Genomic DNA, 56,055 nt, shown 5'->3' on the forward strand with positions numbered 1-56,055 from the left:
GGCTGCGCTTCATGCTCTGGTCCTCGTTGGGGCCAGAACGAACTTCAAACTGGATTAAGCCCCAGGGGCAAGGTCAACATAAGTTAAATGTCTGTTTCCGCCCCTGGGCACCACGCTTCGCCCGTTGGGCTACGCGTGGCGCCGCCGCGCTATAGCCCGAAGGGTGAAGCGTGCCCGGCGAAGCCCCTTGGCGAAGCCGGGCGTTTGAGCCCTGTTTGCCCGCTCTCTGATCCCAATCAACCTGTCAAACAGCCCTGGCGCTCGCCGCAGCCTTGCTCGCGGCCATGCCGCCGCGATCCCGCGGCCGTGTCGGCCCGAGCTCTGCTGCAGTTGGCGTCCTCGTCAGACGAGAGGGCGCGGGGAAGGCCGGGTGCTGGTCGCACCCGCGGTCCGCGTGCAGCAAGAAAGCACGCGGCAGAACCACAGGTACGGCCGAACATCCGACCTTCCCCGCGCGATGGCTTTACGGCTTATACGCGATCTCCCCGGGGACCGGCTGTCTTGCCCCCGTCGCCCGCAGCGCTCGTCATGAACGCCGCGACCTTGGCGCCAGCATCGGGGCGCCAGGACCACGCGACTTCGCCGTCCGCAACTCATCAGTCGTCGCGCAAAAGCGCCTGACGAAGCCGCGGCCACCGCATCCCCGCCTCACGTGCCGTGACGATCGCGATACGCCCCTCTCGGCGAAGCAGGATGGCGGGAATAAAATCACTGATTTGGGGGTGGTGTCAATAAAAATTCTGGTATTCAGAATTTGTGGCCTGCGCCGCTGTCGTGCCGCATCGGTTGATCACATGAGTTGGCCGCCATCAAACTCACCATTGATGACGACCTGCTTCCCGAGCACGACGAAACATCGCCGCTTGGCGCTCGCAAGAAACGCGCGGAAAAAAGTGCAGCGTCAACGTAGTCCCAATCTAAACTCTGACTGAGAGCCCGCTCCGATGGCACAGCCGGTCTATCACCAGCTCGGGAAATCCTAGAGCGTTCGGGCAATCGCTTCGTGCCAATTGCAGCTGAATGCAAGAAGGCGATATGCACTTCCGCTCGTCCGCTATCGGACTTTCAATAACACTGCCAGTCGAATGCCCATTTCCGTGGGTCGCGTTGGCTGCGGGCGAAATACGCAGTGCCGCTGTCTCCCCACATCCAGCCAACCTCGCTTTCGCTATCGATTTGGATGGCAAACGAGAAGTCGTCATCGCTGTCCTGATGGTACCACCACGGCTCCGACTGAACGCAGCTGGGCCAACCTCCCAATTTGGTCGCATGTATGCGTGGGAAATTCATTTCATAATAAGTGTCGCGGAGATTGTCTGGAAGGTCGAGCGGCAGGAGATCGTGCGTCGGCGAGTCGGGTGTGACATTGCTCCAGAGAACTTGGGTGTCACGGATCGTGGAGCCGTGTGACGGCGCAACGAGCGGGACAAGCGCGTCAACAGAAGGATACGTCCTTAAGCACCAACTCGCTCCCTTTCCTTCACCCGGATCTCGCAGCCACGGAAGCTCGGCCTCCATGAAGTGGAACGAAATGAACAAGGCAATGAGTTCAATATCGGCGAGGCTGTTCGGACGCCAGGGAGCCTCCGTCAGGTTCAGTTGGCACAGGGGTCAGAGCGGCTTTTCGCGCCACGTCGGCCAATGCTCCCCGGGTAAGCAAACATCGACCCGGCCAAAGACCGAGGCGAGCTGGTTCCTATCTGGTGAAAGGGAGCCACCAACCTTGATCGGCACACACGGTCGTTCAAGCTGCCGCTGCCATTCGATCCACTCTGAGGCACTCGATGTTGGCATTGAACCGGTCCTTCGCTATGGCGGTCCCGGATATGTGACACAGCTCCTTGGCCCAGTCATGGTCGTTTGGTCATCCATGGGCATGTCCGGCATGGGGTAAGGGCGGCAGGAGCCCGTCGGAGAAAAAATGCAGCGTCACCGTAACCCACCGAACGGCTTTAGCCGTCAAGCAGCTCTAAAACCATCGGTAAGCTGCAACGAGAAATATGACCAGGAAGCAGGCGGCTGAAATGCCGAGCGCCCCTTCGGCGCTGACATCAATCTTCCAGAACCTGATTTGGAATTTGGGTGGCTGACTCACGGCATAGCTCTCCATTGAAACTCTTGGAGAGCCGGGGAGTCAGTTTTAAGGAAGCAAGAGTGATAGGACTGATTTGTTGATTCGTGGCAAGGGGAAAAATTTTCTAACCCTGACCTATCCGCATATCTTACGGGAAAGTGGATAACTCGCCGCCCAAAGCACTAAGGCATATCGCCGCCGCGACTTCCGCGAATCGAATGGGGCTTGTTCAGAAAGTAATCCCGGGGTTACGGTGACGCTGCACTAAACTTTGCCAGCGACGCCGAGGCATCCGACACGCCGAGGCCCACCCCCGCAAACAAGCCGGCCGATCAGGAGCCGACATGCCGGCTTGATGTCGATGTGACCTTTCTCACAGCCCGCTGCTCGATAGCGCGTCAATGTATCCCCATGTGTTCCTGGCACGCCGAACGAGGGAGGTGATGACATGCGCTGGAGTGACTCAGCCAAGGGATTTGTGGTCGTCCTGGTGGTGACCGTCGCGGGGTACCTGTCCACGACCTATGTCGACCACCGGTTTGCCGCGCTTGACGCATCCTCGGATGCGACAACGAGCCCGCCCCCGACAGCCTCCGCTTGCGTCGGCGAAGATGGGCGCTGGCACAATTGGCCGTGGGCGAACGTGCCGATGCTCTCGCCGGCGTGTCGGCAAAATCGATAGCACGTAGGGCGGATTAGCGGAGCGTAACCCGCCATGCGGGATCATCGATGTCGGCTTGGATCGTCGGCCGCAAGCTCGATGAGCAACCCCTCGCCGATCAAGCTGGTTCACGGAAGGAACGAGCTTCCTCCAGGAATGAGCGCCGACGGCTGTTGGCAAGCAGCGTAAGCTGGCGGATTACGCTTCGCTAATCCGCCCTACGAACTACGAACGGTCGGACTCTTTCTGACTCAAAGTCACAGGCATCCCACGCGCGACCACAAATCGGACTTTGACTCCAGGTTGCCGAAGTGATCATCTTCTCCATTGACGGGAGAGACGGGCTCCAGCCAATCACACGCACCCAGGGAGGCGATGATGAACGGCAACAACAACAAGCTCGTGGCGGAGGCGATCGGGACGTTCTGGCTCACGTTCGGCGGTTGCGGCAGTGCGGTGATCGCGGCCGGCGTGCCGGATGTCGGGATCGGCATGCTCGGCGTGTCGCTCGCGTTCGGGCTCACCGTGGTGACCATGGCCTATGCCATCGGGCACATCTCGGGCTGTCATCTCAATCCGGCTGTCACCGTGGGGCTGGCCTGCGGCGGGCGGTTCCCGACCGGGCTGATCGTGCCCTACATCATCGCGCAGGTGGTCGGCGCCATCGTTGCTGCTGCCGTGCTGTATGCGATCGCCAGCGGCGCGCCGGACTTCAGCACGGCGAGCGGCTTTGCCGCCAATGGCTATGCGGAGCATTCGCCCGGCAAATATGGGCTCGGGGCCTGCCTGCTCAGCGAGGTCGTGCTGACGATGATGTTCCTGTTCGTCATCATGGGCGCGACCCATGGCAAGGCGCCGGCCGGGTTTGCGCCGCTGGCGATCGGGCTTGCGCTGACGCTCATTCACCTCATCAGCATCCACGTCACCAACACCTCGGTGAACCCGGCGCGCAGCACCGGGCCGGCGCTGTTCGTCGGCGGCTGGGCGCTGGCGCAGCTCTGGCTGTTCTGGGTGGCGCCGCTGCTCGGCGGCGCGGCCGGCGGCTTCATCTATCGCTGGCTGAGCCCGGAGCCGGCCGGCGAGGTGACCGGCGAGCGGACGGGGCAGGGCGCGGTCGCGAAAAGCGCCTAGGAAGATCTCCTCACGCGGTTGGATCGGGTCGCGTCACGGCGTGGCCGATGCCGCGGTCGCGCCGCTCTTGATCGCGGCCGGCTCTGTTGGATAATGCGCGCCTTGTCAGCGTGCACGATCTTGCAGGTGTCGTGATGAGCCGGAGGAACAACGAGCCGCTGTCCGATCGGGTCGCCAGGGCGGCCGAGGCGCTGCTGGCCGAGGAGCATCATGTCAGCGTCGTCGACCTGTTCTGCGACCTCGGCTGGCTCGATGCGTCGCTGCTGGAGCAGTGGCGGCGTGGGCAGGTCGGCTCGCTGGAGGAGGTCACACGCTCCGGTCTCCCGCGCATCAGGGAGGCGATGACGCATGTTCGCCTGGGCGCTCGCCTGCTGGCCGAACTCGGTGAAGCCATCGCCTGAGCGGTCCTGTCCGGAGACGGGTCGCGCTCACACCTTCATGTCGATCACGGTGCGGCTCATCTCGTCGCTCGCCTTCAGCACTTTCGCGTTCGCGGCAAAGCTGTATTTGGCGACGAGCTGGCTGATCATCTCCTGCGCGAGATCGACATTGGGCGCGGCGACGAGGCCATCCTTGTTGGCGAACGGCGCGGTGGGATCGTAGCTCGCGGACGTACCCGAGCTCGAACGTGTGATGGTCGTCTGCGTGCCGCCGCCGGCGACGTCGCTCTGCACCAGCTCGAGCGGGTCGTAGGCCTTCGGCGCGCCGGCCGGCAGCGTGCCGTCGGCATTGGGCAGCGCGCCTGTGCTCCTGGCGTTGGCGACGTTCGAGGCGGACACCTCGAGCCGGCGCGAGGCGGCTTGCATGCCGGAGACTGCGATGGTGGCGGTGGGACTCATGGCGGCGCTTGCTGATGACGTGATGCGCCAGCTAAGCCCGCGGCGCACCAAGCAAGTGTCAAGACCGCCGATGAGACTCGAGCGTCCGGCTCAAGGTTTTGTTCACCATCACGAACTCAACGCGGCCGGTCTGGATCGTCGCGCAGCAGCGCCAAGGCGCTGGGCACATCCCCGGCTGCGGAGACGAGCACATATTCGCCGCGTGCCGCGTGGACGCCGCCGGTGACCACGACCGCCCGCTTTGGACAGAGGCCGAAGCAGCTCGTCGCGATGACGCGGGCGGGCTTCTCGCCTGCGCGGTTGCCGAGGCTGTCGTGGGATTCCAGCGCGTGCTTGATGGCCTTCTTCAAGGCCTTGCTCAATGCTTTGGGGTCATCGCTGCGCTTCAGGCATTTGCGGCAGACGAACACCGGAGCGGCGCGGTGGGGGCGGACGAGAGAGGGGAGGGCCATGCCTCCGAGCTAAGCGGCCGGCCGAGCCGCCGCATCCCTCACGGATGCGCGGCCGTCGTGCGCCGAGCGAGGTTCCGCGACGCTGGGCGCAACTGCCGAGATTGGGCTATTGCCCACGATTAGAGCATATGATCTGGTCTGGATGACCCTGCCGCGTTCCTCCTGGGGATGGTGGCGCGCCTCGGTTCCCGGCGCCGCGAGCGCCATGGCATAGTGCAGGCCGATCAGCGTCGGGCTGCGCTCGGCCGGGAAGACATGTTCTGAAAGGGAGGCCGGCTCGGCGTCATGGCGGGCGACAGCGAAAAATCACGGCTCGACGACGCCGCCCGCGCCGGCTGGCTGTATTTCATCGCCGGCCATACCCAGGACGAGATCGCGCGGATGCTGCAGGTGTCGCGCGCCTCGGCGCAGCGGCTGGTGTCGCTGTGCCTCGCCGAGCGGCTGATCACCTTCAGGCTCGAGCACCCCATCGCCTCCTGCATGGCGCTCGCCGCCCAGCTCAAGGAGCGGTTTGCGCTGGTGCATTGCGAGGTGGTGCCGACCGACCCGGCTGCGCCCACCGGGTCTGCAGGAATCGCCGAACGCTGCGCCAACCTGCTGGAGACGACGTTGCGGGCCGAGACGCCGGTCATCATCGCACTCGGAACGGGGCGCGCGGTGCGGGCCGCGGTCGAGCGCGTCTCCCCGATCGACCGGCCCGAGCACCAGATCGTCTCGCTGGTCGGCAACATCCTGGCCGACGGCTCTGCGAGCTTCTTCGACACCGTCGGCCGGCTCGCCGACCGCACCGGTGCCCGGCATTATCCGATGCCGCTGCCGTTCCTGATGGGCACCGAGGACGAGCGCGACCGCATGGTCCGGCTCGATGCCATCGCCAAGGTCAAGGCGGTGGCCGACAAGGCCGACCTCAAGCTGGTCGGCATCGGCCAGATGGACCAGAAGGCGCAGATGCATGTCGACGGCTTCGTCACCCGCGACGAGCTCACCGAGATGATGCGGCTAGGGGCCATCGGCGAGATCACCGGCTGGGCCTATGACGCCAAGGGCAAGGTGATCGCCGGCGGCACCAACCGCAGGCTCACCAGCATTCCACCCGAGGTGCCGGCGCGCGCGATGACGATCGCGGCGGCGCTCGGTCCGGCGAAGGTCCCGGCGATCCGCGCTGCGCTCAAGGGGCGGCTGATCAACGGCCTGATCACCGACGAGGCCACGGCGCGCGCCGTCCTGGCGTGACAGCCTAAGGCCTGCGCCGCTGACCTCTGCGGCAACGGCGCGGCTCTTTCAATCCAAGGTCATTTTCTTGCCGCGCCGCACAACCTGTGGGCGCCGACGCATGCTTGACAAAGTCTGACCGGTGTTGTGAACATCAGCTCAGCCCGTGAGCATATGTTCACGCATCGCGGGATTGAGGGAGGACACCGTGAAGACCATCTTCACTCGGACGAGCATGCTTTGCGCGCTGGCAGGCGCTGCGCTCCTGACCGCGCCCGTCATGGCCGAGACCAGCCTGACCATCGCCACCGTCAACAACGGCGACATGATCCGGATGCAGGGCCTGACCAGCGAATTCACCAAGGCCAATCCCGACATCTCCGTGAAATGGGTGACGCTGGAGGAGAACGTGCTGCGCCAGCGCGTCACCACCGACATCGCCACCAAGGGCGGCCAGTTCGACATCCTGACCATCGGCACCTACGAGGTGCCGATCTGGGCCAAGAAGAATTGGCTGGTGCCGCTCGACAAGCTCGGCGCCGACTACGACGCGAACGACATCCTGCCCAAGATCAAGGATGCGGTCTCCGTCGACGGCAAGCTCTATGCGGCGCCGTTCTACGGCGAGAGCTCGATGGTGATGTATCGCACCGACCTGTTCGACAAGGCCGGGCTGAAGATGCCGGAGAGCCCGACCTGGGACTTCGTCATTGATGCCGCCAAGAAGCTCACCGACAAGCAGGGCGGCGTGTTCGGCATCTGCCTGCGCGGCAAGGCCGGCTGGGGCGAGAACATGGCGTTCCTGACCGCGATGTCGAACTCGTTCGGCGCGCGCTGGTTCGACGAGAAATGGCAGCCGCAGTTCAACACGCCGGAATGGAAGAAGACGCTGTCGACCTATGTCGACCTGATGAAGGAGGCCGGCCCTCCCGGCGCCAGCTCGAATGGCTTCAACGAGAACCTGGCGCTGTTCAACTCCGGCAAATGCGCGATGTGGATCGATGCCACCGTGGCGGCCTCGTTCGTGACCAACCCGAAGGAATCCAAGGTCGCCGACAAGGTCGGCTTCGCGCTGGCGCCGAACACCGGCCTCGGCAAGAACGCCAATTGGCTGTGGGCGTGGAGCCTCGCAGTGCCTGCCGGCTCCCAGAAGGTCGAGGCGGCGGAGAAGTTCATCGCCTGGGCGACCAGCAAGGACTATCTCAAGCTCGTCGCCTCCAAGGACGGCTGGGCCAACGTGCCGCCGGGCACGCGCACCTCGCTCTACAAGAATGAGGAGTATCTGAAGGTCGCGCCGTTCGCCAAGCTGACCCTGGCCTCGATCGATGCCGCCGATCCGAACAAGCCGACCGTGAAGCCGGTGCCTTATGTCGGCGTGCAATACGCCGCCATCCCTGAATTCCAGGGCATCGGCACCGCAGTCGGACAGCAGTTCTCGGCTGCGCTGGCCGGCTCGATGACGGTCGACGCGGCGCTCGCGGCGGCGCAATCATCCACCGAACGCGAGATGAAGCGCGCCGGCTACATCAAATAGGCGCGCCACGTCCATCAGCTCGAAGCCAAAACTCCTCCCGAGCTGATCACTGGCGGCCATCCCTCCCCACAGGGATGGCCGCATTTTTTCTCTGCTCGAACGCGACATGCGAGACCCGTAAGGTGGGCAAAGCGAAGCGTGCCCACCGTCGGGCCGCGAACCGCGAAGACGGTGGGCACGGCGCTCCGCGCCTTTGCCCACCCTACGGCTAGCCATTGACCATCATTGCGAGGAGCCGAAGGCGACGAAGCAATTCAGAATCTTCACGCGCAATGATTCTGGACTGCTTCCGCCTTCGCTCTTCGAGCTACGGCGGACACGTCGCTTCTCTCGCAATGCCGCTGCAGCTGACTGTGTGAACGAGGACCATGACCATGGCCACCAGACAGACGCAAATCCTCGCCCGCGCGCTGCTGTCGCCCGCGGTCATCCTGCTGTTCGTGTGGATGATCGTGCCGCTGGCGCTGACGGTCTACTTCTCGACCCTGCATTACAGCCTGCTCGATCCCGGTTCCGAAAGCTTCGTCGGCTTCGAGAATTTCACCTACTTCCTCACCGACCCCGCCTTCCTGGCCTCGCTGCAGAACACGCTGGTGCTGGTCGGCTCGGTGCTGCTGCTGACGATCGGCCTCGGCATTCCCCTGGCGCTGCTGCTCGACCAGCCCGTGATCGGCCGCAACATCATCCGGCTGATGGTGATCGCGCCGTTCTTCGTGATGCCGACCGTCAGCGCGCTGGTGTGGAAGAACCTGCTGATGCACCCGGTGTCCGGCCTGTTCGCCTGGATCGCGACCTCGCTGGGGATGACGCCGATCGACTGGTTCACCGACGCGCCGCTGCTCGCGGTCATCTTCATCGTCGCCTGGCAGTGGCTGCCATTCGCGACCCTGATCCTGCTGACCGCGCTACAGTCGCTCGACGAGGAGCAGAAGGAGGCCGCCGAGATGGACGGCGCCGGCGCGGTGTCGCGCTTCATCTATCTGACCGTGCCGCATCTGGCGCGCCCGATCACGGTGGTGATCCTGATCGAGACCATCTTCCTGCTCACCGTCTTCGCCGAGATCTTCGTCACGACGGGCGGCGGTCCGGGCCTGCAGACCACCAACATCGCCTTCCTGGTCTATTCGCAGGCGCTGATCCAATTCGACGTCGGCACCGCCTCGGCAGGCGGCCTGGTCGCCGTGGTCATCGCCAACATCGTCGCCTTCTTCCTAGTCCGCATCGTCGGCCGCAATCTGGAGGCGTGACAGCATGGCGCGCAAGGTCACCGGACGTCATGTCGCAATCTCCACCGTGGCCGCATGGCTCGCCGGGTTCGTGATCTTCTTCCCCATCCTGTGGATGGTGCTGGCGAGTTTCAAGACCGAACTGGAGGCGTTCGCGACGCCGCCGTCGTTCCTGTTCTTCCACTGGACAACCGAAAACTACGCCACGGTGCAGGAGCGCAGCGACTATCTGCACCACGCGCTGAACTCGCTGATCATCGCCGGCGGCTCGACCTTGATCGCGATGCTGATCGCCATTCCCGCGGCGTGGTCGATGGCGTTTGCGCCGACGAAGCGCACCAAGGACATCCTGCTCTGGATGCTCTCGACCAAGATGATGCCGCCGGTCGGCGTGCTCGTGCCGATCTACCTGATCTACAAAAACATGGGATTGCTCGATACTCGCAGCGGGCTGGTGTTCATCCTGTGTCTCGGCAATCTGCCGATCGTGATCTGGATGCTGTTCACCTACTTCAAGGAGATCCCGAAGGACATCCTCGAGGCGGCGCGGATGGACGGCGCCACGATCGGGCGCGAGCTGATCTACGTGCTGACGCCGATGGCGATCCCCGGCCTCGCCTCGACGCTGCTGCTCAATCTCATCCTGGCCTGGAACGAGGCGTTCTGGACCTTGAACCTGTCGACCCTGAATGCGGCGCCGCTGACGACCTTCATCGCCTCCTATTCGAGCCCGGAAGGCCTGTTCTGGGCGCGGTTGTCGGCGGCGTCCACGCTCGCGATCGCGCCGATCCTGATCATCGGCTGGTTCAGCCAGAAGCAGCTCGTGCGCGGGCTGACCTTCGGCGCAGTGAAGTAACGAAAGGGCTGGATCACATGGGACGGATCACGCTGGAAGGTGTGCAGAAATCGTTCGGGCCGGTCCACATCATCAAGGGCGCCGATCTCGACATTCCCGACGGCGCATTCGTGGTGTTCGTCGGCCCCTCCGGCTGCGGCAAGACCACGCTGCTGCGGCTGATCGCGGGGCTGGAGGACGTCTCGGGCGGCCGCATCCTGATCGACGGCAACAATGTCGTCGACGTGCCGCCGGCCAAGCGCGGGCTGTCGATGGTGTTCCAATCCTATGCGCTGTATCCGCATATGAGCGTGCGCGGCAACATCGCATTCGGCCTCAAGATGGCCGGCCTGCCGAAGGCCGAGATCAACCAGAAGGTCGAGGCGGCCGCCGCGACCTTGAACCTCACGCCCTATCTCGACCGCAAGCCGCGCGAGCTCTCCGGCGGCCAGCGCCAGCGCGTCGCGATCGGCCGCGCCATCGTGCGCGAGCCCAAGGCGTTCTTGTTCGACGAACCGCTGTCCAATCTCGATGCCGCGCTGCGGGTGCAGATGCGGCTCGAGGTGACGCGGCTGCAGAAGCAGCTCGGCACCACGGCGATCTACGTGACGCATGACCAAGTCGAGGCCATGACGATGGCCGACAAGATCGTGGTGCTCAATGCCGGCCGCATCGAGCAATACGGCTCGCCGATCGAGCTGTACCAGCGGCCGGCCAACCTTTTCGTCGCCGGCTTCATCGGCTCGCCGAAGATGAACCTGATCACCGGCGCGGAAGCGGACAAGCACCATGCGACCACGATCGGCGTGCGGCCCGAGCATGTCGCGGTCGTCGACGAGGGCGGCGAAGGCTGGCCCGGCAAGGTCGTGATTGCGGAGCATCTCGGCAGCGACACCTTCCTCTATGTCGATGCGGGCGCGCTCGGCACGCTCACGGTGCGCGTCGTCGGCGAAAAGCGCCTCAGTGCCGGCGACGCCGTGACGCTGCGGCCGGAGCCGAACCGGATCTACCGCTTCGATGCCAATGGCAACTCGATCTTCGCATGAGAGGTGACGTCCCCTCCGGGCGTCAATGACAACAACGGACCACGACGATGTATCTCGAAAAATTCAAACTGAACGGCAAGACCGCTCTGATCACCGGCGGCGGGCAGGGCATCGGCCTGGCCTGCGTCGAGGCGCTGGCGGAGGCGGGCGCGCGGGTGGTGATCGCCGATCGCGACGCCAAGGCGGCAGCGGACGGGCAGGCGGCGATGAAGGCCAAGGGCCTGGACACCGAGACCGCGCTGATGGATGTCACCAATTCGACTCAGGTCACGGAGATCGCAGACGATCTGGCCGCGCGCTACGGCAAGGTCGACATTCTCGTCAACAACGCCGGCATCGCGCGCAGCGAGACGCCGGCCGAGACCGTCACCGACGAGCACTGGCTCAACGTGCTCGACGTCAACCTCAACGGCACCTTCTGGTGCTGCCGCGCCTTCGGCAAGCACATGCTGGCGGCGAAGAGCGGCACCATCGTCAATATCGGCTCGATGTCCGGTTTCATCGTCAACAAGCCGCAGGAGCAGTGCTTCTACAACGCCTCCAAGGCCGCAGTGCATCATCTGACCAAGTCGCTGGCGGCCGAATGGGGCGCGCGCGGCATCCGGGTCAACGCGGTCGCACCGACCTATATCGAGACGCCGCTGAATGCCTTCGTGAAGAGCAATCCGCGCATGTACGACGCCTGGATCGGCGGAACCCCGATGGGCCGCATGGGGCAGGTCGAGGAGATCGCGTCGGTCGTCCTGTTCCTGGCCTCGGAAGCGGCAAGTTTGATGACCGGCAGCGTCGTCGTTGTCGATGGCGGCTACACTTGCTGGTAAGCTCGCGTCAAAATTGACGGGAGCGAAACATGCGGCAGGCTTTTGTCGGTGTCGATGTCGGCACAACCAGCACGCGCGCCGGGATTTTCGACTGTAACGGCCGCCTGCTTGCCGCGGCGCGGCATCCGATCCAGACTTGGCATGAGGCCGGCGACGTCGTCGAGCAGTCGTCCGACGACATCTGGCGTGCCTGCTGCGCCTCGGTCAAAGCCGCGCTGGCGGAAGCGGCTGTCGCGCCGGAGCTGATCAAGGGCATCGGCTTCGACGCTACCTGCTCGCTGGTGGCGCTGGACCCATCGGGTGCTCCCGTCACCGTCAGCAGCTCCGGCGAGTCCGCCCGCAACGTCATCGTCTGGATGGACCACCGCGCGCTGATGGAGGCGCGCGACATCAATGCGACCGCGGACGAGGTGCTGCGCTATGTCGGCGGCTCGATCTCCCCGGAGATGGAGATGCCGAAGCTGCTGTGGCTGAAGCGGCACCTGCGCAAGAGTTTCGATGCGGCCGGCCATTTCTTCGATCTCGCCGACTTCCTGACCTGGCGTGCGTCGGGCTCTTTGGCGCGCTCGATGTGCACCGTCACCTGCAAATGGAATTATCTCGCGCATGAGACGCGCTGGAGCGCGGCCTACTTTCGCCGCATCGGGCTGGAGGATTTCGTCGCAGAAGATTACGCGCGGATCGGCACCGAGATCGTTGCGCCTGGCACGCCGCTCGGCCGTGGGCTGTCGCAGGACGCGGCCGAAGAACTCGGACTGGTTGCAGGCACACCGGTCGGCGCGGCGCTGATCGACGCTCATGCCGGCGGCATCGGCGCCATCGGCGGCCGCGCGGCTGAGCGCGGCGAGGTCGATGTCTGCGATCGCCTCGCCTACATCATGGGGACTTCGGCCTGCATCATGGCGACGACGCGCGCTCCGTCCTTCGTGCCGGGCGTATGGGGACCGTACTATCAGGGCATGGTGCCGGAGTTCTGGCTCAACGAGGGTGGCCAGTCCGCTGCGGGGGCTGCGATCGATCACCTGCTGCGCTCGCACCCGGCGGCTGCCGAGGCCGCGGCCGCCGCGCGTGCCGAAGGGCTCGACGTCATCAGCTTTCTGGAGAAGCGGATCATGGCGCGAGTGCCGAATGCCGGCGCCGCTGCGCTGCTGGCGCGGGATCTCCACATCCTCCCTGAGTTTCTCGGCAACCGTTCGCCCTATGCCGATCCCGACTCGCGCGCCGTCATCGCCGGCCTCGATCTCGCTACCGATATCTCAGCGATGGAGCGGCTGTTCGTCGCAGGATTGTGCGGGCTCGCCTATGGCTTGGCCGACGTGATCGATGCCTTCGCCGCCAACGGCGTCAGCAGCCGAACGCTGGTGATGGCCGGCGGCGCCTCGCGCAGTCCGCTGGTGCGCCAGATCATGGCGGACACGACGGGGTTGACGGTGGCCTTGCCCGGCACCCAGGAGCCCGTGTTGCTCGGCGCGGCCATGCTCGGCGCGGTGGCGAGCGGCGGCTTTCGCTCGATCGGCGAAACGATGGCGTCGATGTCCTCGCTCGGCCGCCTCAGCGATCCGACCGATCCGGACATCGCGGCCTTTCATCGCCGCAAGCGGCGCATCCATGGCATGCTGCGGGCGCTTGATCGCGAGAGCCGTTCCGTGATGCATGGTGCTGATGGGGAGGCACGCTGATGATCCTGAGCTGCGGCGACGCGTTGATCGATTTCGTCCCCGCCCGACTGGCCGACGGACGTGACGCCTTGAGACCGGTGGTCGGCGGCTCGTGCCTGAACGTCGCCGTCGGCGTGGCGCGGCTCGGTGCGCCCACGAGTTTCGTCGGCGGCATCTCGACCGACTTGTTCGGCACCATGATCGCGTCGCACGCGCAAGGCTCGGACGTCGATCTCGGCTACGCCACGCGCAGCTCGGACCAGACCACCTTGGCCTTCGTGCGCCATGTCGGCAGCGAGGCGCAGTATGCCTTCTACGACGCCGAGACCGCCGCGCGGAAATGGACGTTCCGGCCGGGCAGCATCCCTTTTGCCGACATTGATGCCGTCCATGTCGGATCGACCACGCTGATCCACGATCTCGGCGCCGCGCAGACCCGTGCGCTGATCGCCGCCACGCAGGGCGCGGTGACGATCTCCTTCGACCCGAACTGCCGTCCGAATCTGGTGACTGATAAGGCCGGCTATCGCGCTGACATGGATGGGTTTGCCGCAAGCGCCGACCTGATCAAGATGTCGGATGTCGATTTCAACTATCTGCATGGCCACGACGATTACGCTGCGCGGGCCGACGCGCTGCTGGCGCGCGGCACCGGCCTGGTCGTCGTCACGCGGGGTCCCAAGGGGGCGCTCGGCTGGCATGCGCAAGCCGGCGCGGTCGAGGTCGCGGTCCCCCAGGTCGAGGTGGTCGATACGATCGGGGCCGGCGACACATTCCAGGCGGGGCTCTTGTTCGCGCTGCGCAAGCTCGGCCGCATCAGCCGGGAGGCCCTGAGGGGATTGAGCCAGAGCGAATTGCGCAAGGTGCTCGCCTTTGCCGGGGCGTGTGCGGCCGTCACCTGCACCCGCGAGGGCGCCGACCCGCCGCGCTGGGACGACATGGCTGCAACCTGGGATCGCCTGGGCTGAAGCACCCCATTGCACTCGTCATTGGGAACTGGTTGGCTGTTCCCTCGTCATATGTGAGTACCGGAAGACGGAGCGCGATCGCGATACGCCCCTGTCCGGGCCGCGGAAATCTTGACGCGACAACGAGTTGCAGGGAGGAGAACCATGGCACCCGCCGCACGGACCGAGCCGCTGTCTCGTCACGCGCTGGCCTTCGTGTTGGCCGGCGGACGCGGCAGCCGGCTGCTGGAGCTGACCGACCGGCGCGCCAAGCCCGCCGTCTATTTCGGCGGCAAGTCGCGCATCATCGATTTCGCGCTGTCGAACGCCGTGAACTCCGGCATCCGTCGCATCGCGGTGGCGACGCAGTACAAGGCGCACAGCCTCATCCGGCATCTGCAGATGGGCTGGAACTTCTTCCGTCCCGAGCGCAACGAGAGCTTCGACATCCTGCCCGCCAGCCAGCGCGTTTCGGAGACGATGTGGTACGTTGGAACGGCCGACGCCGTGTACCAGAACATCGACATCCTCGAGACCTACAATACCAAATACATCGTCGTGCTGGCTGGCGACCACATCTACAAGATGGACTACGAGCTGATGCTGCAGCAGCATGTCGACCAGCGCGCCGACGTCACCGTCGGCTGCCTGGAGATGCCGCGCGAGGAATCCTCAGGCTTCGGCGTCATGCACATCAATGAGGACGACACGATCCGCGACTTCATCGAGAAGCCGGCCGATCCGCCGCCGATGCCGGGCAAGCCCGACAGGTCGCTCGCGAGCATGGGCATCTACGTGTTCGACGCCAAATTCCTGTTCGAGGAGCTGAAGCGCGACGCAGCGGACCCGAACTCCAACCATGATTTCGGCCGCGACATCATTCCCTACATCGTCAGGAACGGCCGCGCCGTGGCGCACCAGTTCTCGCGCTCCTGTGTCCGCGCCGCCCACGATCAGGGCAGCTACTGGCGCGACGTTGGAACGGTGGACGCCTATTGGGCGGCCAATCTGGATCTGACGGACGTCGTGCCCGAGCTCGATCTCTACGATCGCTCCTGGCCGCTCTGGACCTATTCGGAGATCACGCCGCCGGCCAAGTTCGTCCATGACACGGATGGCCGTCGCGGCGAGGCGACGTGCTCGCTGGTGTCCGGGGGCTGCATCGTCTCCGGTGCCCAGGTGCAGCGCTCGCTGCTGTTCACCGGCGCTCATCTGCATTCCTATGCCAAGCTGCAGAACGCGGTGCTGCTGCCCTACGTCAACGTCGCGCGCCATGCGCGCCTCACCAACGTGGTGGTCGATCGCGGCGTGCAGATTCCGGAGGGGCTCGTGGTCGGCGAGGATCCGGAGTTCGACGCCAAGCGGTTCAGGACAACGGAGAACGGCGTGACCTTGATTACCCAGCCGATGATCGATGGGCTCAATTCATGACGCCACTGCGCGTTCTGTCGGTTGCCTCCGAGGTCTATCCCATCGTCAAGACGGGCGGCCTCGCCGATGTCGTCGGCGCCTTGCCGTGGGCGCTGATGGCGGAGGACGTCGAGGTCCGCACGCTGATCCCGGGCTACCCCGCAGTCATGAAGGCGCTGGAGCAGGCCAGCGAGATCAGCTCGCTGCCGAACTTCTTCGGCGGCAATGCCCGCCTGCTCGGCGGCAGTCATGGCGCGCTCGATCTGTTCGTGCTCGATGCGCCGCATCTCTATGACCGCGAGGGCAACCCGTATCTGGGGCCCGACGGCAAGGACTGGCCGGACAATGCGTTCCGCTTCGCGGCGCTGGCGCGAGCGGCGTCCTATATCGGCCTCGGCGCGGTGCCGGCCTTCGTGCCCGACATCGTCCACGGCCACGACTGGCAGGCCGGGCTCGTGCCGGCCTATCTGCTCTACAGCCACCGGCCGCATCCGGGCACGGTCATGACCGTGCATAATCTCGCCTTCCAGGGCCGCTTTCCGCGCCATTTCCTGCCGCCGCTCGGCCTGCCGCCGGAATCCTTCTCGATCTACGGCCTCGAATATTACGGCGACATCAGCTTCCTCAAGGCGGGACTGCAATTCGCCGACAAGATCACGACGGTGTCGCCGACCTACGCCCGGGAGATCCAGAGTGACGAGCAGGGCATGGGCCTCGGCGGCCTGCTGCGCCAGCGCGCGTCCGACCTCGTCGGCATCCTCAACGGCATCGATACGGCGGTGTGGGATCCCGGCAGCGATTCGGCCATCCCATCGCATTTCGGCATCGAGCGGATCGAGGCGCGGGCACCGAACAAGGCGGCGCTGCAGACCCGCATGGGCCTGCAGGTCGCGCCGGAGACGTTCCTGCTCGGTGTCGTCAGCCGGCTGACGTCGCAGAAGGGATTGGACCTGCTGCTGTCCTGCCTGCCGACCTTGACCGGTAGCGGGATTCAACTGGCCCTGCTTGGCGACGGCGAGGCCGAACTGCGCGACGCATTCCGCGCAGCCGCCGCGCACCATCCAGGACAGATCGGCGTCGTTATCGGCTATGACGAGAGCCTGGCGCATCTCATTCAGGCCGGCTGCGACGCGCTGGTCGTGCCGTCGCGGTTCGAGCCGTGCGGCCTGACGCAGCTCTGCGCCCTGCGCTATGGCGCGCTGCCGATCGTCACCGCCGTGGGCGGCCTCGCCGACACCGTCATCGACGAGACCGAGGCCGGCGTCGCCGCAACGGGGTTCAAGTGCGCCTCCGTGACGGCGGAGGCGCTCGATCAGACCCTGCGCCGCGCCGCTGCGGCCTTCTACGCCTCGCGCAGCAACGCCGCGAACTGGACCCGCATGCAGCTCAATGCGATGCTGACCGACGTGTCGTGGCGGCACCGCGCCGGCCGTTATGCCGAACTCTACCGGCAGATCGTCGCGCAGCGGCGGCCGGCGGGTTGAAGGACTGACGGCGTTACGACCACCGTCATTCCGGGGCAAGGCCGCAGGCCTTGAACCCGGATATCGATGTTGTCTTGCGTCCGTTCCTGAAATCTCGGGATTCCGGTTTCAATCGTCAACGTGTTGCCGCTTCGCGGCCGCGCATTGACGATTGCCCCGGAATGACGATGACATCGCGCTCCTTGTTGACGCAGTGCCAGCGGTCGCGGGGCTTGCAGCCCAGCCCAGCGCGCACCTCATGCCGATCCCGCTGGACGCCCAGAGGCGTGCAGCGGATAGTCCCGCCAGCTCCGATCAATATCCCTGCGCGAGACCTCATGACCGATACCCAGCCTTCCTCCGACTCCTTCGACCTGATCATCCGCGGCGGCACCGTCATCGACGGCACGCGCGCGCCACGTTTCGAGGCCGATATCGGCATCAAGGACGGTCGCATCGTCGCCATCGGCGAGCTGGGTGGCTGCAAGGCTGCACGCGTCATCGACGCCACCGGCCGCATCGTTGCGCCGGGCTTCATCGACTCCCACACCCATGACGACAGCGCCGTGCTGGTCGATCCCGACATGATCTGCAAGGTCTCGCAGGGCGTGACCTCCGTCGTGACCGGCAATTGCGGCGTCAGCATCGCGCCGCTGAAGCCGGGCTCGCCGCGGCCGATGCCGCTCGGGCTGCTGTCGCCTGGCGACGGCCGGGTCGCAGAGTATGCCTCGTTTGCGGACTACGTGGCTGCACTGCGCGCGGCACCGGCCGCCGTCAACGTTGCGCCGATGGTCGGCCACACCGCGCTGCGCGCCTCGGTCGTGAGCGACCTCGGCCGGGCCGCGACGGACGTGGAGATCGCCGAGATGCGCGCGCATGTGCAGGAGGCGCTCGACGCCGGCGCCATCGGCGTCTCGACCGGGACGTTCTATCCGCCGGCGGAGGCGGCGCCGACCGAGGAGATCATCGAGGTCTGCCGTCCGCTCACCGGCAGCGGCGGCGTCTACGCGACGCACATGCGCAACGAGGCGAACGACGTGATCAAGTCGCTGGAGGAGAGCTTTGCCATCGGCAAGACGCTCGACGTCCAGGTGGTGATCTCGCATCACAAGGTGGTGGGCCCCGCCAATTTCGGCCGCACCAAGGAGACGCTGCCGCTGATCACGAAGGCGATGAGTTGCCAATGCGTCGCGCTGGACTGCTACCCCTACAACGCCTCGTCGACCATGCTGCACACCGATCCGGCCAAGCTGCAGGTCAGGGTCGTCGTCGCGGCCTCCGGGCCGCATCCCGAAGTGGCGGGTCGCGATCTCGCCGACATCGCCGCGGGCTGGGGCGTCGACCGGCTCGAAGCGGCAAAGCGGCTGCAGCCGGCGTCGGCGATCTACTTCGCGATGGATGAGGCCGACGTGCAGACCATCCTCGCCTTCGAGCCGACCATGATCGGCTCCGACGGCCTGCCGTTCGGCGAGCGTCCGCATCCGCGGCTCTGGGGCACGTTCCCGCGCGTGCTCGGCTATTACTGCCGCGAGCTGGAGCTGTTCTCGCTGGAAACCGCGGTCTGGAAGATGAGCGGGCTGACCGCGCAGAATTTCGGCATCAAGGGACGCGGCACGATCGCGGTCGGCAACCACGCCGACATCACGATCTTCGATGCGGCCAGCGTGCGTGACAGCGCGACCTATGATGACCCCTGCGTGCCGGCCGCCGGCATCGAGGCCGTCATCGTCAACGGCGCGCTGACCTGGTGGCAGCGGGCGCACCAGAAGGCGCGTGCGGGGCAGGTGATCACGCGCGGATCACTGCAGTGATCTACGCGGCCGGAGCCATTGCGCGCGCGAATTCGGGATAGCATTCGGCGAGCTCGTCGAGGATCCGGCCGCGGATCAGCTCGACCGTCGCTCGGTCCGGCGCGGGCGTCGGCGGCACGATCTCCGGCACCGCATAATCGAATCCGGTACGATCGCGCACGTCCTCTGCCGAGTAGCCGGGATGCACCGAGCGCAGCCGGAAGCCGCCGCGCTCGCGGTCGAAATCGAACAGCGCCAGATTGGTCAGCAGCGCATGCGGGCCGCCGCGCCGCTTCACCTCCGGCGTGGTCGCGGCGGCGCTGACGAAATCCACCTTCTGCACCAGCACGCGCGGCGAATGCTCCTCGCGAAACAGGATCACCCGCGGAATGAGATGGTAGAGATAGGCCGAGCCGAACGAGCCCGGCCAGCGCACGTCCATCCGCGGATAGTCGCCGGTGCCGACCAGGTTGATGTTCCCGGCGCCGTCGATCTGACCGCCGCCGAGAAAGAACGCGTCGACGCGGCCCTGCGCGGCGCAGTCGAACAGCTCGACGCCGCCATTGGTGAAGAAATTGTGCCGGCTCGAGCCGAGGATCGAGATGCGGACAGGCGGCTTGCCCTGTTGCGCGTTGCGTGCGCGCAGCAGCATCGCGCCGGCCGCCGGGATCGGCGACGAGGCGCCGACGGCGACATGGCGGATGCCATCGAGCAGGTCGGCGATGGTGGTGATTAGCAGCTCCTTGCGCGCGCGTTCATCGTGCATGGTCATGCCACCTCCTTGCAGCGGGTCAGGAAGGCGGAGAGATAGGTGCGAAAGCCCTCGTCGGTGCGCGCCATCGCGGCGTAGCGCGCCAGCTCGGCGCCATCGGTCTCGTACTCGTCCCACAGCGGCAGCGGCCAGGCCCCGTTCTCGGCGACTGCGATGGCATCGACATAGAGCGCCGGCAGTACGCCGGCCGCGGAGTCCTCGGTCGCCATCAAATCGCGATCGACGATACGCTCGACGGTGACCAGCGTGCGCTTCGCCGCATAGGCCATCGTCGCCAGCTCACGGTAGCGGCCGATGCGGACATTGCCGAAGCGGTCGGCCTCGGGGGCATGAAACAGCGCCACGTCGGGCGTGATCGCCGGCACCACGACCACCTTGCCAGGCTCGCCGACCGGACTGTCGATCACCTTCCAATCGGGGCGGACCCGCAGCAGATCGCTGCCGATGATGCCGGCGATCGGCATGAACGGCACGCCCTTCTGCCCGGCCAGCAGGCCGGCATGGATCGCAGGGCAGGTGGCATCGCGCAGGCGGATGCTGCCGTCGCGCACGGCCGCGACGAAGCGCGGTGCGCCGCCGGCCTCGCCGAGCGAGACGGCGCTGGTTTCCACCACCGCGGCCACGCCGGCGCCGATCAGCAGATCGGCCTGGAGGCCTGATATCGGCACGCAGACGAGATGCAGCCCGGTGAGGCCGGCCTCGATCATGGCCGCCGTCGCCGCCATCGAGACGCCGGCACGATCGACGGGGATCGCGATCGATTGCCCCGGTGCGATTGATGCGACGAGCGCCTCCAGGCCGACCATCTCCGTCATCGGCGTATCCTCCCGTTGTTGCTTTGCCGCACAGTGTAGCGATGCCCCGCGGACGTGTCAGTGCTCGTATGCGATCGTCGAGCCGCGGATGATGAGCTCCGGCGCCAATACGATGTGGTCGGTCGCTGCCTCGCGCCCGGCAAGGCGGTCGAGCAGCAGCCGCGCCGCGGCTTCCCCCATGTCGCGCTGGGCGATCCGCACCGTGGTCAGCGGCGGCGCGACCATGTCGACGAACGGCATGTCGTTGTGGCCGACCACGGAGACGTCACCGGGGCAGGTCAGGCCGCGCGCGGCGAGCGCGTCATAGACGCCGAGCGCCAGCAGATCATTGGCGGCGACGATTGCGGTTGGGCGCGTCCGCCGCGCGAGCAGGCGCAACGCAGCCTCGCGACCCGCCGCCCGCGTATAGGCTTCGACGGCTTCGACCGGCGTATGGCGGGCCGACAGTCCCGCAGCCCTGATGCTGGCCTCGAAGCCGGCGCGGCGGCGTGCGCCGGTCGAGATGTGCTGCGGGCCCGCGACGTGACCGATGCGCCGGTGGCCGAGCGCGACGAGATGCTGGACGGCGAGACGCATGCCGGCGGCGTCGTCGCTTGCTGCCGAGGGCAGGAGTCCGGCTGCGTCGACGCGATTGACAAGCACCACCGGCAGTGCTGCATCCAGGCAGTGCTTCACGATCTGGTCGTGCAAGGTCACCGTGGCGAGCACCAGACCGTCGACGCCGCGGGCGATCAGACGGTCGACGAGATCCTGCTCCGACCCCTCTGTGCCAGCATCGGCCACGATCGTCGCATAGCCCTGGGCGTTGAGATGATCGGCAATGCCGGACAGCACGGGCGGGAAGCCGGGGTCGGCGATATCGGGCGCGAGCACGCCGATCAGGCCGCTGCGTCCGGTGCGCAGGCCCTTCGCGGCCATGTTCAGCCGATAGCCGAGCGCGTTGGCGGCGGCCTGGATCCGCTCCACGACATCGCCCGCCACCAGATGCTTCATGGCCGGGCTGAGCGCGCGCGACACCGTGGAGGGATGCACGTCGCAGCGCGCGGCGACATCCTTGATCGTCGGGCGTGAGGATGCCGTTGCGCGCGGGCTCCTTGTCGATGGCGACGTCCGCTTCATTTCCGCTCCCTGATGTCGCAGCGCAGCGACGTTTTGATTGCGCGGTACCTTGACACATTTTGCGTGCGTGCAATAAATCCGGCTCTGCAATCGATTGCAATAGCACGATGGGAAACGTCCACATGACAGCCAGCGCGTTGAAGCCGCATCTGGTCAGCCCGGAGCATCTCGATCCGCATTGGCGCTGGGGGCGGGCGATTCCGTCGCATGGCCATGTCTCGGTGGATTTCGAGCGCCGCGTCGATTTCGACAGGTTGCGGCGCTACCGGCTGGCGCGGGCGCGCGCGGCGCTGAAGGCGTCGGGCTATGGTGCGCTGCTGCTGTTCGACGTCAACAACATTCGCTACGTGTCCGGCACCAAGATCGGCGAATGGGAGCGCGACAAGCTGTGCCGTTTCGCGCTGCTGGCCGGCGACGGCGAGCCGATCGTGTGGGATTTCGGCTCGGCGGCCGTCCACCATCGTCTGTTCTGTGACTGGCTGGCGCCGGAGAATTGCCGCGCCGGCATGCTCGGCATGCGCGGCACCGTGCCGCCGGCGGTCGGGCTGATGAAGGCGCATGCCGAGGAGGTGATGAGTCTCCTGCGTGCAGCCGGTGTCGCCGACATGCCTGTCGGCGTCGACCTTGCGGAGACCGCGATGTTCTTCGAGCTGCAGAAGGCCGGCATGAAGGTGGTCGATGGCCAACAGGTCATGCTGGACGCGCGCGAGATCAAGAACATCGACGAGATCATGCTGCTCAACCAGGCCGCGGCCATGGTCGACGGCGTCTACCACTCGATCTACGAGCACCTGAAGCCGGGCGTGCGCGAGAACGACATCGTCGCGCTCGCCAACAAGATGCTCTACGAGATGGGCTCCGACGACGTCGAGGCGATCAATGCCATCTCCGGTGAGCGCTGCAATCCGCATCCGCATAATTTCACCGACCGCATCCTGCGTCCGGGCGACCAGGCGTTCTTCGACATCCTGCAGTCCTATCAGGGCTACCGGACCTGCTACTACCGCACTTTCAACGTCGGCCGCGCCACGCCGGCGCAGCACGACGCCTACAAGCAGTGCCGCGAATGGCTCGACAATGCGATCGCGCTGATCAAGCCGGGCGTCTCGACCGACACCGTGGCCAAGGTCTGGCCTAAGGCCGAGGAGTTCGGCTTTCCCTCGGAGATGGCGGCCTTCGGCTTGCAGTTCGGCCACGGCCTCGGGCTCGCGCTGCATGAGCGCCCGATCATCTCGCGGCTGGTCTCGCTGGACAATCCGATGGAGATCAAGACCGGCATGGTGTTCGCGCTTGAGACCTACTGTCCGGCGACCGACGGCTTCTCGGCTGCGCGTATCGAGGAGGAGGTGGTGGTCACCGACAAGGGCTGTCAGGTGATCACGCTGTTCCCGGCCGAGGAATTGCCGATCGCCAACCGCTACTGAGCGAACGGACGGTGCGACCAGGAGAGTGGTCTTCGTGTTTCGTCATTGCGAGCGAAGCAATCCAGGGCGGCATCCGTGACTCTGGATTGCTTCGTCGCTTCGCTCCTCGCAATGACGGCATCCGTGATAAGTAGGACGAGGAGACGACAATGACCACGACGCATTCGCTCGGCTGGATCGGCATGGGGCGCATGGGCTATCCGATGGCTGAGCGCCTGCTCAAGGCCGGCCACAAGGTGTCGATCTACAATCGCACCCGCGCCAAGGCCGAGCCGCTGGCGGCGAAAGGCGGCGTGATCGTCGATCATCCCCGTGATCTCGCCGCGTGCGACATCGTGTTCACGATGGTGTCGACGGGCAAGGATCTCGAGCAGGTCTATTTCGGCGACAACGGCCTGGTAGCCGCCAGTTCCGGATCGCGTCCCCGGATCCTGGTGGACTGCTCCTCGATCGGCATCGAGCAGTCGGAGGCGATCGCCGCCAGGCTCAATCGACTGGGCTGTGAGTTCGTGCGGGCGCCGGTGTCCGGCAACGGCAAATGCGTCAAGGCCGGCAAGCTGTCGTCGGTCGTCTCCGGCCCCAAGGCCGCATTCGAGGTCATTGCACCCTATCTGGCGAAGATCGCCGTCTCGGGCGTGTCCTATGTCGGCGAGGGCGAGCTCGCGCGCATCTGCAAGATCGCGCACAACGTCTTCCTCGGCGTCGTGATCCAGAACCTCGCCGAGATCACCATCCTGGCGCAGAAGGCCGGCGTGCCGCGGCATGCCTTCCTGAACTTCATGAACGCCAGCGTGATGGGCTCGACCTTCACCAGGTACAAGAGCAACGCGCTGGTCAATCTCGACTGGACCACGACCTTCACGCCGCCGCTGCTGCGCAAGGATCTCGATCTCGGCCTGTCGGCGGCGCGCCAGCTCGACGTCGCGATGCCGGTGACGGCCGCGACGCGCGAGGCATTGCAGGCCCATGTCGGCGCCGCCTCGCTGCAACCAGATCCCGCCGGCTATCTGGAGAAGGACTTTGCGGCGCTGCTGGAGACCGTCGCGCTCGCGGCGGGTCTCAAGCTGCAGCCCGAGAACGTGCCGATGCCGACGGGATTGGAGACGGAGGGATAACGTCCGTCAAACCGTCAGCGCCCGCCAGCGCGTGTCGCGCGCGGAGGGGCGGCGGTGCAGGCGGGCATCGAGCAGGTCTCGCGCCTGGGCCAGCGCGCCGCTGCGGATCAGCGCCAGGATGTAGGTGTCCTCGATCACCTCGCGCTGCGCGTGGCTGCCGCCGACGCGGGCCATCTCCGCTTGCGCCGGCGCGAGTTGCTCGGCGCAGACCCGGTAACTCTCGTTGTGGAAGGCCTGGAACGCCCGATAGAGCCGCGGAAGCAGCGAACTCGCTAGGGAGCCGCCGCCGTCCGTCTGGGCCTTGAACGTGCGAAGCCGTTGGTTCACGGCGACGTCGTCTTCAGTCACCGCTGAGACCATCGCCCGGTGCATCTCGACGAAGGGAAGGCGTGAGGTCGGAAATCCCGTCCTTGCGTAGGTGTCGATCTCCTCCCACAGTTCCCACGCCACAGGATGTTTTTCGAGGCTCAAGCGCCAGAGCAGAGATGCGCAGTCCGAGAGCGTGTTCAGCGGTGGCGCAGCCGAAACGGCTGGGCTCAAGACATTCAGATGAATGGCGATGGCGCGTGCGGCGTCGCCCCGGTCGAGCGCGCCGAGCGCCTGGTGCCAGCAGATATGACCGTGCAGCATCCCGGTGCGGTCATAGTCGCCGATCCACCCCTCGACGAGCGCATCGGCCTCGTCCACCGCGCCGTCCTCGAACATCGCATGCAGCAGCGCATGCACGGCGTAGGCGTTGTGTCGGCGTAGTGCGAAGCTGCGCTCGGTGACGGCGCGGCCCTTCGCCAACTCGCCGGCCTCGGTCAGGGCCCAGCCATGGTTGGACATGAACCACCAGTCCTCGCCATAATCAGCGGCGAAGCCGTCGCAGAGGTCGCGGCGGGCGGCATCGTGATCGGCGCGGCCGGAGAAGGCGAGCAGGCCGAAAGCGCCGAGCGGGAGCGCCATGATCGTGGCGTCCCGCGGCCAGTTCGCCAGATGCGCCAGGGTCGATGTCAGCGCGTCAGTGCCGCGTCCCTCGATGGCGAGCACCAGGGTCGCGACATGGCTCTGCTCGCGCGGGGTGCCGCGCTTGGCAGCGAGGTCGCGGGCGCGTGCGATGGTCTGCAGCGCCGCCTCGCGCTGCATGTAGATCGCGTGGATGCGGGCACGCGCCGCGTGCGCCAGCGCGAACTCCGGATCGAGCATGATCGCCCGCTCGAACGCGTCAGTGGCCCCGGGCCAGAATGCGAGCAGCAGATCCATGCCCTCGCGATAGGCTGCGGCCGCGTCAGCGGAGGCGGTCGACAGTGGCAGGCCGTAGCGATCCTCCTCCATCTCAGCCCACCCGCGGCCTGCGGCCCTCGATCGGATAGGCCGGATCGTTGTAGCCGGGCGTCGAGGCGTGGCCGGTCACGACCAGCCGGTCGATCAGCGCCTCGTCGTCGGCGGCGAAGGGATAGTCGAGCGCGCGGATGTAGTCGTCCCATTGCGCCTCGGTGCGCGGACCCGCGATCACGGAGCTGATGAAGGCGGAGTTGAGCACCCAGGACACGGCGAACTGTCCCGGCGTGAAGCCCTTCGTCTCGGCGTGACGCTTGATCTCCTGCGCCAGCTTCAATGACTCGGGCCGCCACTCGGTCTGCATCATTCGCGTATCGTTGCGGCCGGCGCGGGTGTCCGTGTCCGGCGGCGCATCGGGGCTGTACTTTCCGGTGAGCACGCCGCGCGCCAGCGGGCTGTAGGGCACGACGCCGAGGCCGTAATAGCCGCAGGCCGGCAGGTGCTCGACCTCGGGCATCCGGTTCATCGCATTGTAGTACGGCTGGCTGACGACAGGGCGGTCGATGCCGATGGCGTCGCAGAGATTGCAGATCTCGGCGAGCCGCCAGGCGCGGTAATTGGAGACGCCGAAATAGCGGATCTTGCCGGCACGCATGAGATCGCCGATCGCGCGCACGGTTTCCTCGAGCGGCGTCGCGTGATCTTCTCTGTGCAGGTAGTAGAGGTCGATGTGCCCGGTGCCGAGCCGCCGCAGGCTTTCGTCCGCGGCCTGCAGCACCCAGCGCCGCGACAGGCCGGCGCGGTTGGGATCGTCGCCCATCGGATTGGCGAGCTTGGTGGCGACGATCCAGCGGTCGCGCTCGCGCGCGATGGCGCGGCCGACCACCTCTTCCGAGACGCCCTTGTTGTAGGCATCGGCGGTGTCGATGAAGTTGATGCCGGCGTCGCGCGCCTTGGCGATGATGCGAGCGGATGTTGGCTCGTCGGTGGGATCGCCGAACATCATCGTCCCCAGGCAGATCGGCGACACCTTCAGGCCGGAACGGCCGAGCTGGCGATATTGCATTCTTGCCTCATTTCAAACCGTCACCATCGCGGGCGAAGGGGATACGATAACTCTCTCAGCGCGTCATTGCGAGCGCAGCGACGCAATCCAGGGCCGGGTCGGGACTCTGGATTGCTTCGTCGCTACGCTCCTCGCAATGACCGAGAGGCGAGATCACGGCTCACTCGCTCTTCAGAATCTTGAACACGCCCGAGGCCATCGCGATCACGCGATGACCGGCCATGACCTCCGTGGTGATGAACACCAGGCTGCGGGTGATCCGCACCACATGCGGCCGCGACACCAGGGTCTCGCCGATCTTGCCGGACTCGACGAAATGCGTGTCGAACTGGATCGTCGCCATGTGCTCCTTGCCCGCGGCGTAGCGGGCCGTCATGCCGCAACTGCGGTCGGCGAGCGTCATGATCACGCCGCCCTGAACCAGGCCGCGGCGGTTGTGGTGCTTGTCCTCGGTGACGATGGCGTACTCGTGGACACCGCCGACGACCCGCTGCCACAGCGGGCCGATCAGATGCAGGAAGCCGGAGGTGTCGACGATCTCCCAGCCGTCGGACGTCATCCTGGCCGCGGCTGATCTCGTCATCGCTGAAGACCCTTCCCGTTGTGGCCCGAGCCGGCCTGGAGGTCGTTTCATCTGTCGCCGGCCTGGTGTAGTCAAGCTGCATGCCGATGCCGTTCGACGATGCCACGAGGCGGAAAATCGCAAGCTGCTGTGCCGGTTTCGTGCGGCTGGAGGCGGCTGCGGCGGCGGCCTCGCTGAAGCGCGCGGCGGTGGTGATCGCGCTGGCCCCGCACCACGAGACCGGCGACACGGCGCTGCTGCTCACTCTGCGCGCTGCCGGGCTGCGCAGCCATGGCGGGCAATGGGCGCTGCCGGGCGGACGCTGCGACGCCGGCGAAACGACGGTCGCGGCCGCGCTGCGCGAACTCGCAGAGGAGCTCGGGCTGATCCTGGCGCCGGATGCGGTGCTGGGCCTGCTCGACGACTATCCGACACGGTCGGGCTATCTGATTACCCCCGTCGTCGTATGGGCGGCGAATGGCCGCACGCTGCGGCCGAATCCGGACGAGGTCTCCTCGGTGCACCGGATCGGCCTCGACGCGATCACGGCGGATGACGCGTTCGATTTCACTGCGATCCCCGAGAGCACGCGGCGCGTCATCCGTTTTCACGCCCGCGAGGGTCTCATTCACGCGCCCACCGCAGCGCTGATCTATCAGTTCCGCGAGGTCCTGTCCGGCCGCGACACCCGGGTGCACGAGCTGGAGCAGCCGGTGTTCGCCTGGAAGTAGCCGCCGTTTCGGCTACAAGGGCGGCATGCTGCATCAGCCGATTCGCACCCTTGCCCTGATTCTCGCCTGCGCCGTTTCCGGCGCGCTGCCTTTGCTTGCCGCGGAACCCGGCTCACCGGTCGCGCCGCGCGAAGCTTTGGCGCAGATGGCATCGCCGGCTGCGATTGCGGAGTATCGGCGCAAACTCGCCGAATATCAGCAGGCGCGGGCGGAGTTCGACCAGGAGGCGGGCGCCTATTGGAAGGCGATCGCCGACAAGCGCCGTGCGCGCAATGCCAAGCGCCGCGACCGCCAGCCGATCGGGCTCGACGACTATGTGCTGGAGCAGCCGCCGGTCTACACCGGGCCGAAGCGGCCGGTGAACCCCGAGCCGGAACCTGAGGGCGAGCCGCGCGAGCGCAAATACATCCCCGTGGTCGCCGACCTCGTGAAGGCGGCACAGGAGCATTTCCAATGGTCGCCGCAGCGCCCCGCCAACGACATCGATTTCAAGCGCGCCTATGCGCGCTTCGCCGCGGCGTCGGGACTGACGCGCGAGCAGGCGGTGCGGGTCTATGCCTTCGAGACCGGCGGCAACGGCAAGCATGACTCGCAATCGGGCTTCAAGGGCAACCGCGCGATCTCGACGGCGATCGGCTACAATCAGCTCTTGACCACCAACAGTGTCGAGCTGCTGGCAGAGCAGGGCCCGCTGTTCATCCGCCTGCTCGGCGAACGCGCGGCGCAGACGTCCGGCCCGGCGCGTGGCGCGATGGAGCACAAGCTCGCGGTCCTGAAGAAGATGGTCGCGATTGCGCGCTCCGTGCCGGACGACTGGTCGGCGCATGAGAAGATCGGCAATACGCCGCAAGGCTGGGCCATGCACGCGATGGTGCTCGACATCGACGTCGGGCCGATGCTGCAGACCCACAAGCTCTTGACCTCGGTGCTGTTCGCGCGCGCCAAGGGCTACACCCGGCTGCTTTCGGCCGCCGAGCTCGAGATGATGAATCTCACCGGGGACGGCACCGGCTTCGACATGGTGACGATGCCGCTCGAGATGCGCGATCAGGTTCCGACCGCCAACTTCTTCCAGCGCGGCGGCTACGAGCGCAATCCGGTCGCCGTTCGCCACAACACCGTGGCGAAGCTGCTTGCGGTGACGGATGCCAGGATGGACTCGCTCAGCGGCCTGCCCGGCGCCAAGGAGCTGGCGGCGGCGTTCTGAGGCTGCGCTCGCTCGCCTTCACTCATCCGCGCCGAACGAGAAGCTGCCGTCGCTGTCGAGATAGGGGGCCGTCCGCATGTAGAGCTGACCGTTCTGGCCGACGAAGAACAGCGTGCCCTTTGGCACCTTCTTGGCGCCCTTGAGCAGCATGTCGGCGTTCTTGGTGCCCATCTTGTAGGCGAGCGTCTTGCCGTCCTTGCCATAGGCGTAGCCCATGTCGGGCTTCAGCTCCCACGGCTCCGGCGGTGCCGCGCGCGCCGCGCTGGTCAGTGCGCCCAGCGCACCGAGGGCGATAAGGGCTTTCAGAACCGGGCTCTTCATGTCCTCCTCCAATCGATGTCGTCTCGAACAAATCACGAACGCCGAGGCGGCGTCAACGTCGCCCCGTCGCAGCGCAGTGATCGTTGGCGGATTTTAAATTCGCCGATCTCGCGATTATCCTGCAGCGTGGTTTAGAAACATAGGCCAAGAAAACACTTTGGGGATGATTCGGATGAGCCTCGTCACGAAGATCGGTTGGGTTGCGGCGTTGTCGCTGGTGACGTTGTCGTCCGCCCGGGCCGACGACTTCAAGCTGTCCAACAACCAACGCATCGCCTGCAGCCGCGGTCTCGCCGCCGGCAAGCTCAATACGGCCGTCTGCAAGTCCTACGCCTACCTCTTCAACGTGAAGACCTCGGAATATTTCCGCTGCCAGGTCTCACTGTCGCTGACCCGGGACAACAAGGAGGTCATCAACGTCCAGACCGACGGCGGCTGTACCAGGAAGCCGCGCGTGTTCGACACCGATTCCAAATACGAGTTCGACGCCACCGAGACCGAGCCGGCGAACACCAACTCCTTCTTCGGCAATGGCGGCTACTCGATCTGGGTGGCGGATGCGACCCAGCAGAAGGTGCGCGGCTGCATCACGATCTCGTCCGGGCTCGGCTCGGACATCTCCAAATGCCTCGACATGACGTTCCAATGATCGGTGGCCTCGCGAGGGAGGCGGCCCGCCGCATTGGGCTGCACCTGCGGTTCAAGCTGGTGATACTGTCAATGTAAGATTGAACGCGGGGCGCATCGGTCCCGGCCTCGCGCCGTGGGAGCGGGAGCGGCTGGTGCGCCAGTCTTTCGGATGGGTTGACCCAGCGCCCGCAGCCGTCCAATTTGCCGCAAAATCAATGGGAGGATCCATGCGTTTCTCGAAAATCTCTGGCACTGCAACCGGTTTCATTCTGGCAGCCGCCTGCCTGCTCGCGGCACCAGCGGCGCAGGCGCAGAGCTTCATCAACGTGCTCACCGGCGGCACGTCGGGCGTCTACTATCCGCTCGGCGTCGCGATCGGGAAGATCTACGGCGACAAGATCCCCAATGTGAAAACCCAGGTGCAGGCAACCAAGGCCTCCGTCGAGAACCTGATCCTGCTGCAGCAGGGACGCGGCGAGCTCGCCTTCGCGCTCGGCGACTCCCTGAAGGCCGCCTGGAACGGCGAGGAGGAGGCCGGCTTCAAGTCCAAGCTGGACAAGCTGCGCACGATCGGCGCGATCTATCCGAACTACATCCAGATCGTCGCGACGGCCGAGTCCGGCATCAAGACGCTGGCGGATCTCAAGGGCAAGAGCCTGTCGGTCGGCGCGCCGAAGTCCGGCACCGAGCTCAACTCGCGCGCGATCCTCGCCGCCGCCGGCATGAGCTACAAGGATCTCGGCAAGGTGGAGTATCTGCCCTTCGCCGAATCCGTCGACCTGATGAAGAACCGGCAGCTCGGCGCCACCTTGCAGTCGGCTGGCCTCGGCGTCGCTTCGTTGAAGGATCTGTCGACCTCGTCGCCGATCACGGTGGTGTCGGTGCCGAAGGAGGTCGTCGACAAGATCGGGCCGCCCTTTGTGGCGGCGACCATCCCGGCCAACACCTATACCGGCCAGGACAAGGACGTGCCGACCGCGGCCGTGATCAACTATCTCGTCACCAGCTCGGCGGTATCAGACGATCTCGCCTATCAGATGACCAAGCTGATCTTCGAGTCGCTGCCGGAACTCGCCAATGCGCATGCCGCCGGCAAGGAGATCAAGCTGGAGACGGCGGCGCAGGACAGCCCGGTGCCGCTGCACCCCGGCGCGATCCGCTACTACAAGGAAAAGGGCATCCTGAAATAAGGACGCTGCTCGCCCGGCCTGCCTTGCAGGCCGGATCATTCGCAACCGGCTGCGCGGGAAACCTCCCGCGCAGTCTTGTCGTTCAGGTGATTGCGGCCATGGTCAGCAGCGCCTGATGGGCGCGTTGGGGGGATCATGACGATCGAAGCCGTGAACATGGAAACGCCGGTCAAGGTCGAGTTCGACAATTTCGAGCACGGCTTTCCGGAAGGCTTCGGTCCCGGCCGCTGGGGCTATCTGGCCTACGGCATCGGGCTCGCCTTTGCGATATTCCAGCTCTACGTCGCCGCCTTCAACTATCTGCCGAGCCAGGTCGTCCGCGGCGTCCATGTCGGCTTCCTGCTGCTGCTGACCTTCGGCCTGATCGGCAACTTCACCGCCAAGACCGATGCGGGGCGCATCGCGGGCTGGACCATCGGCGCCATCGGCTTCCTCTGCGGGCTGTACCAGTGGATCTTCTATGCGGATCTGATCGCGCGCGACGGCGATCCGACGCGCACCGATCTCGTGGTCGGAACCCTGCTGGCGGTACTGATCTTCGAGGGCACGCGCCGGCTGATGGGGCTCGCGCTGCCGCTGATGTGCGGCGCCTGCCTGTTGTACTGGTTCTTCGGCCAGTATCTGCCGGCGCCGCTCAACCATCGCGGCTATGATTTCGATCAGATCGTCACGCATCTGTCGTTTGGCACCGAGGGCTTCTACGGCGTGCCGATCTACGTCTCGGCGACCTACATCTTCCTGTTCATCCTGTTCGGCTCGTTCCTCGAGCATGCCGGCATGATCCAGCTGTTCACCGACGTCTCGCTCGGCCTGTTCGGGCGCACCCGCGGCGGTCCTGCCAAGGTCGCGGTGTTCGCCTCCGGCATGATGGGCACGATCTCGGGCTCGGGTGTCGCCAATGTCGTCACTGTCGGCCAGTTCACGATTCCGCTGATGATCCGGTTCGGCTACCGCCGCGCCTTTGCGGCCGGCGTGGAAGCCACCGCGTCGATGGGCGGACAGATCATGCCGCCCGTGATGGGCGCGGTCGCCTTCATCATGGCCGAAACCCTGGGCGTGGACTACTCGGTCGTCGTCAAGGCCGCCGTGATCCCGGCGATCCTGTATTTCGCCTCGGCGTTCTGGATGGTGCACCTGGAGGCCGGCAAGCACGGCCTGACCGGCATGAAGCCGTCAGAGATCCCGAGCGCCTGGAAGGCGCTGGTGGCGCGCTGGTACCTCGTGCTGCCGCTCGCCGCGCTGGTCTACATGCTGTTCGAGGGTTTCACGCCGCTGTATGCGGGCTCGATGGGACTCGCGCTGACGGTGGCGCTGATCCTGGGGACCTCGATCACCATGGGCTTCTCCAACCAGGTGCTGCGCTACGTCTTCTGGATCGGGCTCGCGCTCGTCGTCGGCGCGCTGTCGCGCAACGGCCTGCAGATCATTCCCGTCGCCTCCGTCGTCGTCGCGCTCATCGTCATCACCGGCTTCGTGCGCGGCGGAATGGGCACCTTGCACGCCTGCCGCGATTCTCTGGCTGAAAGTGCGAAGTCGGCGCTGACCGTCGGCATGGCCTGCGCGATCGTCGGCGTCATCATCGGCATGATGACGCAGACCGGCGTCGGCTCGATCTTCGGAAGCTGGGTGATCGGCCTCGGCAAGACCAGCCTGTTCGCGGCGCTGATCATGACGATGCTGCTGTCGATCCTGCTCGGCACCGGCATCCCGACCATCCCGACCTACATCATCACCGCGGCACTGGCGGCCCCCGCGCTCGCCAAGCTCGGCGTGCCCCTGATCGCGAGCCACATGTTCGCGTTCTACTACGGCATCATGGCCGACCTTTCGCCACCGGTCGCGCTGGCCGCGCTGGCGGCCGCCCCGATCGCCAAGGAGAATCCCGACAAGATCGGCTGGGAGGCGATGCGGATCGCGCTCGCCGGCTACGTCATTCCGTTCCTGTTCGTCTACTCGCCCGCGCTGATGCTGCAGCCAGGTGACCCGATGGAGGCGCAACTCGGCTTCATCGGCGCGGTGGCGTATGCCTCCGTCAAGGCGCTGATCTCGATCGGCCTGTTCGGCATGGTGGCGATCGGCTTCCTGTACGTGCGCATGACCCTGGTCGAACGCCTGCTGGCGTTTGTCGCGTCGGTCTGCCTGCTCGGCGAATTTCCCTACAGTGACGTGCTGGGATTTGCCCTGGCGGTGGTGATCGTGGCGTGGCAGTGGCGGCAGCGGCCGCCGGCTGCCGTGGCGGCTTCCGCTTGAGCCTCTGCCTCGCGTCATCGGGTGTGGTGAAGGCGCTGACGCTCGCCGGCTTCACTTTGGCTTGGACCCACTCGGTCGAGAAGACCGCGTGGCAGGAGGATTGGCGCGTCACGGCCGATGGTCTCGAACTGGTGCAGGCGCGCGTCAAGGGCTCGGGCGCGGGCATGGAGCCGCCGCCGGAGGCGCGGCTGGTCGACGGCTGGTTCCAGTGGCAGACCCAGCGGGGGCCGCTGTCGCGGATCGTGCTCGCCAATTCCGGCGCGGCTGGGGAGTGGCGCATCTGTGCGGACGGGCAATGCCGGACGCTGTCGGACATTTTCGGCCATGACATCGGCGCCGCGACCATCACGATGAGCGCCTGTAGCGAATAACGAATAAACGACGGGAGAACGCGATGGATCGTCTCAGGGGCAAGGTGGCGCTGGTGGTCGGTGCGGGCTCGATCGGGCCGGGGTGGGGCAACGGCAAGGCCACGGCCGTGACCTTTGCGCGACAGGGCGCCAAGGTGTTCTGCGTCGACCGCAACAAGGACGCCGCCGCGGAGACGGCCTCGATCATTTCAGGCGAAGGCGGGCAGGCCGAGGCGTTCACCGCCGATGTCTCGAAGGCGGTCGAGGTCGAGGCGATGGTGAAGGCTTGCGTTGCCGCCTATGGCCGCATCGACGTGCTCGACAACAATGTCGGCATTGCCGAGATGGGCAGCGTGGTCGATGTCGATGAAGCGGAATGGGACCGCGTGTTCGCGGTCAACCTGAAGAGCGCCTATCTTGCCATGAAGCACGTCATTCCAGTGATGATCGCGCAGGGCGGCGGCTCCATCATCAACATCTCCTCGGTAGCCTCGATCCGCCAGGTCGGCATTTCCTATGTCAGCTACGGCGCCAGCAAGGCGGCGATGAACCAGATGACGCGCACGACCGCGGTCGAGTTCGCGCCGAAGCACGTCCGCGTCAATGCGATCCTGCCCGGGCTGATGAAGACGCCGATGGTCGAGCACTCCGCTGGGCTGGCTGCGAGCTACGCCAAGGGCGATGTCGAGGAGATGTGGCGCAAGCGCGATGCGCAGGTGCCGATGGGGCATATGGGCGATGCCTTCGACGTCGCCAATGCCGCCTTGTTCCTCGCCTCCGACGAGTCGCGCTATGTCACCGGCACCATGCTGGTGGTGGATGGCGGGTTGACCTGCAGGAGTTAGATCTCGCCGCTCTCGTCATTGCGAGCGAAGCGACGTGTCCGCCGTAGCTCGAAGAGCGAAGGCGGAAGCAGTCCGGAGTCTCTCGGGAGCTCTGGATTGCTTCGTCGCCTTCGGCTCCTCGCAATGACGGTGGTGTGGAACGGCTTTGTCTTGTTGAGGGCTATTGCGCCATCGCCAGCATGCCGCCCGCGAATGCATGCCATGCCGAGGTCACGCTGATCGGCCAGTTCAGGAGCTTCACGGCGATCAGCGCGAGCCCGCCATAGACGTAGACCGGGTGGACACGTCCGAACGTGCGGCGGTCGTGGATGATGGCGACGACGAGCAGCAGGTAGGCGACGAAAGCCGGCGGGATCGTTACGAACACCGGCGGCGGGCCGAGCGGGCCGGGCGGCGCCAGGAATGTCAGGAACCAGCGCGCCACGGCGGCGTCGAGCAGCGAGATGCCGGCGAGCAGCATCAGCCGCTTGTGCGTTTCCGGCCGGCGCAGATGGACAACCGCGAGCGTAAAGACCACGGCAAAGAAGGCGATGCCGCTGAGCGGCACGATGGCAAAGGCGATGCCCTCATTGACCTGCCCCATTGCCGCAGAGCGCTTCATCGCCTCGATGGCAACGAGGAAGCCAAAGATCGTCATCGCCGTGGCGAGCGATACGCCGAAGATGCCGAGCGAGCGGTGCCGCGCCGTGCGTCCGGATGCGGCAAGCCAGCTCTGCAGCGCGAAATACAGAGTCCAGGTGAAGAACAGGAAGCCGTGGAAATGAATCACGGGCGCGCCGGAGAATGAGCCGCGGGCCAGTGGCAGCCAGTAGGTCGGTGCGAAGCCGATGATCGCAATGGCCATGCAGGCCAGAGCCATGTTGAAATAGAAATAGCGCGCAGGGGACGCAACGACGCCGCGTGCGCGCGAATTGTCGGTCAGAATAGTCATGCGGTTGTGTCTGCTGGGATCGCAACAGGTTCAAATGGCGACCGAGGGCATCGCCGGGGGCGCGCATCCACAACATCGCGAGGGGAATGCGCGGCACGACCACACGCATTTTTGTCGGGCCGCAATCAGCTCGCGAGCGCCCGTTCGCAAGGGGCGCCTTCTGCAGGAAAGGACTGTCGCACCGCGGCTGCCGCTGTATAGTTGAAGTCGCCGCGGCGGCGGCTACGCCCGCGCCGTGCCGGATCGCCCACGACCTGAGAGAGCCATCTGCCTTGACCGCATCCGTCTCCTCATGGGCTGCAGCCGATCGCCGGGATGGGATGCTGTGCCTCGCTGCGCTTGTCACGCTCGGATGGCTGGTCTCGACCCAGGCCCATGCGGTCGGCGCGGCCGAGCCCGGCAAGGAGCCGGCGGTGGATGCCGGTGCCTGTATGGCGGCCTCGGAGGCGCGCGATGGCGACAAGGTGCTCACCGAATGCGGCGCCGTGATCGACAATCCCAAGGCCGCGAGGGCCGACCGCATCAACGCGCTGATCGCGCGCGCCTCGATCTTCATCACCAGGGGTGAGATCGATCGCGCCATCGCCGACTACGGCGTTACCTTGCAGCTCAACCCGACGCTCGCCAGCATCTTCAATGCGCGCGGCGAACTGCATCGCAAGAAGGGCGACCGTCCGAAGGCGCTGGCCGATTTCGCCGCGGCGCTGCGGCTCAATCCGGATCACGCCAGCGCCCGCAGCAACTACCACGCGCTCGCAGTGGAGCTCGAGCGCCTGGGCGCGCAGATGGCCGTCGCGGGCAGGCCGAGCTTCAATTGCGCCATGGCGCGGCGCGCCGTGGAGAAGGCGATCTGCGCCGATCCGGAGCTCGCCAATCTCGATCGCGAGATCGACGGCGCGCAGGCCCGCGTCGTTCGCGAGGCGGCCGGCCCCGCCGCGGCACGCGCCCTGCAGCGCGAGCAGGACGCGTTCATCGCGCGGCGCAACGCCGGCTTTGGCAAGCCCGGCTACGATCTCAAGAAGGCGATGCAGGACCGCCTGCGGCGGCTGAACGGCGTCGACGGCTATTGACCATCGGCGTGGCCGCTTGAACCGGGTTCCGGCCGGAGACGACAACGGGGGAGATCAGCGTCTCACCCGCAACAGTCGAAATTCGAGCCGAGTCCATGCCGATGCACGCTTTCATTCGTTCGATATCATCCCGCTCATCCTACCTCGCGCTGGGTCTTGCAGCCGGTCTTGTTCTTGGCCTCGGGGCCCGGCCTGCATTCGCCGCAGACCCCGAATGCGCTTTGGGCAGCAAGGCGCCCCCGTCCGAGCTCATCACCGCCTGCTCGACCGCAATCGAGCAGGCATCGAGTTCGCCGAAGGATCAATCCATCGCCCTGGTTGCCCGCGCGGACGCCCGTGCGCGTATCTCGGGCGGCCTGACCCAGGCCCTGAAGGACCTCGACCGTGCCATCGCGCTCGATGGCAAGAATGCGCGCGCCTACCGGCTGCGTGGCGACCTGATGCGCGAAGCCGGTGGCGATGCCGGCAAGGCGACCGCCGATCTGAGCATGGCGATCTCGCTCGATCCGAATGACGCCGAAGCCTTTGAGCTGCGTGGCGTTGTCCATACCGAGCAGCGTCGTCTCGATCGCGCTCTGGCCGACTACGATCAGGCGATCCGGCTGAAGCCCGACTACGCGCAGGCCTATGCCGACCGGGGCGTCGCCTTCTACCTGCGCGGCGACAATGAGAAGGCCGTGCGCGATTATGACGAGGCGATTCGGCTCGACCCGAAACGGCCGCGCACATTCACCAATCGTGCCGCGGCCTACAAGAAGCTCGGCCAGTTGGACAAGGCGCTGGCCGATGACGACGAGGCGATCCGGCGCGATCCGAAGGTGTCGGAATATTATGACAATCGTGGCCTCACCTACGCCGCCATGAAGGAGTACGACAAGGCGATCGCCGATTATGACCAGGCGATCAGGATGGAGCAGCGGGCAAATTTCTTCACCAACCGCGGCGATTCCCATCAGTTCAAGGGCGAGCTCGGCGCGGCGCTCAGCGACTACGACGCCGCGCTGCGGCTCGATCCGAATTTCGCGCTCGCCTACAACAACCGGGCGGTGCTGTACAAGAAGATGGGCGAGCGCGCCAAGGCGCTGGCCGACTACGAGGCGGCGCTGCGGCTGGATCCCGGTAACGACAATGCCATTGCCGGCCGGCGCGTCATGCTGGCCGAGATCAAGAAGTTCGGCGCCGAGCCGCCGCGTCCGTTGAACGTCCCGTCGGAGCGCAGCGGGCCGTCCTTCGACTGCGCCACCGCCGTACGCGAGGTCGAGAAGGTCATCTGTGCCGACCCGCAGCTCTCGGTGCTCGATCTCGGCATTTCCGAAAGCTACGCCCGGCTGCTGAAGTCCTCGCGCGGCCGCGCCGCTGCCGAGCTGCGCAGCAGGCAGCGTGACTTCATCGCCGAGCGCAACGCCCGCTTCGGCAAGCCGGGCTACGACCTTCGTCTAGCCCTGCAGCGTCGCCTGGATACCCTCCGCGACGCAGTGCATTGATCCGGCCCGGAAAATGGCCCGGACGTCCGGCCCGCCTGATCTGGATCAATTCATGACGGCTTGAACTGTCGCTTTGTCCCGTGACAATAGTCGGGAATAAACACAGATCTTGGGGAAACGTCATGAGCGCTGCGAGCCGCTATCACGAGGTCCATGCACGGTCGCTGCAGGACCCCGAAGGGTTCTGGGCCGAGGCCGCCCGCGCGATCGATTGGATCGAGCCGGCCAAAAAGATCTTCGATCCGTCGATGGGCGCCTATGGCCGCTGGTTCACTGGGGCCGTCGTCAACACCTGCTACAACGCGCTCGATCGCCACGTTGCCGCCGGCCGCGGCGAGCAGTTGGCGCTGATTCACGATTCGCCGCTCACCAGCTCGGTCACCAAGCTCACCTATGCCGAGATGCTGAAGGAGGTGCAGACGCTCGCCGCGATCATGCAGGATTTCGGCGTCGGCAAGGGTGACCGCGTCATCCTGTACATGCCGATGGTGCCGGAAGCGATGGTCGCGATGCTCGCCTGCGCGCGCATCGGCGCGGTGCATTCGGTCGTATTCGGCGGCTTCGCGGCCAAGGAGCTCGCCACCCGCATCGACGATGCGACGCCAAAGCTCGTGCTGTCGGCGAGCTGCGGCATCGAGCCCGGCCGCATCGTGCAATACAAGCCGCTGCTCGACCAGGCGATCGAGCTCGCCGACAACAGGCCCAAGGCCTGCATCATCCTGCAGCGTCCCGAGCATGTCTGCGAGCTCAAGCCCGGCCGCGATTACGACTGGGCCGCGCTGCGGAAGTCCGCGCTCGCCAATGGCAAGGCGGCGCCGTGCGTGCCCGTGCTGGCGACCGATCCGCTCTACATCCTCTACACGTCGGGCACGACCGGCAAGCCGAAGGGCGTGGTGCGCGACAATGGCGGGCACCTCGTCGCGCTGAAATGGTCGATGGAGAATCTCTATGGCATCAAGCCGGGCGAGGTTTGGTGGTGCGCCTCCGACATCGGCTGGGTGGTCGGCCACAGCTACATCATCTACGGCCCGCTGATCCATGGCGCGACGTCGGTGATGTATGAGGGCAAGCCGGTTGGCACGCCCGATGCCGGCGCGTTCTGGCGCGTCATCAGCGACCACAAGGCGGTGGCGCTGTTCACGGCGCCGACCGCGTTCCGCGCCATCCGTAAGGAGGATCCCGAAGGCACGTTGCTGCGCAAATACGATTTGTCACAGTTCCGCACGCTGTTCCTCGCCGGCGAGCGCGCCGACCCGCCGACCGTGGAATGGGCCGAGCAGCAGCTCAAGGTGCCGGTCATCGACCACTGGTGGCAGACCGAGACCGGCTGGTGCATCGCCGGCAATCCGGTCGGCCTTGGCCTGTTGCCCGTGAAGCACGGCTCGCCAACGGTGCCGATGCCGGGCTACCAGGTCGACATCGTCGACGAGGCCGCCAAGCCCGTGCCCGCCAACACCATGGGCTCGATCGTGATCAAGCTGCCGATGCCGCCGGGCTGCCTGCCGACCCTGTGGCAGCAGGAGGACCGCTTCAAGGAATCCTATCTCAGCGAATTCCCCGGCTACTACAAGACCTCGGACGCCGGCTACAAGGACGAGGACGGCTACGTCTTCGTGATGGGCCGCACCGACGACATCATCAATGTCGCCGGCCACCGGCTCTCGACCGGCGGCATGGAGGAGATCCTGGCCTCGCATCCGGACGTCGCCGAATGCGCCGTGCTCGGCATCAAGGATGCGATCAAGGGCGAGGTGCCCTGCGGCTTCCTCGTGCTCAAGGCCGGCGTCTCGCGCAGCCCGTCTGTAATCGAGAAGGAAATCGTGGCGCTGGTGCGCGACAAGCTCGGCCCCGTCGCTGCGTTCAAACTCGCCATCACCGTCGGCCGGCTGCCGAAGACGCGTTCGGGCAAGATCCTGCGCGGCACGATCAAGAAGATCGCCGACGGCGAACAATGGAGCATGCCGGCCACGATCGAGGATCCCAAGGTGCTCGAGGAAATCGGCGAGGCGCTGAAGAGCCGCGTCTGACGCGCCGCCGCTGAACGTGCCCCGGGCTTGACCCGGGCGCGCATTGTCGTCAAGCAACGGCCGAGACCAGCCCGATTGACGAGAATGGAACGTTCGATGCGACAGACCTCCGCCCGCCTGGCCTTGGTGCTGATGGCCGTATTTTCGCTCACGGCCTGCGCCTCCCGCAACCAGGGTCCTGCAGTGGCGCTCGGCAATGACGATGACGATGCGGTCTGTCAGGCCGGCGGCAAGGTCGCGCCGGGCTCCGCCGAATATGTCGCGTGCCGCAAGGACCGCGACGTGCAGCGGCAACGTGCCGAGGCGCGCGCCGATCGCCGGCAGCGCGATCTCGGCGAATATATGATGAACCATCCCGATCGTCCCTGAGCGCACGTGCAAGCGCCTCTCATGGCGCGTGACTTCGATGCAACAGTTGCGTGACATCGGCACTGCAACAATGCCGATTGATTGAGATCAAATCCAAGTCCATGGCGTCCCTGCCACATCTGCGACCGCAAGGCGCGGCTGTGCCCGCGCAAATGTTGCTCAAGGGTGGCTATGGGGACTTCGATGAACAGAATCTTGAAACTTTCGTCGTCGCTGCTGGTGCTGGCGGCGATCTGCGGAGCCATGGGCTCGGCGCAAGCAGCCGACCTGCAGGCGGCGCCGGTCTACACCAAGGCGCCGGTGGTCGAAGCGTGGAATCCGTGGATGCTTCGTGTGCGAGCGCTCGGCGTGCTGCCGGATGCCGGTGGCTCCAGCGTGAACGTGACCGGCGTGCCGGCGCTGTCGTCGCCGAACTCCGGCCTGTCGATCTCCAACTCGGTCGTGCCCGAGCTCGACATCAGCTACTTCTTCACCAGGAACATCGCGGCCGAGTTGATCCTCGGCGTCACCCGGCATTCCATCGGCGGCACCGGCTCGCTCGACGGTCTCAACATCGGCAAGGCGTGGCTGCTGCCGCCGACGCTCACCCTGCAGTATCACTTCACCGATTTCGGCGCCTTCAAGCCCTATGTCGGTGCCGGCGTGAACTACACGGTCTTCTTCAACCAGAGCGCCGCGAACCAGGTGTGGAACGGTCTCGCCGTCACCAACCTGCACATCTCCAACCAGTGGGGCGCCGCGGTCCAGTTCGGCTTCGACTACATGCTCGACAGGCACTGGGGCCTGAACGTCGACGTCAAGAAGCTGTGGCTGCAGCCGAACTACTCGGCAACCGTCAACGGTGCAATTCCGGTCACCGGCCGCGCCAACATCGATCCGTGGCTGGTCGGCGTCGGCGTCACCTACAAGTTCTGATCTTTTCAGTTCCTCCCAGACTGCCATGGCGCCGGCATCCCCGGCGCCATTTTTTTGGGAGGTTCGTTGGTCGCGGGTCTCGGGCCTGACCACGGCTGTCGTCCCGGCCTTGAGCCGGGACCCATCCGCGAGTCAGGAACGGAAGGCTTAGTCACAACCGGCTCGGGCAGTTGCGCGATCCTGTGGCTAGGGTCCCAGCGTTCGCCGGGACGACAGCGAAGGACGTGTCACGCACCTTTGGCGATCGAGAGACGGACGCCCGCGTCCTACTCCTCGTCGTCCTGCTTCTTGCCGCCGATGGTCTTGAGCTTGGCGAACACGGCGTCGACGTTGAGGTCGTCCTCGTCGCGGCCCGCCGGCTCGTACTCGTCCTTGCGGGTGGTCTCGGAGGCCGGGAGCAGGGTGGCGCCGCTGTAATTGGCGTCGAGCGGCTTTTCCTTGGCGGCACGCTGGACCTCGAAGTCGAGCTCGATCTGCGAGCACAGGCCGAGCGTCACCGGATCCATCGGCGTCAGCGTCTGCGCGTTCCAATGGGTGCGGTCGCGCACGCTGGCGATGGTGGTCTTGGTGGTGCCGACCAGGCGCATGATCTGGGCGTCCTTGAGCTCGGGATGGTTCCGCACCAGCCAGAGAATGGCGCTCGGGCGCTCGTGGCGGCGCGACACCGGGGTGTAGCGGGGGCCCTTGCGCTTGGGCTGCGGCGGCAGCACCACCTTGCTCTCCTGCAGCCGCAGGCGGTAATTCGGGTCGCGCTCGGCCTTCTCGATCTCCTCACGGGTGAGCTGCCCGGTCGAGATCGGATCCATGCCCTTGATGCCCTGGGCGGCGTCCCCGTCGGCAATGGCGCGCACCTCGAGCGGGTGCATCTTGGTAAAATCGGCGACCTGGTCGAAGGTCAAGGCAGTATTGTCGACCAGCCACACGGCAGTTGCCTTCGGCATCAGCGGGGCGTTGCTCATGGCAAATCTCCTTTGTGCTCCGCCCCGGCCCTGGAGGCGAAACCTGCGGTCATCGGCGATGACGGGAATTGGCCCTATATAAGCCGTCCCGGGGGCATGGCGCAATGGCCTGGAGAAAACGGCCTTGACAGCGCTCGAAAGCAGTCCCAAGTCCTACCCAAACCAGTGTCAGACCCAAGCTCCTCGCGTATCGACCGCCCCCGCTTGCCGGCCCGGGGGTCCGTGGTCGCCGAAACCAGCCCGCAAAGATCAGCTTAGACCAGCCCCATGGCAGCCAAACCAGACCTCAAAATCGTGCTTTGCTCGCCGCGCGGCTTCTGCGCCGGCGTGGTGCGCGCCATCGACACCGTGGAGCGGGCGCTCGCCATCTATGGCGCCCCGGTCTATGTCCGCCACGAGATCGTGCACAACAAATACGTCGTCGACAGCCTGAAGACCAAGGGCGCCATCTTCGTCGAGGAACTGGCGGAGATTCCCGACAGTACCAACGCACCGGTGGTATTTTCGGCGCATGGCGTGCCGAAATCGGTTCCGGCCGAGGCCCAGGCGCGCAATTTCTTCTCCCTGGATGCGACCTGCCCGCTGGTCACCAAGGTCCACCGCGAGGCGGCGATCCACTTCAAGCGCGGCCGCGAGATCCTGCTGATCGGCCATTCGCACCATCCGGAGGTGGTCGGTACCGTCGGCCAGCTTCCGGCGGGCGCCGTGACGCTGATCGAGACCGCCGAGGACGCGGCGACCTTCACCCCGAAGGATCCCAACAACCTCGCTTTCGTCACCCAGACCACGCTGTCGATCGACGACACCAAGGATATCGTCGCGATCCTCAAGGGCCGTTTCCCGAACATCTCGGGCCCGCACAAGGAAGACATCTGCTACGCCACCACCAACCGCCAGCTGGCGGTCAAGAAGGTGGCGCCGGTGGTCGACGCGCTGATCGTGGTCGGCGCACCGAACTCGTCGAACTCGCAGCGCCTGCGCGAGGTCGCCGAGCGCGAGGGCTGCCCGATTGCCGTGCTGGCGCAGCGTGCCTCGGACATCGACTGGGCGCGCTTCGAGGGCATCAAGAGCCTCGGCATCACCGCCGGCGCCTCGGCGCCGGAGGTGATCGTCGAGGAGATCATGGGCGCCTTCGCCGAGCGCTACGTGCTCCATGTCGAGACGGTCTCGGCGGCGGAAGAGAACGAGTTCTTCCCGCTGCCGCGCTCGCTGCGGCCGGAAGCCGCGGCCGAGTAAAGGCGGCCGCTTCTTTTCCGCCCTCGGCGGCCTCTCGGCCTTGAACGCGGCGCCCGCATGCGCGATGAAGGGCGCTACGGGCCTGTTCGGTGACGAAGTTCGCATCGGAGAGGCGGGGGCAGGCGAACTTCGATAATTGGGATAGCGCATGGCGGTCTATACCGACGTCGCCGCCGACGAGCTTGCGGACTTCCTCAAGACCTACGACATCGGCGAGCTGCTCTCCTACAAGGGCATCGCCGAAGGGGTCGAGAACTCCAACTTCCTGCTGCACACCACCAAGGGCTCCTTCATCCTCACGCTGTACGAGAAGCGCGTGGCAGTGGACGATCTGCCGTATTTTCTGGGGCTGATGGCCCACCTCGCCGAGCGCGGCGTGAGCTGTCCGCAGCCCGCCCGCAACCGCGACGGGGCGGTGTATTCGAGCCTGTCCGGCCGGCCCGCGGCGATCATCAACTTCCTGGAAGGCATGTGGCCGCGCAAGCCGAACGTCACCCACTGCGCCGGCGTCGGCGCGGCGTTGGCGCAGATGCATCTGGCCGGACGCGACTTCCCGCTGGTGCGCAAGAATCCGCTCTCGGTCGCCGGCTGGCGGTCGTTGTTCGCCCAGGCCGCCGACCGCGCCGACACGGTGCAGGCCGGCCTCTCCGCGCTGCTCTCCGCCGAGCTCGATCATCTCGGGCGCTCCTGGCCGACGCATCTGCCGGAAGGCGTCATCCACGCCGACCTGTTTCCGGACAACGTGTTCTTCCTCGGCGACAAGCTCTCGGGGCTGATCGACTTCCCGTTCTCCTGCAACGACATTCTGGCGTATGACGTCGCGATCTGCCTCAACGCCTGGTGCTTCGAGGCCGATCATTCGCTGAACGTCACCAAGGCGCGCGCCTTCTTCAATGCCTATGGCCGCGTCCGGCCGCTGTCGGAGGCCGAGCAGGAGGCGCTGCCGCTGCTGGCGCGCGGCGCCGCGATCCGCTTCCTGCTGACGCGGCTGGTGGACTGGCTCAACGTGCCTCCCGGCGCGCTGGTGAAGCCCAAGGATCCGCTCGAATATGTCCGCAAGCTGCGCTTCCACCAGGCGGTGACCAGCGTGCGCGACTACGGCATCGGTGGAGCCGTGGCGTGAGCGAGCATCCGGTCGTCAGCATCTACACCGATGGCGCCTGCTCGGGGAATCCGGGGCCGGGCGGCTGGGGCGCGATCCTGCGCTTCGGCGACAAGGAAAAAGAGCTCAAGGGCGGCGAGCCGCACACGACCAACAACCGCATGGAGCTGATGGCCGCGATCTCCGCGCTGGAAGCGCTGAAGAAGTCGTGCCAGGTCGAGCTCTACACCGACAGCCAATATGTCCGGCAGGGCATCACCGGCTGGATCCACGGCTGGAAGCGCAACGGCTGGAAAACCGCGGACAAGAAGCCGGTCAAGAACGCCGAGCTCTGGCAGCGGCTCGATGCCGCGCTGAAGCCGCACAAGGTCAATTGGCACTGGGTCAAGGGCCACGCCGGCCACGCCGAGAACGAGCGCGCCGATCAATTGGCGCGCGATGGCGTGGCGATGGCCAGGATGCAGAAGAACGTGCGGGGCTGAGGTCTTCTACGGTCGTGAGTTTGATCGTCGTTCCGGGGCGACGCGAGAGCGTCGAACCCGGAATCTCGAGGTTCCGGGTTCGCTTCGCGCCCCGGAACGACTGATCATCTGCAGCAGTGCGTGTTTACTTACAGCTGCCCGAGCAGGGTGTCTCCGCCGGAGACCTCGACCTTGCCCGGCGCGGCTTCGAGGTTCAGCTTCTTGACCACGCCGTCCTCGACCAGCATCGAATAGCGCTTGGAGCGGATGCCGAGGCCGGCGCCGGACGCGTCGAGCTCCATGCCGATCGCCTTGGTGAACTCGGCATTGCCGTCGGCCAGGAACACGGCCTCGTCGCGCTGGTCGGTGTCGCGCTTCCAGGCGTTCATGACGAAGGCGTCGTTGACCGAGACGATCGCGATGGTGTCGACGCCCTTGTCCTTCAGCGCATAGGCGTTGAGGAAGATGCTCGGCAGATGCATCTTGTGGCAGGTGCCGGTGTAGGCGCCGGGCACCGCGAACAGCGCGACCTTCTTGCCCTTGAAGATGTCGTCGGTGGTTTTGACCTGCGGGCCCTCGCCGGTCATGACGCGGAATTGGGCCTGCGGCAGCTTATCGCCAACCTGGATGGTCATTCGAGTTACTCCTTCCCCTGGATGTGTCTTTTGAATGTGTCTTGCGCGGTGCGCGCTACACTATTCGGCGCGCCGGAAACGGCAACGGCCCGCCGTGATCACGTATCCGTCATCGCACGTCCCTCATCGCATGCCGGCGCTTGCGGCGCCAATGGACTCAGGCGGCCGCCGCCGGCTTCTTCTTCTCGTCGCGCAGCTCCCGGCGCAGGATCTTGCCGACATTGGTCTTCGGCAGCTCGGTCCTGAACTCGATCTGCTTCGGCACCTTGTAGTTCGTGAGCTGCTCGTGGCAGTGCTTGATGATGTCCTCGGACGTGAGGTCGGGATCCTTCTTCACCACGAAGGCCTTGACGACCTCGCCGGTCTTCTCGTCCGGCAGCCCGATCACGGCGGTCTCCAGCACGCCCGGATGGGTCGCGATCACTTCCTCCACCTCGTTCGGATAGACGTTGAAGCCGGAGACCAGGATCATGTCCTTCTTGCGGTCCACGATCTTGATCGCGCCGTCCGCGGCCATCACGCCGACGTCGCCGGTGCGGAAGAAGCCGTCCGATGTCATCACCTTGGCGGTCTCGTCGGGACGATTCCAGTAGCCTGCCATCACCTGCGGGCCCTTGGCGCAGATCTCGCCGGGTTGTCCCAGCGGCACTTCGTTGCCGTCGTCGTCGCGGATCGAGAGCCAGGTCGACGGCAGCGGCAGGCCGATGGTGCCGGTGAATTCCGTCGAAGTCGGCACGTTGCAGGTCAGCACCGGCGCGGTCTCCGACAGGCCGTAGCCTTCGGCGATGCTGCAGCCCGTCACCTGCTTCCACTGCTCGGCCACCGGGCGCTGCACGGCCATGCCGCCGCCGTTGGAGACCTTCAGCTTGGAGAAATCGATCTTGCGGAAGTCAGGATGATGCAGCAGGCCGTTGTAGAGCGTGTTGACGGCCGGGAAGGTGGTGACCTGATACTTCATGAGCTCCTTGATGAAGCCGGGGATGTCGCGCGGATTGGGGATCAAGAGATTGGCGCCGCCCGCGCGCACCGCGAGCAGGAAGCAGCAGGTCAGCGCGAAGATGTGGTAGAGCGGCAGCGCGCAGACGATCAGCAACTGATCGACATGCGGCGGCTTGTCCATCACTGGCTGCAGCCACGCATCGTTCTGCAGCACGTTGGCGACGACGTTGCGATGGAGCAGCGTGGCGCCCTTGGAGACGCCGGTGGTGCCGCCGGTATATTGCAGGAAGGCGACGTCGTCCGGACCGATGGTGGGCTTCTGGAAGCGCTTGCCGCGGCCGGTCGCGAGCGCATCGTTGAAGGGCACGGCACCCGGCAGCGAGAACGCCGGCACCATCTTCTTCAGGCGGCGGACGACGAGGTTGACGATCACGCCCTTGAAGCCGAGCAGGTCGCCCATGCTGGCGACGACGATGTGCTTGACCTGGGTGTGGCCGACCACCTGCTGCACCGTGTGAGCAAAGTTCTCCAGCACGATGATCGCTTCGGCGCCGGAATCCTTGAGCTGGTGCTCGAGCTCGCGCGGCGTGTAGAGCGGGTTGACGTTGACGACGGCGTAGCCCGCGCGCAGCACCGCGGAGATCGCGATCGGATATTGCAGCACGTTCGGCATCATCAGCGCGACGCGCGCGCCCTTGGCCAGCCCAAGGCCCTGCAGATAGGCGCCCAGCGCGACCGACATGTCGTCGAGCTCGCGATAGCTGATCGCCTTGTCCATGCAGATGAAGGCGCGGCGATCGGCGAATTTCCTGAAGCTCTCTTCCAGCAGGTCGACGAGCGACGGGTATTTGCCCGGATCGATATCGGCGGGAACGCCGGCCGGATAGTGCTTGAGCCAGATGCGCTCCATGACCCTTCCTCTCTGATCGTCTCTTGTTCGTGTATTGGCGTCCGCCAGCCTCGCTCGGGAAACTGGCGGCGGCCAATATCGAATTTCCGGCCCTTCAAGGCAAGCGGCCGGCGTGTCGACGAAAGCGGCAGGGTAAGGAGGCCGGGCGGAGGCTGGGCCCAGTCGGCTGCGGCCCTATGGGCCGCGCCGGATCAGCCGTCCTTCGGCGCGGGCTTGCCGGCCGTCTTCGGCTTTGCGGCGGCCTTGGGCTTGGCGGGCTTGGGCGCGTCGGGGCCTGTCTTTTCCGCCGGTTTTGCGCCGGCATCGTGCTTGGCGGCGACGTGGCGTGCCGCGCCCGGCTTGGCCTCCGCCGGTTTGGCCTCCGGCTTCGCTGCGGCCTTCGCATCCGCATCGGTCTTGGCGGCGGTCCGGGTGGCCGGCTTGGCATCCTTCCGCGCGGCGGCATGCGCCTTCTTGCCGCGGTGTCTGGCCGGGGTCTGAGCGTCGGCATCGGCGGCGACGGCGGCGATCAGCGCCGCGCCGGTGCGCGTCGGGCCGGTGTAGACCAGCACCGGCTCGGACGGGACGGGCGCCGCCGCCAGCAGCTCGGACGGCTTCATGGTCGGCGCCTGCAGGCCGGCGAGCAGGGTGCCGCCGGTTGCTTCGCCGTCTGCGCCGGCAACGGTGTCCTCGTCGTCGTCGCTGGCTGGTCGGTGGCGGCGGCCGTTGCACATGTCGTCGCGCAGGTTGGGCGGCGTCGCGTCGACGGGGGCCAGCTGATCGACTGTGCCGAGCGGCGATTTCAGCCAGCTCAGCTGGTTGCCGTTGAAGCCGCGGTCCAGCATCTGGATCGCGCGCACGGCGCGCATCTGTCCTGAGGAGGCGCCGAGCACCACCGCGATCAGGCGCTTGCCGTTGCGGGTCGCCGACGCCACGAGATTGTAGCCGGAGGCGCAGATGAAGCCGGTCTTGAAACCGTCGGCGCCGGGATAGCGCCCGATCAGCTTGTTGAAGTTCTGCACGACGCGGCGGCCGTAGCGGATCGACGGGATGTGGACGAAATATTCGTACTCGGGAAGATCGCGGATGATGGCGCGCGCCAGGATCGCGAGATCACGCGCCGAGGTGATCTGGCCGTCGGCAGGCAGTCCGTTCGGGTTCACGTAGCTGGTCTGCGTCATGCCGAGCTTGCGGGCGGTGTCGTTCATCATCGCCGAGAAGCCGTCGATGGAGCCGCCGACGCCCTCGGCCAAGACCACCGCCATGTCGTTGGCGGACTTTACCAGCATCATCTTCAGCGCGTTGTCGACGGTGACCTGCGTGCCGGGCCGATAGCCCATCTTCGACGGCGACTGTGATGCCGCGGCCGGTGAGACCGTGAACAGCGTGTCAAGCGTGATCCTGCCGTCCTTGACCGCCTTCAAGGCGACATAGGCCGTCATCAGCTTGGTGACCGACGCGGGATACCATGGATAGGTCGCGTTCTGCGCTTCCAGCACCTTGCCGGTATCGGCTTCGACGAGCAACAGCGCCTCGGCGCTGGCCCAGCGGGGCGTGAGCACGAGAGCGGCAGCGAGAGCGATGATCTTGATCGGGGCGTAGCGGAACAACAGGCGAAGCGTCTGCACTGGTCTGGTCCGGTCCTTTGAGACCCGCCTCGCGCGGCGAGGTGGGCAAGCGGGCTTTCGGGTTTCAAGCGTGTCCGGCGCCGCTTCGGTTGCGGCAGGCCGCGAACCTATACCGGCTCGACGCTGGCGAACAGAGGCCAGCCATTCAATTCCACGATGAAAGCGTCCCGCGATCAGGTCTTGACGATGGTGCCGTCGCTCTCCGGCGCTGCGAGAGTCGCGCGCGCGCTCTCCTGCACCATGAACTGGGCCTTCGCGAGTTCCGCGAAGTGGCCGCCCTTGGCGACGAGTTCATCGAACGTTCCGCTTTCGATCACGCGTCCGTTCTCGAACACCAGGATTCGCGTCGCGTTGCGGATGGTCGAGAGCCGGTGTGCGATCACGAAGGTCGTGCGTCCCCTCATCACCTCGTCGAGCGCCGCGTTGAGCTTGGCCTCGGTGACGGCATCGAGCGCGGAGGTCGCCTCGTCGAGAATCAGGATCGGCGGATCCTTCAAGAGGGCACGCGCGATCGAGAGCCGCTGGCGCTCGCCACCGGACAGCATGCGGCCGCGCTCGCCCGCGTTGGTATCGAAGCCCTGGTCGGCACGATCGATGAAGTCGAGCGCCTGGGCGCGCGCGGCGGCGGTGCGAATCTCCTCCTCGGTCGCATCGGGCTTGCCGACCAAAAGGTTCTCGCGGATCGAGCGGTTGAACAGCAGCGCCTCCTGGAACACGACGCCGATGTTCCGGCGCAGCGCCGCAAGCTTCAATCCGCGCACATCCATGCCGTCGATCTTGATGAAGCCGGATTGCGGATCGAAGGCGCGATGCAGGAGCGCAATCGCGGTCGACTTGCCGGCGCCGGTCGGGCCGACCAGCGCGATGGTCTGGCCGGGCAACGCGGTGAAGGTGAGGTCCTCCACCGCCGGCCGCTTGCCGTCATAGGAGAACGACACCTCGTTGAATTCGACCAGGCCCGAGAGTCGGCCGACCTCGATCGCGTCGGGGCGGTCGCGCACCGCCGGCACGGCGTCGAGCACGGTGAAGAACTCGGCCAGCCGGGGCGCTTCCATGAACACGTTGTTGATGAAGGACACGACCTGCTCGAGCTTCTGGATCAGCATGGTCGCGAACGACACGAACATCACGATCTCGCCGACCGAGCTCAGTCCCTGCTGATGCAGCGCGATGCCGAGGGTGAAGATCGCCAGCACCGTGATGGTGGTGGAGGCGCGCGTGATCACCGTCACCAGCGCCCACCAGCCGAGCACCGGCATCTGCACCGAGAGCAACTGGCCGGCGACGTTGCGCAGGCCCTGCACCTCGGCTTCGATGCGCACGAAGCTCTGCACCAGCGCGACGTTGCCGAGCGCATCGGAGGCGCGCGCCGACAGGTCGCTGTAGTGCTCTTCGACCTCGCTCTGCATGCCGTAGGTCTTGCGCACCACCAGCGTCGTCAGCACCGTGAACACCACGCACAGCACGAACAAGAGGATCGCGAGCCGCCAGTTCAGATAGAGCGACAGCGGCAGCAGCACCAGCACCGACATGATGGCGGCGAAGTGCTCGCGGAAGAACGACAGCCACAGCTTCCACAGCGCGTCGGTGCCGTTGATCATCACCTTCATCAGTCGGCCGGAATGGGTGCCGGAATGGAACGTCAGCGGCAGCTGCAAAATGTGCTCGAAATAGCTCGTCAGCACCGCATGGCGCTGCCGGTGCGCCAGCCGGTCGGCCTGCAGCGCGACCCAGGCGCTGGCCAAAATCGTGAACAGGCCGAATCCGGCCCAGGCCGCGAGCAGTGGCCAGGCGGTGCTGGTCGAGGCGTTGCCGGAGAGCGAGTCGACAATGCGTCCGAACAGCACCGGCTCGGCGAACTGTGCCACCGCAAGGGCCAGGTTGGCGATCGCCAGAAACCAGCCCAGCCGCGCCTCCTTTCCGAGCAGATGGAGCACGCGGGCATAGATACGGAGCAGGGACATGGGCGGGGCGCTTCGTGTCGACAGTTGGAACCAGCGCTGGGTGCGCGCGGCGCCATGTTAGCAAGGGAACGGCCGCCGCGGCGAGCGCTCAGTTGACGAGCCGGCTGTCGGCGGGCGGCAGGAAGCTGTCGTCGAAGATGTCGGCGGGTTGCGGACGCTTGTGGTGGAATTTGCCGTCCTCGGCGAGCTGGTCGAGGGCCCGCTCGAACCGGGCGGGATCGATGCCGCCGATGCCGTCGCGGCGGACGTCCGGCGTCAGCACGTTGTCGACGAGCACGCTCTGCAGCCGCTGCAGCTCGAGCTCGCGCGAGCCGTCATCCATCCGGCTCACCACGTCGGCGATCGCGCCGGCGGGGTCCTTGATGGCAAGCTGCAGGCCAGACGTCAGCGCGCGCAGGAATCCCTTCACCGCAGCCGGCTGCTTGGTTGCGAAGCCCGGGTTGACGATGACGGCGTGGCCATAGGCCTCGCAGCCGTAATCGGCGAAGCGCAGCACCGCGAGATCGGCGGCAGGCACGCCGCGGTCGCGCAGATTGAGGGCCGACAAATAGGAAAAGCCGCTGACGGCATCGACCTGGCCGGCCGACAGGATCGGCTCGCGCACGGCCGCGCCGACGCGCGACAGCTTGATGGTCTCGGGCCTGAGATGGTTGTGCCGCGCGACCGCCGGCCACAGCCGGATCGAGAGATCGCCCTCGGCGACGCCGAGCGTCTTGCCTTCGATGTCGCCGAGCCCGTTGATGCCGCGGCTCCTGCGCGCGATGATCGCGTAAGGCGCCTTGTTGAACAGCACGAATACGGCCTTGACCGGCTGGCTGCCTTGGGTGTCGCGATAGCGGATCAGCTCGTTGATGTCGGCGAGCGCCATGTCGGCCTCACCGGAGGCTACCCGCGTGATCGCATCGGGAGAGCCCTTGGCCGTGGTGATGGTGACCGTCACGCCCTCGGTGGCGAACAGCCCTCGGCTGGCGGCGAGGACCAGCGGCGCCGTGCTGCCATCGAGCGGCCGATCCAGGGTGAACATGACGGCGACCGGACGTTTCGGCTCCTCTGCGAGGGCCTCGTGATCTGACAGCCACGCGGGCACCACGAAGGCCGCCAGGAGCGCCAAGCGCGCCAAAGCAAGCAGGGTGACGGGTCGTCGCATGCGCATCATGTCACGCCGGTATTCGCAGGCCGTACCGGTCTTGTCACGCCGGTATTCTAATCAGTTCGCCGGCCGTCGCGGGATCGATATGTCAATTTCGTGACAATGTCGCTGTGTCGCTGCCGCTCGGGGCCGGCGGTGCCTGATCATGTCGGATCGAATGTGAACGGTCCATGAGCAAGGCCTGCGGCGATTTGCGGCTTCGACTTCGGGTTTCGCGAGGGGAACTGTGGACGCAGTTCGCGAGTTGGTACGCGAGATTAGATCGTACGGAGGATCCACATGATCGCACAGCGCGGAAGTTTTTCACGCTTTGGCCGTGCTACCGTCCTGGCGACGGTGGCCGCGGTGACTTTGACGGCCGTGCAGCCGACACTCGCCTTTGCCGGCTCCGCGCCGGCCGAGAAGGGTGTCGTCGCCAAGACGGCCAATGATGGCGGCCTGACCGATGTCAGCGCGCGCCGGCGCCACTATCGCGGCAACGGCGGCGCGGCGGCCGCGGCGGCCTTTGCCGGCATCGTCGGCACCGGACTTGCCATCGCGGCGACGCAGAACCGCCGTTCCTACTACGAGGACAACTATTACTATGGCCGGCCGGCCTATTACGGCTACGGACCGCGCTATCAGTATTACGGCGGCGGCCCCTATTACGGTGGCGGCTATTATCATCACCCGCATTGGTGATGTGAGATCGAATAGACGATCCGCCGGCCCCGCGCCGGCGGATTTTTTCTTGCCCGCCGCGAACGTTAATATGCGGACTATCGAATTTAACTATTGTGACGGGATGACTGATTCGATCGAGCGGCTCTATCGCGCTGTCCTGGCGGCCAGGGATCTCGATCCCGCGCGATCGCGCACGGCCAAGCTGATGCAGCAGGGCACGGCCAAGATGGCCAAAAAGCTCGCCGAAGAGGCCATCGAGGTTGCGATCGATGCCGTCGGCGGCGACGCCCAGGCCGTGGTGCGCGAAAGCGCCGACCTGATCTACAATCTGGCCGTGCTATGGGCCGAGCTCGATGTCCAGCCCGAGGACGTCTGGCGCGAGATGGAACGGCGCGAGCTGATGCTCGGCATCGCCGAGAAGCTGCCGAAATCGCCGGTGAAGGTCGCCAAGGCCGCGCCCGGACGGGTGGCGGGGCGACCGATCGTCGCGGCCGAAAGCCGGACCATCCGCAAGCGGCACTAGTGTGGCGCTCCGATTCGGACCGGCATATGGGCCATGGACAAATCCTGCCCGGTTTGCTTCATCGCCAGCATGCTCAGACGGATCTACGACTGGTGTATCGACGCCGCCCACAAGCCGCATGCCATGTGGATCATGGCCGCGGTTGCCTTCGCTGAAAGCTCGTTCTTTCCGGTGCCGCCGGATGTGATGCTGATCCCGATGTCGCTGGCGAAGCCGCAGCGGGCCTGGCTGTTCGCCGGCGTCTGCACCGCGGCGTCGGTGGCGGGCGGCTTGGTCGGCTACGCCATCGGCGCGCTGCTCTACGACTCGCTCGGCCATTGGCTGATCCAGCTTTACGGCCTCGGCGACAAGGTCGAGGCGTTCCGTGCCTCCTATGCCGAGTGGGGCGCCGTCATCATCCTGGTGAAGGGATTGACGCCAATCCCCTACAAGCTGGTCACGATCACGTCGGGCTTCGCCGGCTATAATCTGTTTCTGTTCATCGTCTGCTCGATCATCGCGCGCGGCGGCCGCTTCTTCATCGCCGCGATATTGCTCAACCGCTATGGCGAATGGATCAGGGTGCGCATCGAGAAGCATCTCGGCCTGTGGGTGGCGATCGGCGCGGCCGTGCTGGTGGCCGGCTTCGTCGTCGCCGTGAAGCTGATCTGATGCGGCCGCTGCGCCCGGGGCCGGGGGCAGGGGCGGCGCTGCTCGTCGTCGTCTCGGTTCTCTCTGCCGCCGCGGCATGGGCGCAAACGACGCCTTCCTTGGGGCTGCGAGAAGCGCCGCAACAGCCGCCTGCCGTCCAGCCGGCGCCGCCGTCCTCCAGTCCGGGTCTGGTGGAGGAGTTCGGCAAGCTGTTCGAGAAGATGGCGATCATTCCGCTGAAGCGTCCGGAGGCCACGCCCGAGCCGCCCGCGAACGAAGGCGAGACGGCCGGCGCTCCCGCAGGCCCGCCGCGGCAAGCCGACCGGCCGGCTGCCCCGAACGGCGGCGACGCTGCACCGAGTGTGCTGAAGGAGACCAGTGACACGCTCTCGCGGCTGGCCAAGCCGTCGACCATGATCTCCGGCCGCATCGTCTGTCCGATCGCCGCCAACGCCACGCCGGATTGCAAGCTCGGCGCCGACCGGCTGTGCCAGGGCAAGGGTTACAAGGAAGGCAAGAGCCTCAACACCGATTCCGCGGAGACCTGCTCGGCGAGGGTGCTGATCCCCGGTCGCCAGCGCAAGCCGGGCGATTGCCGCACCGACACCTACGTGACCTCGGCGCTCTGCCAATGACGCCGGCACGCCAGCGCCTCAACGCAAGACCCTGATCGGGCTTTTCCGGTCCCTCTGCGAGCGAATTGCCATCACGGCATGATGTCGGGCATGCTCGCGATCACGAGCGTTTCCGCATTTCAACGCAAGAGGAATTCCCATCCATGTCCATGCCCGCCTTGTTCAAGGGCCGCCTGTCGATCCCGGTGATCGGCTCGCCGCTGTTCATCATCTCCGTGCCCGACCTGGTGATCGCGCAGTGCAAGGCCGGCGTGGTCGGTTCGTTTCCGGCGCTCAACGCGCGGCCGGCCGCGCTGCTCGACGAATGGCTGGCGCGCATCACCGAGGAGCTCGCCGCCTATGATCGTGCGCATCCGGAACGCCCGTCGGCGCCGTTCGCCGTCAACCAGATCGTGCATCGCTCCAACAACCGGCTCGAGCAGGATCTCGCGCTGTGCGAGAAGTACAAGGTGCCGATGATGATCACCTCGCTCGGCGCGCGCGAGGAGCTGAACCGGGCGGCGCATGGCTGGGGCGGCATCGTCTTCCACGACGTCATCAACCAGACCTTCGCGCACAAGGCGATCGAGAAGGGCGCCGACGGCTTGATCTTGGTCGCGGCGGGCGCCGGTGGACATGCCGGCACGATCTCGCCGTTTGCCTTCGTGGCGGAGACGCGGAGCTGGTTCGATGGCCCGATCGCTCTGTCGGGCGCGATCGCGAACGGCCGCGCCATCCGTGCCGCGCGCGTGCTCGGCGCCGACTTCGCCTATATCGGCTCGGCCTTCATCGCCACCAAGGAGGCGAATGCGGTCGAAGGCTACAAGCAGATGATCACCAGCTCGGGCGCCGACGACATCGTCTATTCGAACCTGTTCACCGGCGTGCACGGCAACTACCTGAAGCCGTCGATCGTCGCCGCCGGCCTCGATCCGGACAATCTCCCGACCTCTGATCCGTCGAAGATGAGCTTCGGCACCGATGCTTCGGGCGAGCGCGCCAAGCCGAAGGCGTGGAAGGAGATCTGGGGATCAGGGCAGGGCATCGGCGCCATCAAGGACGTGCTGCCCGCCGCCGAGCTGATCGCGCGCTTCAAGAAGGAATATG

Annotated in this window: 52 protein-coding genes (1 of these 52 only partly in view); 35 read left to right on the forward strand and 17 right to left on the reverse strand. The window is 66.0% G+C overall.

The annotated features are described in order from the left end of the window. Positions 1 to 1,065 precede the first annotated feature (1,065 nt). Positions 1,066 to 1,518 (reverse strand): DUF1963 domain-containing protein, encoded by a 453-nt coding sequence (locus tag QW881_RS32650; RefSeq protein WP_409999038.1) that lies wholly within the window; start codon positions 1,516 to 1,518, stop codon positions 1,066 to 1,068. A gap of 1,595 nt (positions 1,519 to 3,113) precedes the next feature. On the opposite strand from QW881_RS32650, the gene aqpZ reads away from it, so the two are divergent. Both aqpZ and QW881_RS28830 read left to right on the forward strand, forming a co-directional pair. Further along, positions 3,114 to 3,866 carry an aquaporin Z gene (aqpZ, locus tag QW881_RS28825; protein ID WP_315758895.1) on the forward strand — a complete coding sequence of 251 codons (753 nt, stop codon included), beginning with the start codon at positions 3,114 to 3,116 and terminating at the stop codon, positions 3,864 to 3,866. A 134-nt stretch (positions 3,867 to 4,000) separates the two neighbouring features. Then, positions 4,001 to 4,267, forward strand: a complete 267-nt coding sequence (locus tag QW881_RS28830) for a hypothetical protein (RefSeq protein ID WP_315758894.1) — start codon at positions 4,001 to 4,003, stop codon at positions 4,265 to 4,267. A gap of 27 nt (positions 4,268 to 4,294) precedes the next feature. Here QW881_RS28830 and QW881_RS28835 read toward each other — a convergent pair whose 3' ends face one another. After that, positions 4,295 to 4,705: a flagellar basal body rod protein FlgC gene (locus tag QW881_RS28835; protein WP_315716344.1), complete on the reverse strand. Its 411-nt coding sequence runs from the start codon at positions 4,703 to 4,705 to the stop codon at positions 4,295 to 4,297. Positions 4,706 to 4,821: 116 nt separating this feature from the next. Then, complete coding sequence (locus tag QW881_RS28840) at positions 4,822 to 5,157, reverse strand: hypothetical protein (RefSeq protein WP_315758892.1); 336 nt, start codon at positions 5,155 to 5,157, stop codon at positions 4,822 to 4,824. Positions 5,158 to 5,442: 285 nt separating this feature from the next. Between QW881_RS28840 and QW881_RS28845 the strand changes: the two genes are divergently transcribed. From QW881_RS28845 to QW881_RS28895, 11 genes are all read left to right on the forward strand, one after another. Then, complete coding sequence (locus QW881_RS28845; RefSeq protein WP_315758891.1) at positions 5,443 to 6,390, forward strand: sugar-binding transcriptional regulator; 948 nt, start codon at positions 5,443 to 5,445, stop codon at positions 6,388 to 6,390. 214 nt (positions 6,391 to 6,604) lie between these two features. Continuing rightward, on the forward strand, positions 6,605 to 7,903 hold the full coding sequence (locus tag QW881_RS28850) for a sugar ABC transporter substrate-binding protein (protein WP_315758900.1): 1,299 nt from the start codon (positions 6,605 to 6,607) through the stop codon (positions 7,901 to 7,903). Between the two features lie 374 nt (positions 7,904 to 8,277). Beyond that, positions 8,278 to 9,150, forward strand: a complete 873-nt coding sequence (locus tag QW881_RS28855; protein WP_315758890.1) for a sugar ABC transporter permease — start codon at positions 8,278 to 8,280, stop codon at positions 9,148 to 9,150. 4 nt (positions 9,151 to 9,154) lie between these two features. Continuing rightward, positions 9,155 to 9,985 (forward strand): carbohydrate ABC transporter permease, encoded by an 831-nt coding sequence (locus tag QW881_RS28860; protein WP_315758889.1) that lies wholly within the window; start codon positions 9,155 to 9,157, stop codon positions 9,983 to 9,985. Between the two features lie 17 nt (positions 9,986 to 10,002). Continuing rightward, the gene (locus QW881_RS28865) at positions 10,003 to 11,010 is read left to right on the forward strand and encodes an ABC transporter ATP-binding protein (RefSeq protein ID WP_315758888.1); all 1,008 of its coding nucleotides are present in this window, start codon (positions 10,003 to 10,005) and stop codon (positions 11,008 to 11,010) included. A 47-nt stretch (positions 11,011 to 11,057) separates the two neighbouring features. After that, a complete protein-coding gene (locus QW881_RS28870; RefSeq protein WP_315758887.1) occupies positions 11,058 to 11,831 on the forward strand; it encodes an SDR family NAD(P)-dependent oxidoreductase in 774 nt (257 codons plus the stop codon). A gap of 29 nt (positions 11,832 to 11,860) precedes the next feature. Beyond that, a complete protein-coding gene (locus QW881_RS28875) occupies positions 11,861 to 13,510 on the forward strand; it encodes an FGGY-family carbohydrate kinase (protein ID WP_315758885.1) in 1,650 nt (549 codons plus the stop codon). After that, entirely contained in the window at positions 13,510 to 14,457 is a 948-nt protein-coding gene (locus QW881_RS28880) for a carbohydrate kinase (protein WP_315758884.1), read from the forward strand. Before QW881_RS28875 ends, QW881_RS28880 begins: the two co-directional genes overlap by 1 nt. Before the next feature lie 144 nt (positions 14,458 to 14,601). After that, positions 14,602 to 15,867: a glucose-1-phosphate adenylyltransferase gene (gene glgC, locus QW881_RS28885; protein WP_315736073.1), complete on the forward strand. Its 1,266-nt coding sequence runs from the start codon at positions 14,602 to 14,604 to the stop codon at positions 15,865 to 15,867. Further along, positions 15,864 to 17,330, forward strand: a complete 1,467-nt coding sequence (gene glgA, locus QW881_RS28890) for a glycogen synthase GlgA (RefSeq protein WP_315758883.1) — start codon at positions 15,864 to 15,866, stop codon at positions 17,328 to 17,330. Before glgC ends, glgA begins: the two co-directional genes overlap by 4 nt. A gap of 317 nt (positions 17,331 to 17,647) precedes the next feature. Then, the gene (locus QW881_RS28895; protein WP_315758882.1) at positions 17,648 to 19,120 is read left to right on the forward strand and encodes a D-aminoacylase; all 1,473 of its coding nucleotides are present in this window, start codon (positions 17,648 to 17,650) and stop codon (positions 19,118 to 19,120) included. Between the two features lies 1 nt (position 19,121). Here QW881_RS28895 and QW881_RS28900 read toward each other — a convergent pair whose 3' ends face one another. Genes QW881_RS28900 through QW881_RS28910 form a run of 3 tightly spaced genes read right to left on the reverse strand, consistent with a single transcriptional unit; the run spans position 19,122 to position 21,805 of the window. Next, positions 19,122 to 19,871 carry a CoA-transferase gene (locus tag QW881_RS28900; protein ID WP_315758881.1) on the reverse strand — a complete coding sequence of 250 codons (750 nt, stop codon included), beginning with the start codon at positions 19,869 to 19,871 and terminating at the stop codon, positions 19,122 to 19,124. Further along, positions 19,868 to 20,686 (reverse strand): CoA transferase subunit A, encoded by an 819-nt coding sequence (locus QW881_RS28905; RefSeq protein WP_315758879.1) that lies wholly within the window; start codon positions 20,684 to 20,686, stop codon positions 19,868 to 19,870. The genes QW881_RS28900 and QW881_RS28905 overlap by 4 nt, the downstream gene beginning before the upstream one ends. 57 nt (positions 20,687 to 20,743) lie before the next feature. After that, complete coding sequence (locus tag QW881_RS28910; RefSeq protein WP_315758878.1) at positions 20,744 to 21,805, reverse strand: LacI family DNA-binding transcriptional regulator; 1,062 nt, start codon at positions 21,803 to 21,805, stop codon at positions 20,744 to 20,746. A 122-nt stretch (positions 21,806 to 21,927) separates the two neighbouring features. Between QW881_RS28910 and QW881_RS28915 the strand changes: the two genes are divergently transcribed. Then, positions 21,928 to 23,229: a Xaa-Pro peptidase family protein gene (locus QW881_RS28915; RefSeq protein ID WP_315758877.1), complete on the forward strand. Its 1,302-nt coding sequence runs from the start codon at positions 21,928 to 21,930 to the stop codon at positions 23,227 to 23,229. A gap of 149 nt (positions 23,230 to 23,378) precedes the next feature. Next, positions 23,379 to 24,344: an NAD(P)-dependent oxidoreductase gene (locus tag QW881_RS28920; RefSeq protein WP_315758875.1), complete on the forward strand. Its 966-nt coding sequence runs from the start codon at positions 23,379 to 23,381 to the stop codon at positions 24,342 to 24,344. 6 nt (positions 24,345 to 24,350) lie between these two features. Here the strand turns inward: QW881_RS28920 and QW881_RS28925 are convergent, their stop codons facing one another. From QW881_RS28925 to QW881_RS28935, 3 genes are all read right to left on the reverse strand, one after another. Continuing rightward, positions 24,351 to 25,661 (reverse strand): tetratricopeptide repeat protein, encoded by a 1,311-nt coding sequence (locus tag QW881_RS28925; protein ID WP_315758873.1) that lies wholly within the window; start codon positions 25,659 to 25,661, stop codon positions 24,351 to 24,353. A 1-nt stretch (position 25,662) separates the two neighbouring features. Beyond that, positions 25,663 to 26,673, reverse strand: coding sequence for an aldo/keto reductase (locus QW881_RS28930; RefSeq protein WP_315758871.1), 1,011 nt, complete (start codon positions 26,671 to 26,673; stop codon positions 25,663 to 25,665). 160 nt (positions 26,674 to 26,833) lie between these two features. Next, complete coding sequence (locus QW881_RS28935) at positions 26,834 to 27,256, reverse strand: PaaI family thioesterase (RefSeq protein WP_315758869.1); 423 nt, start codon at positions 27,254 to 27,256, stop codon at positions 26,834 to 26,836. An 80-nt stretch (positions 27,257 to 27,336) separates the two neighbouring features. On the opposite strand from QW881_RS28935, the gene QW881_RS28940 reads away from it, so the two are divergent. Both QW881_RS28940 and QW881_RS28945 read left to right on the forward strand, forming a co-directional pair. Further along, positions 27,337 to 27,966 (forward strand): CoA pyrophosphatase, encoded by a 630-nt coding sequence (locus QW881_RS28940; protein WP_315758868.1) that lies wholly within the window; start codon positions 27,337 to 27,339, stop codon positions 27,964 to 27,966. A 25-nt stretch (positions 27,967 to 27,991) separates the two neighbouring features. Beyond that, on the forward strand, positions 27,992 to 29,173 hold the full coding sequence (locus QW881_RS28945) for a hypothetical protein (RefSeq protein WP_315758866.1): 1,182 nt from the start codon (positions 27,992 to 27,994) through the stop codon (positions 29,171 to 29,173). A gap of 18 nt (positions 29,174 to 29,191) precedes the next feature. On the opposite strand, the gene QW881_RS28950 is transcribed toward QW881_RS28945, so the two are convergent. Continuing rightward, positions 29,192 to 29,494: a hypothetical protein gene (locus QW881_RS28950; RefSeq protein WP_315758864.1), complete on the reverse strand. Its 303-nt coding sequence runs from the start codon at positions 29,492 to 29,494 to the stop codon at positions 29,192 to 29,194. 172 nt (positions 29,495 to 29,666) lie between these two features. Here QW881_RS28950 and QW881_RS28955 point away from each other — a divergent pair, with 172 nt between their 5' ends. From QW881_RS28955 to QW881_RS28975, 5 genes are all read left to right on the forward strand, one after another. Then, positions 29,667 to 30,143 (forward strand): hypothetical protein, encoded by a 477-nt coding sequence (locus QW881_RS28955; protein WP_315758863.1) that lies wholly within the window; start codon positions 29,667 to 29,669, stop codon positions 30,141 to 30,143. A 208-nt stretch (positions 30,144 to 30,351) separates the two neighbouring features. After that, complete coding sequence (locus QW881_RS28960) at positions 30,352 to 31,314, forward strand: TAXI family TRAP transporter solute-binding subunit (protein WP_315758862.1); 963 nt, start codon at positions 30,352 to 30,354, stop codon at positions 31,312 to 31,314. Between the two features lie 156 nt (positions 31,315 to 31,470). Next, entirely contained in the window at positions 31,471 to 33,564 is a 2,094-nt protein-coding gene (locus QW881_RS28965) for a TRAP transporter permease (protein WP_315758899.1), read from the forward strand. Next, a complete protein-coding gene (locus QW881_RS28970; protein ID WP_315758861.1) occupies positions 33,561 to 33,935 on the forward strand; it encodes a DUF1850 domain-containing protein in 375 nt (124 codons plus the stop codon). Before QW881_RS28965 ends, QW881_RS28970 begins: the two co-directional genes overlap by 4 nt. A gap of 23 nt (positions 33,936 to 33,958) precedes the next feature. Next, positions 33,959 to 34,759 (forward strand): SDR family oxidoreductase, encoded by an 801-nt coding sequence (locus tag QW881_RS28975; protein WP_315758859.1) that lies wholly within the window; start codon positions 33,959 to 33,961, stop codon positions 34,757 to 34,759. Positions 34,760 to 34,919: 160 nt separating this feature from the next. Here the strand turns inward: QW881_RS28975 and QW881_RS28980 are convergent, their stop codons facing one another. Continuing rightward, a complete protein-coding gene (locus QW881_RS28980; protein WP_316159174.1) occupies positions 34,920 to 35,690 on the reverse strand; it encodes a hypothetical protein in 771 nt (256 codons plus the stop codon). Between the two features lie 320 nt (positions 35,691 to 36,010). Here QW881_RS28980 and QW881_RS28985 point away from each other — a divergent pair, with 320 nt between their 5' ends. The 5 genes from QW881_RS28985 (at position 36,011) to QW881_RS29005 (ending at position 41,555) form a co-directional block, all read left to right on the forward strand. Continuing rightward, entirely contained in the window at positions 36,011 to 36,760 is a 750-nt protein-coding gene (locus QW881_RS28985; protein WP_315758898.1) for a tetratricopeptide repeat protein, read from the forward strand. Positions 36,761 to 36,861: 101 nt separating this feature from the next. Beyond that, positions 36,862 to 38,244, forward strand: coding sequence for a tetratricopeptide repeat protein (locus QW881_RS28990; protein ID WP_315758897.1), 1,383 nt, complete (start codon positions 36,862 to 36,864; stop codon positions 38,242 to 38,244). A gap of 122 nt (positions 38,245 to 38,366) precedes the next feature. Further along, the gene (locus QW881_RS28995; RefSeq protein ID WP_315758857.1) at positions 38,367 to 40,271 is read left to right on the forward strand and encodes a propionyl-CoA synthetase; all 1,905 of its coding nucleotides are present in this window, start codon (positions 38,367 to 38,369) and stop codon (positions 40,269 to 40,271) included. A 96-nt stretch (positions 40,272 to 40,367) separates the two neighbouring features. Next, a complete protein-coding gene (locus tag QW881_RS29000; RefSeq protein ID WP_315736121.1) occupies positions 40,368 to 40,640 on the forward strand; it encodes a hypothetical protein in 273 nt (90 codons plus the stop codon). Between the two features lie 183 nt (positions 40,641 to 40,823). Then, on the forward strand, positions 40,824 to 41,555 hold the full coding sequence (locus QW881_RS29005; protein WP_315736122.1) for an OmpW family protein: 732 nt from the start codon (positions 40,824 to 40,826) through the stop codon (positions 41,553 to 41,555). A gap of 266 nt (positions 41,556 to 41,821) precedes the next feature. Here QW881_RS29005 and QW881_RS29010 read toward each other — a convergent pair whose 3' ends face one another. After that, positions 41,822 to 42,514, reverse strand: coding sequence for a DUF1013 domain-containing protein (locus QW881_RS29010; RefSeq protein WP_315736123.1), 693 nt, complete (start codon positions 42,512 to 42,514; stop codon positions 41,822 to 41,824). A 267-nt stretch (positions 42,515 to 42,781) separates the two neighbouring features. On the opposite strand from QW881_RS29010, the gene ispH reads away from it, so the two are divergent. The 3 genes from ispH (at position 42,782) to rnhA (ending at position 45,334) form a co-directional block, all read left to right on the forward strand. Then, positions 42,782 to 43,750, forward strand: a complete 969-nt coding sequence (ispH, locus tag QW881_RS29015) for a 4-hydroxy-3-methylbut-2-enyl diphosphate reductase (RefSeq protein ID WP_315716301.1) — start codon at positions 42,782 to 42,784, stop codon at positions 43,748 to 43,750. A gap of 148 nt (positions 43,751 to 43,898) precedes the next feature. Continuing rightward, a complete protein-coding gene (locus QW881_RS29020) occupies positions 43,899 to 44,873 on the forward strand; it encodes a homoserine kinase (RefSeq protein ID WP_315736124.1) in 975 nt (324 codons plus the stop codon). Next, positions 44,870 to 45,334, forward strand: a complete 465-nt coding sequence (gene rnhA, locus QW881_RS29025) for a ribonuclease HI (RefSeq protein ID WP_315736125.1) — start codon at positions 44,870 to 44,872, stop codon at positions 45,332 to 45,334. The genes QW881_RS29020 and rnhA overlap by 4 nt, the downstream gene beginning before the upstream one ends. A 128-nt stretch (positions 45,335 to 45,462) precedes the next feature. Here the strand turns inward: rnhA and QW881_RS29030 are convergent, their stop codons facing one another. The 5 genes from QW881_RS29030 to QW881_RS29050 all read right to left on the reverse strand — a co-directional run bounded on the left by QW881_RS29030 (position 45,463) and on the right by QW881_RS29050 (position 52,521). After that, complete coding sequence (locus tag QW881_RS29030; RefSeq protein WP_315716297.1) at positions 45,463 to 45,948, reverse strand: peroxiredoxin; 486 nt, start codon at positions 45,946 to 45,948, stop codon at positions 45,463 to 45,465. A gap of 157 nt (positions 45,949 to 46,105) precedes the next feature. Beyond that, positions 46,106 to 47,797, reverse strand: coding sequence for a long-chain fatty acid--CoA ligase (locus QW881_RS29035; protein WP_316159175.1), 1,692 nt, complete (start codon positions 47,795 to 47,797; stop codon positions 46,106 to 46,108). Positions 47,798 to 47,988: 191 nt separating this feature from the next. After that, positions 47,989 to 49,404, reverse strand: coding sequence for a D-alanyl-D-alanine carboxypeptidase family protein (locus tag QW881_RS29040; RefSeq protein WP_316159176.1), 1,416 nt, complete (start codon positions 49,402 to 49,404; stop codon positions 47,989 to 47,991). Positions 49,405 to 49,577: 173 nt separating this feature from the next. Beyond that, complete coding sequence (locus tag QW881_RS29045) at positions 49,578 to 51,368, reverse strand: glucan ABC transporter ATP-binding protein/ permease (protein WP_315758850.1); 1,791 nt, start codon at positions 51,366 to 51,368, stop codon at positions 49,578 to 49,580. Positions 51,369 to 51,456: 88 nt separating this feature from the next. Continuing rightward, the gene (locus QW881_RS29050) at positions 51,457 to 52,521 is read right to left on the reverse strand and encodes an ABC transporter substrate-binding protein (RefSeq protein ID WP_315758849.1); all 1,065 of its coding nucleotides are present in this window, start codon (positions 52,519 to 52,521) and stop codon (positions 51,457 to 51,459) included. 276 nt (positions 52,522 to 52,797) lie between these two features. Here QW881_RS29050 and QW881_RS29055 point away from each other — a divergent pair, with 276 nt between their 5' ends. From QW881_RS29055 to QW881_RS29075, 5 genes are all read left to right on the forward strand, one after another. Further along, a complete protein-coding gene (locus QW881_RS29055; RefSeq protein ID WP_315716292.1) occupies positions 52,798 to 53,199 on the forward strand; it encodes a hypothetical protein in 402 nt (133 codons plus the stop codon). A 103-nt stretch (positions 53,200 to 53,302) separates the two neighbouring features. Then, positions 53,303 to 53,704 carry a phosphoribosyl-ATP diphosphatase gene (hisE, locus tag QW881_RS29060; protein WP_315736132.1) on the forward strand — a complete coding sequence of 134 codons (402 nt, stop codon included), beginning with the start codon at positions 53,303 to 53,305 and terminating at the stop codon, positions 53,702 to 53,704. Between the two features lie 69 nt (positions 53,705 to 53,773). Next, the gene (locus QW881_RS29065) at positions 53,774 to 54,355 is read left to right on the forward strand and encodes a YqaA family protein (protein WP_315737020.1); all 582 of its coding nucleotides are present in this window, start codon (positions 53,774 to 53,776) and stop codon (positions 54,353 to 54,355) included. Next, complete coding sequence (locus QW881_RS29070) at positions 54,355 to 54,969, forward strand: hypothetical protein (RefSeq protein WP_315758848.1); 615 nt, start codon at positions 54,355 to 54,357, stop codon at positions 54,967 to 54,969. The genes QW881_RS29065 and QW881_RS29070 overlap by 1 nt, the downstream gene beginning before the upstream one ends. 143 nt (positions 54,970 to 55,112) lie before the next feature. Beyond that, on the forward strand, positions 55,113 to 56,055 hold the 5' portion of the coding sequence (locus QW881_RS29075) for a nitronate monooxygenase family protein (RefSeq protein ID WP_315758847.1). It continues 26 nt past the right edge of the window; 943 of the gene's 969 nt are visible here — the first part of the coding sequence; it begins with the start codon at positions 55,113 to 55,115; its stop codon lies beyond the right edge, outside the window.

The sequence above is a fragment of the Bradyrhizobium sp. SZCCHNS3016 genome, assembly GCF_032484535.1.
In the GTDB taxonomy this organism is placed as follows: domain Bacteria; phylum Pseudomonadota; class Alphaproteobacteria; order Rhizobiales; family Xanthobacteraceae; genus Bradyrhizobium.

Excerpts from the sequence above, each read along its gene's own strand:
- QW881_RS32650 (WP_409999038.1), bottom strand. The coding sequence starts at position 1,518 with ATGGAGGCCGAGCTTCCGTGGCTGCGAGATCCGGGTGAAGGAAAGGGA.
- aqpZ (WP_315758895.1), top strand. The coding sequence starts at position 3,114 with ATGAACGGCAACAACAACAAGCTCGTGGCGGAGGCGATCGGGACGTTC.
- QW881_RS28830 (WP_315758894.1), top strand. The coding sequence starts at position 4,001 with ATGAGCCGGAGGAACAACGAGCCGCTGTCCGATCGGGTCGCCAGGGCG.
- QW881_RS28835 (WP_315716344.1), bottom strand. The coding sequence starts at position 4,705 with ATGAGTCCCACCGCCACCATCGCAGTCTCCGGCATGCAAGCCGCCTCG.
- QW881_RS28840 (WP_315758892.1), bottom strand. The coding sequence starts at position 5,157 with ATGGCCCTCCCCTCTCTCGTCCGCCCCCACCGCGCCGCTCCGGTGTTC.
- QW881_RS28845 (WP_315758891.1), top strand. The coding sequence starts at position 5,443 with ATGGCGGGCGACAGCGAAAAATCACGGCTCGACGACGCCGCCCGCGCC.
- QW881_RS28850 (WP_315758900.1), top strand. The coding sequence starts at position 6,605 with ATGCTTTGCGCGCTGGCAGGCGCTGCGCTCCTGACCGCGCCCGTCATG.
- QW881_RS28855 (WP_315758890.1), top strand. The coding sequence starts at position 8,278 with ATGGCCACCAGACAGACGCAAATCCTCGCCCGCGCGCTGCTGTCGCCC.
- QW881_RS28860 (WP_315758889.1), top strand. The coding sequence starts at position 9,155 with ATGGCGCGCAAGGTCACCGGACGTCATGTCGCAATCTCCACCGTGGCC.
- QW881_RS28865 (WP_315758888.1), top strand. The coding sequence starts at position 10,003 with ATGGGACGGATCACGCTGGAAGGTGTGCAGAAATCGTTCGGGCCGGTC.
- QW881_RS28870 (WP_315758887.1), top strand. The coding sequence starts at position 11,058 with ATGTATCTCGAAAAATTCAAACTGAACGGCAAGACCGCTCTGATCACC.
- QW881_RS28875 (WP_315758885.1), top strand. The coding sequence starts at position 11,861 with ATGCGGCAGGCTTTTGTCGGTGTCGATGTCGGCACAACCAGCACGCGC.
- QW881_RS28880 (WP_315758884.1), top strand. The coding sequence starts at position 13,510 with ATGATCCTGAGCTGCGGCGACGCGTTGATCGATTTCGTCCCCGCCCGA.
- glgC (WP_315736073.1), top strand. The coding sequence starts at position 14,602 with ATGGCACCCGCCGCACGGACCGAGCCGCTGTCTCGTCACGCGCTGGCC.
- glgA (WP_315758883.1), top strand. The coding sequence starts at position 15,864 with ATGACGCCACTGCGCGTTCTGTCGGTTGCCTCCGAGGTCTATCCCATC.
- QW881_RS28895 (WP_315758882.1), top strand. The coding sequence starts at position 17,648 with ATGACCGATACCCAGCCTTCCTCCGACTCCTTCGACCTGATCATCCGC.
- QW881_RS28900 (WP_315758881.1), bottom strand. The coding sequence starts at position 19,871 with ATGACCATGCACGATGAACGCGCGCGCAAGGAGCTGCTAATCACCACC.
- QW881_RS28905 (WP_315758879.1), bottom strand. The coding sequence starts at position 20,686 with ATGACGGAGATGGTCGGCCTGGAGGCGCTCGTCGCATCAATCGCACCG.
- QW881_RS28910 (WP_315758878.1), bottom strand. The coding sequence starts at position 21,805 with ATGAAGCGGACGTCGCCATCGACAAGGAGCCCGCGCGCAACGGCATCC.
- QW881_RS28915 (WP_315758877.1), top strand. The coding sequence starts at position 21,928 with ATGACAGCCAGCGCGTTGAAGCCGCATCTGGTCAGCCCGGAGCATCTC.
- QW881_RS28920 (WP_315758875.1), top strand. The coding sequence starts at position 23,379 with ATGACCACGACGCATTCGCTCGGCTGGATCGGCATGGGGCGCATGGGC.
- QW881_RS28925 (WP_315758873.1), bottom strand. The coding sequence starts at position 25,661 with ATGGAGGAGGATCGCTACGGCCTGCCACTGTCGACCGCCTCCGCTGAC.
- QW881_RS28930 (WP_315758871.1), bottom strand. The coding sequence starts at position 26,673 with ATGCAATATCGCCAGCTCGGCCGTTCCGGCCTGAAGGTGTCGCCGATC.
- QW881_RS28935 (WP_315758869.1), bottom strand. The coding sequence starts at position 27,256 with ATGACGAGATCAGCCGCGGCCAGGATGACGTCCGACGGCTGGGAGATC.
- QW881_RS28940 (WP_315758868.1), top strand. The coding sequence starts at position 27,337 with ATGCCGATGCCGTTCGACGATGCCACGAGGCGGAAAATCGCAAGCTGC.
- QW881_RS28945 (WP_315758866.1), top strand. The coding sequence starts at position 27,992 with ATGCTGCATCAGCCGATTCGCACCCTTGCCCTGATTCTCGCCTGCGCC.
- QW881_RS28950 (WP_315758864.1), bottom strand. The coding sequence starts at position 29,494 with ATGAAGAGCCCGGTTCTGAAAGCCCTTATCGCCCTCGGTGCGCTGGGC.
- QW881_RS28955 (WP_315758863.1), top strand. The coding sequence starts at position 29,667 with ATGAGCCTCGTCACGAAGATCGGTTGGGTTGCGGCGTTGTCGCTGGTG.
- QW881_RS28960 (WP_315758862.1), top strand. The coding sequence starts at position 30,352 with ATGCGTTTCTCGAAAATCTCTGGCACTGCAACCGGTTTCATTCTGGCA.
- QW881_RS28965 (WP_315758899.1), top strand. The coding sequence starts at position 31,471 with ATGGAAACGCCGGTCAAGGTCGAGTTCGACAATTTCGAGCACGGCTTT.
- QW881_RS28975 (WP_315758859.1), top strand. The coding sequence starts at position 33,959 with ATGGATCGTCTCAGGGGCAAGGTGGCGCTGGTGGTCGGTGCGGGCTCG.
- QW881_RS28980 (WP_316159174.1), bottom strand. The coding sequence starts at position 35,690 with ATGACTATTCTGACCGACAATTCGCGCGCACGCGGCGTCGTTGCGTCC.
- QW881_RS28985 (WP_315758898.1), top strand. The coding sequence starts at position 36,011 with ATGCTGTGCCTCGCTGCGCTTGTCACGCTCGGATGGCTGGTCTCGACC.
- QW881_RS28990 (WP_315758897.1), top strand. The coding sequence starts at position 36,862 with ATGCACGCTTTCATTCGTTCGATATCATCCCGCTCATCCTACCTCGCG.
- QW881_RS28995 (WP_315758857.1), top strand. The coding sequence starts at position 38,367 with ATGAGCGCTGCGAGCCGCTATCACGAGGTCCATGCACGGTCGCTGCAG.
- QW881_RS29000 (WP_315736121.1), top strand. The coding sequence starts at position 40,368 with ATGCGACAGACCTCCGCCCGCCTGGCCTTGGTGCTGATGGCCGTATTT.
- QW881_RS29005 (WP_315736122.1), top strand. The coding sequence starts at position 40,824 with ATGAACAGAATCTTGAAACTTTCGTCGTCGCTGCTGGTGCTGGCGGCG.
- QW881_RS29010 (WP_315736123.1), bottom strand. The coding sequence starts at position 42,514 with ATGAGCAACGCCCCGCTGATGCCGAAGGCAACTGCCGTGTGGCTGGTC.
- ispH (WP_315716301.1), top strand. The coding sequence starts at position 42,782 with ATGGCAGCCAAACCAGACCTCAAAATCGTGCTTTGCTCGCCGCGCGGC.
- QW881_RS29020 (WP_315736124.1), top strand. The coding sequence starts at position 43,899 with ATGGCGGTCTATACCGACGTCGCCGCCGACGAGCTTGCGGACTTCCTC.
- QW881_RS29030 (WP_315716297.1), bottom strand. The coding sequence starts at position 45,948 with ATGACCATCCAGGTTGGCGATAAGCTGCCGCAGGCCCAATTCCGCGTC.
- QW881_RS29035 (WP_316159175.1), bottom strand. The coding sequence starts at position 47,797 with ATGGAGCGCATCTGGCTCAAGCACTATCCGGCCGGCGTTCCCGCCGAT.
- QW881_RS29045 (WP_315758850.1), bottom strand. The coding sequence starts at position 51,368 with ATGTCCCTGCTCCGTATCTATGCCCGCGTGCTCCATCTGCTCGGAAAG.
- QW881_RS29050 (WP_315758849.1), bottom strand. The coding sequence starts at position 52,521 with ATGCGCATGCGACGACCCGTCACCCTGCTTGCTTTGGCGCGCTTGGCG.
- QW881_RS29055 (WP_315716292.1), top strand. The coding sequence starts at position 52,798 with ATGATCGCACAGCGCGGAAGTTTTTCACGCTTTGGCCGTGCTACCGTC.
- hisE (WP_315736132.1), top strand. The coding sequence starts at position 53,303 with ATGACTGATTCGATCGAGCGGCTCTATCGCGCTGTCCTGGCGGCCAGG.
- QW881_RS29065 (WP_315737020.1), top strand. The coding sequence starts at position 53,774 with ATGCTCAGACGGATCTACGACTGGTGTATCGACGCCGCCCACAAGCCG.
- QW881_RS29070 (WP_315758848.1), top strand. The coding sequence starts at position 54,355 with ATGCGGCCGCTGCGCCCGGGGCCGGGGGCAGGGGCGGCGCTGCTCGTC.